This window comes from Amycolatopsis ponsaeliensis, assembly GCF_030182635.1.
Lineage (GTDB): Bacteria > Actinomycetota > Actinomycetes > Mycobacteriales > Pseudonocardiaceae > Amycolatopsis > Amycolatopsis ponsaeliensis.
This window is the reverse complement of sequence record NZ_JAPZLD010000002.1, coordinates 450,723-508,393: the sequence shown is the minus strand read 5'-3', so window position 1 is coordinate 508,393 and position 57,671 is coordinate 450,723. Positions and strand designations below refer to the sequence as shown.

Sequence of the window (57,671 nt, the reverse complement as noted above, 5' to 3'; positions counted from 1 at the left end):
CGACCTCGTCTCCGCACACGGGACGGGCACCAAGGCCAACGACGTCACCGAGTGCGGCGCCATCCACGACGTCTTCGGCGCCGACGCCCCGCGCACGGTTTCGCTGAAGTCCATGCTCGGCCACACCATGGGGGCGGCGAGCGCGCTCGCCGCGATCGCCGGCGCGCTGGCGATCCGCGAGGGTTTCGTGTTCCCGACCATCAACCACGTCGAGACCGACCCGGAGTGCGCGGTCGACTGCGTCCCCAACCACGCCGTCGACGCCGAGATCGACGTCGTGCAGAACAACGGGATGGCGTTCGGCGGCAACAACGCCAGCGTGGTCCTCGGCCGCTACCCGGCACTGGCCGGATCGGGCCGGGCCGCGTAGTGCGGGCCGCGGGACCAGACGACACGACGCAGTGAGGGAGTGAACAGATGAGCGCAACGGCGACCGGCGCGGTGATCACCGCGTGGTCCGCGGTGTCGCCCTTCGGGATCGGCGGCAAGCATTTCCTGGACGGGCTGCGCACCGGCGAGCCCGCCCGCCACACCACGCAGGCCGAGGGCGGGGTGCCCGGCGAACGCGGCCGCGCCGTCCCGGACTTCGACGTCCGGGAAGTGCTGGGCCGCAAGGGAACCCGCGCGATGGACCGGGTGACGGCGCTGGCGGTCACCGCGGTGGGCCAGGTGTTCGACGCCGGGGCCGCGCCCGGCGGCACGGGGCTGGTGCTCGCGACGAGCGGGAGCACCCAGAGCATGATGGACTTCACCCGGTCGTCGCTGCTCGGGGACAAGCCCTACCACGTCGACCCGGCCCGCATGCCGAACACGGTGATGAACTGCGCCGCCGGCCGCTGCGCGATCTGGTACGGGCTGAACGGGCCCAACGTCACCCTGGCCAGCGGCCGGGTTTCGGGCCTGTCGGCGTTCCGCTACGCGACCCGGCTGCTCGCCCGCGGGCGAGCCGACACCGTGCTGGTGGGCGGGGCCGAAGAGTACTCCGCCGACCGGGCGTGGCTCGACTTCCACAGCCGGGAGGACGGGCCGGCGCCCCGGCCGCTCGGCGAAGGCGCCTGCATGATGCTGCTGGAGCGGGCCGAGACGGCGACCACGGGCCGGCCGCGGGCCCTCGCGATCACGTCGCGTGTCTTCGCGGCCGACGACCTGCGCGACGCGTTGCGCGACTGCGTGCACGCGGCGCTGGCCGAGGCCGGTGTCGCCCCGGCAGCGGTGGACGTCGTCGTGCCCTCCGGGGCGGGCGGGCGAACCGGCGCGCAGGAGACCGAGGTCCTGGACACGGTGTTCGGCGCCGCTCACCGGCTCGACGTCGGCGCCCTGATCGGGGACACCGGCGCCGCGTCGGCGTGCTTCGGGGTGGTCGCCGCGCTCGGCGAGGCCGAGACCGGCGCCCGGATCGCCGTCGTGACGTCGGCCGATGCCGACGGATCCGTGGCGTGCGGTGTCTTCGGGCTGCCGGGGGACGAGCGTTGACCGGGACGGCGAGCCCGGTCCGGGGTGCGGTGGAGGTGCTGGAGGCCGGCGTCCAGGCGGACGGCGGCTGGCACTCGAAAGCCCGCTTCGGGGTCCGTGAGATCGAACCGGTCTTCGCGGGTCACTACCCGGGACTGCCGCTGTTCCCGGGCGTCTGCCTGGTCGAGTGCGTGCACCGCGGCGCGGTCGCGGCCCGGCCACCCGGCACCGGGGAGCTGCGGCTCGCGGAGCTGGGGTCCGCCCGGTTCGTCTCGGCCGTCGTGCCGGGTGACGTGCTCGAGCTGGCCCTGGACTGGAAGCGCGAGGACGGCGGCTGGCGCGTCTCGGCCAAGATCGGCACCGCGCGCGGCCGGGCGGCGACCGTCCGGCTGCACTACGCGGAGGACCCGGCGTGATCGGCGGCGCGGGGGTGCGGGAGCTGCTGCCGCACCGGTACCCGATCCTGCTGGTGGACCGGGTGGTGGAGCTGGAACCGGGGGTGCGGGCGGTCACCGTCAAGGCCGTGACCGCGAACGAGCCGTGGTACGCGACCCTCGGCGAAGACGTCGCCGAGGAGCAGCTCGCGTATCCGGACGTGCTGCTCGTCGAGTCCTTCGCGCAGTCGGCCGGGGTGCTCGGCGTCACCGGCGGCGCTTCCGGGGCCGGGCGGGTGACGCTGATCGGCTCGGTCTCCGGGGTCCGGTTCCACGGCAAGGTGTTCCCCGGCGACCTGGTGGAGCACCGGCTGCACGTGGTCCGCGTGTTCGACGACAGCGCGATCGTCGCGGGCGAGAGCACGGCGGGCGGGCGCCCGGTGCTCAGCGTGGAGCGCATGACGCTGGCGTTCCGGCCCGAAGCGGACCTGGACACGATCGACGAAAACGGGACGGGAGAAGGATGAGCGAGGAGAGCGCTCCGCGGGTCGCCCTGGTCAGCGGCGGGTCGCGCGGGATCGGCGCGGCCGTGGTCCGGCGGCTGGCCGAGGACGGCTGGGACGTCGGGTTCTGCTACCGCTCGGACGAACGGGCGGCGACCGAAGTGGAGAAACTGGCCGGTGAGTCCGGCGTACGCGCCCTGGGGGTGCGCGTCGACGTCGGCAACGCGGCCGAGGTGCGGGACTGGGTGGACCGCGTCGAGGGCGAGCTGGGCCCGGTCGGGGTGGTGGTCACCTCGGCCGGGATCACCCGCGACCAGCCCCTCGCCCTGATGTCCGACGACCAGTGGAACGACGTCGTCCACACCAATCTCGACGGCGTTTACCACGTCTGCCGCCCGGCGGTGTTCGCGATGATGAAACGGCGTGCCGGCTGCGTCGTGAACCTGTCGTCGGTATCCGGGGTGTACGGGAACGCGACGCAGACGAACTATTCGGCGAGCAAGGCCGGGATCATCGGGTTCACCCGCGCGCTGGCCAAGGAGGTCGGCCGGTACGGAATCCGGGCGAACGCCGTGGCACCGGGGATCATCGACACCGAGATGACGCGCGTGATGACCGAGTCCGCCCGCGAGAAGATGCTGAAGGCCATTCCGCTGCGGCGGTTCGGAACGGCGGACGAGGTGGCCGATCTGGTTTCCTTCCTCGCCTCGCCGCGCGCGTCCTATGTCACCGGTTCCGTTTTCCAGATCGACGGCGGAATCACCGTCTGAGTGCGAAGGAGTCCGTTCATGGCGCGCAGGAACGCGCAACCGCGGTGGTATTTCTCGCTGCGGAGCCCGTATTCGTGGTTCTGTTACCGGGAGCTGCTGGAAACCGAGCCCGCGGTGCTGCACGCGGCGGAGTGGATCCCGGTCTGGGAACCGGACCCGGTCTCGCAGCGGTTGCTCGCCGAGCGCGGCGTCGAGCTGCCGGTGGTGCCGATGTCGCGGGCCAAGAACTTCTACATCCTGCAGGACACCCGGCGGCTCGCGAAGGAGCGCGGCCTGCCGATGATCTGGCCCGTCGACCGGGCGCCGGTGTGGGAGGTCGCGCACCTGGCCTACCTCGCGGCGACCGACGAGGGCATGGGCCGTCCGTTCCTCGACCGCGTGTATGCGGCGCGCTGGGAACGCGGGGAGGACATTTCCGATCCCGCGGTGATGGGCGCGATCGCCGAGGGGCTCGGGCTCGACCCGGCCCGCTATGCCGGAGCGGCCGACGACGAGCAGTTGCGCCATCGGGGGATCGACGTTCTCACCCGGGTGGCCGACGACGGCGTCTTCGGTGTGCCGATGTTCGTGCTGGGCCGCGAGAAGTTCTGGGGCACCGACCGGCTCGCCCGGTTCCTCGCGGCGTGGCGGGCCCGGATGGTCACCACGCCCGCGGAATCGGTCTCAGATGAGCGGCCGGAATTCGCCGAGCTGGCCAAGGCCGTCTCGGACGGTGGACACGCGGGTGGCTGCGGCTAGCCGAAAGTTGACGCACTGGCCAATCGAAAGTTGACAACCGGACAAAAAGCACCGTGCCCCGTTCAGCGGATTACGCGTGAGTAGGCGTCGGTTTCCGGTCGAGTGACCAAAAAGTGAAAGGCGAAAGAATTTCAAATACATTTCCTGCCCGTCCGGGACAGGGTTCTTGCCCGCGGTTACCCGGCTTCCCCTGATTCGCCCGTGCTGCCCCTTGTCCGCGTGACCGCCTTGTGATTTCTTGGAACCCGATCACGGACTGTCGCAGCAGGCGCACCCAGTGGAGCGGTCTTCGTTCGCCCGGGTGGGCCCGCGCAGCGGAAACGGTAGGTGGCACTTGTCTTCCCGGATCCCGTTCCCCTCACCGCCGGCCAGGCTGGTGGGGCGTCGGCGAGAACTCGACCGCTTCACCGAGAGCAGGCGGTACGCCGGGGACGGCCACGGCCACGCCCTGCTCGTGCGCGGCCCGGCGGGGATCGGCAAGACCAGCCTCCTCGCCGCGGCCCTGCACGACGCGGCGGCCGACCTGCCGGCGCCGGGCCGGATCCTGACGGCCGCGGCGGCGCGGAAGGACGCGAACACCGCGTACGGCGTCGTGCGGGACCTGTTCGCCCCCTTGGGGTTGGCCGGTGAAGCGGGCGAGTCCCTGCTGCAGGGCAGCGCCCGGTTCGCCCGGCACGCGCTGACCACGGACGCGGTCGCGGAACCGCTCGCCGTGAGCTCCTACGCCGTGCAGCACGGGCTGTACTGGCTGGCCGCGACGCTCGCGACGCCGGGGCCATTGATCCTCGTCGTGGACGACGTGCAGTGGTGCGACGAGAGTTCGCTCCGCTGGCTGGAGTTCCTGGTGCGCCGCGCCGGGGACCTCCCGCTGCTCGTCGTCCTGGCGCAGCGGAGCGGCACGGCGATCTCGGCAGATGGGACCCTCGCGGAGATCGCGGGTGCGCACGACACGCGGACCCTCGACCTCGGCCCGCTGCCGTTCGACGCGGTGGCCGAGCTGATCCCGGAACCGCTGGCCACGGCGGACGGGCTGTTCGCCCGCACGTGTTTCGACGAGACCGGCGGGAACCCGTTGCTGCTGCGCCGGATGCTCGGCGAGCTGGCCCGGGCGCGGACCGGCGACGAGCCGCTCTCGCTGTCCTCGGTCGCCGGCTCGGGCCGCGCCGTCCTGGCGACGTCGACGCTCGACCGGCTCTCGGCGCCCACCCGGGCCGTCGCGATGGCCGTCGCGGTGCTCGGCGACGACGAACCGGGCCTGCTCGCGAAGCTCGCGGAAGTGCCCGGCACCGTGGTGTCGACAGCCCTGGAAACGTTGCAGGCGCACGAAATCCTGCTCGACGGCACCCGGGAGTTCGTGCACGAGCTGGTCCGGGCGGCGGTCCTCGACGCCGGGGGCGCCGGCGAGCCGGACCGCTGGCACCGGCGGGCCGCGCGGCTGCTCAGCGACGCCGGCCGGCCGGCCGAGGAGGTGGCGGGGCACCTGCTCCTGCTGCCGGAGCTGGACGAGGGGTGGATGGCCGGCATCATGCGGGAGGCAGCGAGGAGCGCCACCGGCCGCGGTGCGCCCGGCACCGCCGCGCGGTACCTGAAGCTGGCGCTGGTGTTCGCCCCGGCCGACGTCGGCCTGCTGCTGGAGCTGGCGGCCGCGCTGGCGCCGGCGGACCCGGTCGCCGCGTTCGACTTGCTGCAGCAGGCACGCGGGCTGGCGGGTGACGTGCGGGAGCGGGCGCGGATCGCCGTCCGGCTCGGCATGGTGGCCCTGGCCGTCCAGCGCGCGCCGGAGGCGGTGACCGTGTTGCGCGACGTGGCCGGCGAGCTGGACGCCCGGCTCGGCGAACCGCGGTCGGTCGCCGACGCGGGGCTGCGCACGCTCGTCGAGTCGATGGCGCTGATCACCGGGCTCGACGAGAAGGGCACGGTCCCCGCGGCGCTCGCCCGCGTCCGCGAGCAGCCCACGCCGGCCGGCGACGATCCGGCCGAGTGCCAGCTGCTCGGGATGCGCGCGGCGGCACGGGCGCTGGAAGGCGATTCGGCGGCGATGGCGGCCGCGGAGGCGACCCGGGCCCTGCGCGTCGACCCCGCCGGGCTGGGTGGCTGGGCGGCGCTGGGCGCGGGTCTCGCGCTCCAGCTGGCCGACGAGCTGAAACCGGCGCAGGACGCGCTGGGCCGGCTGATCGAGCACGCGAGCGGCGCCGGGGACGCGTGGACGTACTGCCTCGGGCAGTGCACGCGGGCGATGTTCTGGCACTGGGCGGGGGATCTGACGGAGGCCGGGGCGGACGCGCAGGTCAGCTACGACCTCGCCCACCAGGAATCCTGGGGCGAGACCACGACGATGCCGCGGATCGCGCTGGCGACCGTGCTGGCCCCGCGCGGCGAGGCGGCCCGCGCGGAGGAGCTGCTCGACGGCATCACCCGTCCCCGGATCGACCGGTTCGCCCTGGAGTACCACTGGTACCTGATGGCGCGGGCGGCGGCGCGTGCGGGCCTGGGTGATCCTTCGGGTGCCCTGGAGTATCTGCGCCGGTGCGGGGAAAGCTTGAGCGGGGCCGGGATGGCGAACCCGGTGTTCGCGCCGTGGTGGCTGGAAGGCGCGTGCCTGCTGGCCGAACTCGGCCGGTTTTCGGAGGGCCGGGAGCTGGCGGAGCACGGCCAGGCTCTGGCCGAGCGCTGGGGCACGCCCCGGGCGGTGGGCATGGGCCTGCTGGCGGCCGGTGTGACGACCTCCGGCGCGGAGGGCGTCGAGCTGCTGACCGAGGCGGCACGGACGTTCGAGGGCGGACCGGGCCTGCGCGAACACCAGCGCGCGGAGTACTTGCTGGGCCGGGCACTGCTGGCCCGCGACGACCGCCGAGGCGCGCGAGAGCACTTGCGCCGAGCGGTCGACGGATGCACCCGCACGGGCGACCGCCTCCTCCTCGACGCGGCGCGCACGGCGCTCCTCGCGGCCGGGGGCCGCCCGGGCCCTCAGGGAGGTTCGGCGCTCGACACGTTGACGGGCAGCGAGCGAAGGGTGGCGGAGCTGGCGGCCGGAGGTGACGGCAACCGGGCGATCGCGGAGGCGCTGTTCGTGACGGTCCGCACGGTGGAGATGCATCTGACGAGCGTGTACAAGAAATTGAGCATCGCGGGGCGCCCGGATCTGGCGGCAGCCCTGGCCCGCCGGGACGCGGTATGAGGGGCAGCGGAAGAGTGGTCCGGCTTGCCGGCGAAGTGAGTGTCGCGCGTCCGAGTTTCGTTGACAGCGCGTCGGCGAGTGCGAACGTCTTGAATGAGTCATTCAGGACCTCCGAAGACCTGAATGACTCATTCAAGACCTTTGGTCCAGCAACGCGCGACACCGGCGCCGCCCCCACGACGCAGCTCCGTCCGATGTGGACTCAACTGGGCCGGTGCGCGGGATGACCGTGCTCGCCGGAACTTCCGGTACCGACCTCCTCGCCGAGCGGGTCGGCGAAACCGCGCTGCTCACCGGCCTCCTCGCCGAACTCGAACAAGGGAACTCCGGCATCGCGGTCGTCACCGGCCTGCCCGGCACCGGCCGCACCAGCCTGCTTTCGCTGCTGGCCACGCGCGGCAAAGACCGGCCGATCCAGGTGCTCAGCGCCCGGGGCTCGCTGACCGAGTCCGCGCTGCGGTTCGGCGTCGTCTCGCAGCTGGCCTCCGCGTTGCCCGATCGGACCGTGGCCCGCGCCCTCGGTGAGCTGCTCGCCACCGGTGCGCTCGACGAAGGGTCGCCCGAACTGTGGCACCCCTTCGTCGAGGCCGCGCGGCGGCGGCCGGTGCTGCTGCTGCTCGATGACGCCCACCTGATGGACGACAGCTCCAAAGCCTGGCTCGGCGCGCTGCTGCGGCGGCTGTGGCAGGTTCCCCTCCTCGTCGTCATCACCGGCGCCGGTGTCGTCCTGCCCTTCTTCGACCAGGAAACCGCCGAACCGTGGCAGCTTTCCGGCCTCAACTGGCACGCGACCCACGTCGTCCGGCTGCGGCCGCTGAGCCGGTCCGGGGTCGCCGAGGTCGTGCGCGCCCACGGGGCCGGGCCCGGCGGCGAGGACTTCGTCACCGAACTGCACGCCGCCACCGGGGGCAACCCCGCCCTCGTCCGCGTGGTGCTCGACCACTGCCGGACCGACCCCGAGCCGGGCGCCCAACCGGATCGGCTGGCCGCGGACGCGCGCCGGGACCAGATGCTCGGGCTGCTCGGCCGGCTCCCCGACGACCTGCGCCGGCTGCTGCGCGCCTTCGTCGTCGCGGGGCACCTGCTCTCCCCGGAACAGCTCGGGCCGCTCGCCGGCCGGCAGACGCTGTCGCCCGCGCGCGCCTGGCGGGTGCTCGTCGGCATCGGGCTCGTGCCGGGACGCGGCCGATGCGCCGACCCGGGGATCGCGACCTGGGTCCTCGCGGGCATGACCCGCGCCGAACGCGCCGAGCTGTACGGCGCCGCCGCGGAACTGGCGCACCGGTGCGCCCTGCCGGAAGAAGACGTCGCCCGGTTGCTGCTCGGCGCCGGGCCGACCGGGACCCGGTGGGCGCTCGACGCGCTCCTCACCGCCGCGAGGAGTGCCGCCGGCCAGGCCGGTGAAGCTGCCCCGTACTACCGGCGCGCACTGCGTGAACCGCTCGCGGACGACACCCGCGATCAGCTCACGCTCGAACTCGCCGCCGCCGACGGCGCGGCCCCGCACACCGGCGAGGTCCGGCTCGCCCGCGCGGCCTTGACCGCGACCACCGACCGGCTGTTGTGCGAACGGGTGGCCGCGGCGGACCTGCTCGTCACGCGCTGCGCCCCGGAACGCGCGGCCGGCCTGCTCACCGGGCTCGCCGCGGGCGCCGACACGCCCGATCTCGGCTCCCTGGCCGCGCTCCACTGGCTCGCCACCGAGTCGCCGGACGGGGTGCCCGCGCTCGGCATCCCGGCCGCGGCCTATGCCGAGGACCGCCTCGACCCCGACCGCGCGGGCGCCGCCGCCTGGCTCACCGCGACCCGGGGCACCGACCCGCGGCGGGCGCGGAAACTGGCCAGGGTCGCGCTTTCGCCCGGCCGGGGCGGCACCCGCCTCTACGCGCCGCGGATCGCCGCCGCGTGGACGCTCATGGCCACCGACGACCCGCTGGAAGCGGCCGAAGGCCTGGACGGGGTGCTCGCCGACGCGCGCCGCCGGGGATCGCGGGCCGCGGCCGCGCTGGCCCTGCTCTCCCGCGGCCGGCTCAGCCTGCGGCGAGGGCGCGTCCCGGCCGCCGAAGCCGACGCCGAGGCCGCGATCGAGGGCTATCCGCTCACCCGGTGGCCGCCGCCGATGGCACGCGCGTTGCTGGGCTTGCGGATCCTGCTCGGCCTGGCCCGCGGCGACCGGGACGCGGCCGAGCGGGCGGCCGCGACCCTGGCGCGGGGGACGGCGGCGCGCCGGGGCCGCCACCACCTGGACACGCAGCTGCTGTTCGCCCGCGGCCTGCTCGACTGGACCGGGCAGCGCCCGCAGGCCGCGCTGCACCACTTCCAGGAGTGCGGCCGGATCCTGCTGAGCCGGGGCTGGGTCAACCCGGCGCTGCTGCCCTGGCGGTCGCTCGCCGGCGTCGCCCAGCGCGACCTCGGCCACCCGGAGGCCGCGGAAGAACTGGTCACGGCCGAGTGGGAACTGGCCAGGGCGTGGGGAACCCGGACCGCGACCGGGCTGACGCACCTGTTCGCCGGCATCGCCCTGCCCGCGGGGAGCGCGTCGTTCCGGCTGACCCGCGCGGTCGAGTCGCTGCGGGACTCGCCGGAGCGGATCTGGTACGTCACCGCGGTGCTGTGGCTCGCCGAGGCGCAGCTCGACGCGCGCCAGCCGGCCGGGGTGTCCGGCCTGCTGCACGAGGCCGGGCGCCTGGTGAAGGCCTACCGGCTCGACGGCCAGTCGGCGCGGGTGCGCGACCTGACGGCCCGGCTCGCCGCGCAGCCCCGCCCGGCGGGCTCGGCCCAGCGCGCGGACCGCAAGCGCCAAGCCCTGTCGGAGACCTCGGCGCAGGTCGTGGACATGGTGGTGCAGGGGCTGCCGAACGCGGAGATCGCCCGGCGGCTGGCGGTCGGCAAGCGGGCGGTCGAGGTGCGGCTCACCCGGATCTACCGGCACTTCGGCGTCACCGGGCGCGCCGAGCTGCGGGCGTTGTTCGCGCTGGAGGACGGGGAGTTCGGGACGCCATGCTGATCGAGCGCGACGCCGAGCTGGCGGTGCTGGCCGACCTCCTGGAGGCCGGCAGCCGGGGCACCGGTTCGCTGGCGGTGATCGGCGGGCGGCTCGGCTGCGGCCGCTCGGCGCTCCTGCACGCCGCGGCCGGGCTCGCCGGGAAGAACGGGACGCGGGTGCTGCGCGCGTCCGCCGCGCCCACCGAGCGCCGCTTCCCGCACGGGGTGGCCCGGCAGCTGCTGGAGCCGCTGGTGGCCGAAGGCCGCGAGCTTCCCGCGGAGCTGAGCCTGGTGAGCCCGCCCGACGCGGCGGCGCTCGCGGCGGGCCGGCACGCCCTGCTGCACCGCTTGTGGGTGCTGGTCGCCGAAGTCGCCGCGGACCGACCGGTGGCGCTGCTCGTGGACGACCTGCAGTGGTCCGACGCCGAATCGCTGGGCTGGCTGGCCCACCTGGTCAACCGGCTCCGGGCGATGCCGCTGGTCGTCGTGGCGACGGTGCTCGACGGCGACGCCGGTGCCGACCGCCCGGTGGTCGGTGACCTCGTGCGCGCGGCGGCCGTGGTCCTGCAGCCCGGGCCGCTGTCGCCGGAAGGGACGCGGGCGTTCCTCGGCCGCCACTGCGGTGAACCGGCCGACGAGCGCCTCGCGGCCGCGTGCCGCGAAGTCACCGGCGGCAGCCCGATGTTCCTGGGAGCCCTGGCGGACGCGATGCTCGCCGAGGACCTCGATCCGGCCGACGGGCAGCTCGCCGAAGTGCTGGCGCTGCGGCCGACCGGCCCTTCGCACCACATCGCCCGGTGCCTGCGCGCCCAGCCGCCGCGGGTGGCGGAACTGGCGCGGGCGCTGACCTCGTTCGGCGAGCCCGGCGACGCCGCCGCGCTCGGGCGGCTCAGCGGGCTCGACCCGGCGGACCTCGACGAGGCCGCCGGAGCGTTGCGGCGCCTGGGTTTGCTGGCCGCGGACGGGGTCCGGTTCGCCGGTGCCCGGATCGCCGAAGCCGTCGCGGGCACCATGACCGTGTCCGAACAGGACGAGCTGCGGCTGCGCGCGGCCGAGGTGCTCTACACCGACGGCGCGCCGCTGGAGCGGATCGCGCGGGAACTGCTCGCGACGACCGCCGAACCGGCGCCGTGGGGAACCGAAGTGCTGCGCGGCGCGGCCGCGGCGGCGGCCGACCGGGGCGAGGCCGAGCAGGCGGCCCAGTACCTGCGGCACGCCCTGCTGTACACGACGTCCGAACGGGGTGTGCTGCTCGCCGACCTCGTCGCGGCCGAACGCGGGCGCGACCCCGGCGCCACGACGCGGCACCTCCAGCAAGCGCTTCCTCTGCTGCGGACCCCGGCCGAGCGGGCCGACCTGCTGTGCCGCGTCCCCGCGCTCGCGACGGCGCGCAGCCGCGAGGAAACCGAGCTGCTGCGCGGCACTCTCGTCGAACTGGCCGCGAACGGCGGCGAGGACGATCTCCGGGCGCGGCTGGAGGCCCGGCTCTGGTTGCACGGCCAGGACAACGCGAGCACGTTCACGGCGGCGGCCGACCGGCTGCGCCGCCTCGGCCCGGACCCGGCACCGGCCGGTCCGGGGCAGCGCGAGCTGGTGGTCGCGCTCCTGCACGCGGCGACGCAGGCCGAGACGGTCCCGCGGCGGGTGGCCGCCGACCTCGCCCACCGGGTCCTGGGCCGCGAGCCCGGCGGTCCCGCCCAGATGTTCACGGTGCTGCCGCTGGTGACGGCGGTGCTGGTGGCGGCCGACGCCACCGAAGGCCTGGAGTCGTGGCTGCAGGCGGCCGCGGAGCCCGGCGCGGACGAGCCCGGGCTGGCGGCGCTGCAGGCGTGGACGAACCAGGCGAAGCTGTGGGCCGCGACGGGCGCGCCGGTGCGGGCGCGGGACCGCGCGCTCGAAGCGCTCGGGCACGCCGCGCCGGACTGGTCCGCGGTGGTCACCGACTGCGTCGTCCTGTTGGCCCGCTTGGCGATCGAGCTGCGCGACGACGAGCTGGCGATCCGGGCCCGGCAGGCCGCCGGCAGCGCGCGGCTGGCGCCGTGGGAGCTGTCGATGGTCCACGGCGCGGTAGCGGTGACGACCGGCGACCTGCCCACGGCGATCGAGTACGTCGAGGACTTCGGCCGTCAGGTGAGCCGGGCCGGGCGGACCAACGTGGCGTGGTACCCGTGGCGCCTGCTGGCCGCGACGCTGCACAGCCGAGCCGGCCGGCGCGGGCCCGCCGCGGAGCTGGTGGAGCAGGAGTACGAGCACGCGCAGCGCTGGGGCGCCCCGGCGGCGCTCGGCCGCGCGCTGCGGGCCCGGGCGGCGCTGGCGGCCGGGCCCCCGGGGATCCGGCTGCTGCACGAGTCGGTGGCCGCCCTGGCGACGTCGGGGGACCGCCTGGAACTGGCCAAGTCCCTGATCGCCCTGGGCAGGCGCCCGGGCGTCCCCGACGCGGAGGACCACCTCCGCCGCGGCCGCCGGTTGCGGTTGCTGTGCGACTTGCCCGACCCGGCACCGGGCGAGAACCCGGCCGGCCGCGGCTTCGCCTCCGACCCGGCCTTGACGACAACGGAGCAGCGCATCGTGGAGCTGGTGGCCCGCGGCGGCCGCAACCGCGACATCGCGGCCGAGCTGGGGGTCACGATCAGAGCCGTCGAGAAGCATTTGACCAGTGCTTACCGGAAGTTGCGGATCAAGGGGCGGGCGGAGCTGGTGACGGGTGCGGGTGCAGCGTCTGGTCACCACGATCTGGCGGACCCGCGCGCCGGGTGACTACCGTGTGCCGGATGGCGCGTTCCGCCGCGTTCGAGCGGTTCCTGGCCGGGGTCACCACCCCCGTCGGGCTCACGAAGGACTCCCTCGACGAGATTCCCGGCGTCGGCGCCATCCTCGACCTCGTCGGCGAAGAACGGCTCGAGGCGGAAGATATCCTCGTCGCGAAGCTCGCCAGCGGTGACGGCCGCGCTGCTGTCGCGCTCGCCGAGGCTGACTGCTTCCGTGCCATCCCGGCGCTCGTCGAGGCGACCTCCGACGGGGCGCCGCCGGCCACGCGGGTGGCCGCCGCACGGGCGCTGCTGCAGCTCGACGATCTCACCGGTGAGGCCGCCATGATCCGGTTGCTGCGCACGCACGCCGGCACCGGCTACGACCGGGGCGCCGCCGTCCGGTTGCTGGCCGAGTTCCCCGAGCCCGACCGGGAAATCCTGTACGAAGTCATGGCCGCCGATCCGGACCCCACCGCGCGGTCCGAGGCGACGGACACGCTGCTCACCCTCGTCGGGCTCGACGCCGACGAGGTGCTGTGGGGCGAGGTGCTCATGAGCGCCGCCGGCCGGCTGCTGTCGTCGCTGACCACCGTGCGGACCGAAGCGCTGGCCGAACTGCGGGAGATCGTCGCCCGGTGGGAAGCGGGGGAGACGGCCGACGACCTGGGCCTGACCTGGCGCTGCGACGCCAAGGCGGTGCGCCGGTTCGCCGACAGCATCGACAGCGCCAAACCCGAGCTCCGCACGCACGGGCTGGAGACACTGACCGGCCGCGAACGCACCCTCGTCGAGAACCTCGTGCTGCTGCGCCTGCACGCCGACCGCCGCGCGGTGCGGGCCGCGGGGATCCTCGACGTACGCCGGGCGGTCGAACCTTTGCGGGAACTGCTCGCCACGGCCGAAGGGCACGCACGCGCGGAGATCGAGGACGTCCTCGCCACCCTGACGAGGTGAACGCCCTGGTGACGCCGCGGTGACGTCCGGGCCGCGCCGCCTCTGTCATTCTCGGGCCCGATGCCCGTCCCGATGAAGGTCCGCGGTCCGCGGCCGCCCGCCGTGTCGACCGCGGTGACGTCCGTGGTGCCGCCGCGCCGGCCGGAGACCCGCGGTGCCCTGGAACCCGGGCCGGCGGACGTCGTGCGCGCGCAGACCCTGGTGGGCAACGCCGCCGTGTCGGCGGTCATGGGCGGGCTGCCGCGGGGGAAGGAACCGAACCCGGGTTCGTGGGCCGCCCGGCAGCTGATGACCGGGCAACAGCTGGTCGGGAACCAGGCCGTCGCGAGCCGGGGACTGCCGGCGCCGCCCGTCCGGCAGGCCCCGGTGCCGGCCGGCAAGAAGCCCCCGGCTCCGGTCGCGCCGAAGGCGAAACCCGCCACCGCGGACCCCAAGGCCGAGCCGGACAAGTCCACAGTGGAGAGTCCGGACAAGCGGGCGCCCAAGGAGAAGGCGGCCGGACCCCGCTCGCCGGGCGCCGACCCGAAGTTCCAGGCGCTGAAGAAGGACGTCGCCACCAAGAAGAAGGCCGTCGGGAGCAGTCACCCGCCCGCGACGGCGGAGGCGGGCTCGGCGCAGGCGGCCGCCGTCGCGCCGGCCGACGACCAGGAGGCCCGCGGCAAGGCGGCGCACGCCGAGGACATGGACGCCGCGCAGCCCAAGGAGTTCGACAAGAAGGCGTTCGTCGACGCGGTGCAGAAAGCGGTCGCGGACAAGGCGCCCAAGAACCTCGACGAGGCCGACAAGTTCGGGAAGTCCGACAAGGCCGGGCAGATCAAGACCGAGGTCCAGGACAAGGTCGGCGAAGGCAAGGACGCCTCGGCCCGGGAGATCGCCGACACCACCGCCGCGCCGCCGGAACCCGCGCCGGACGCCAAGCAGGTCGTCCCGATGACCCCGGACCGGGTGCCCGCCAAGCCCGGCACGCCGAACCCGGCCCAGGCCGCCCCCGACACCCTCCCGCCGTCCGCCACGGACATGTCGGCCGGTCCCGCGCAGGTCGACGGGCAGCTGGCCGCCGCGAACGTCACCGAGCAGCAGCTGACGTTCGAGAACTCACGTGAGCCGGGGTTCGACAAGGCCGTCCGGGACAAGAAGGCCATGGACGCGCACTCGGAGACGGCGCCGAAGAAGCTGCGGGCCGGCGAGCACCGAGAGGTCGGCGAGGTGAAGGCCGGCGCGGCCGCCCGCGGCTCCGCGACCATGGCGGGCATCCAGGCGACCCGCGTGGCCACCGGCAAGCTGGTCGGCACCAAGAAGACCGGCACCAAGAAGACCGACGAGGACAAGCGCAAGGAGGTCACCGACCTCCTGCAGAAGGTCTTCGACCGGACCAAGGGCGACGTCGAGCGGATCCTCACCGACCTGGACAAAAAGGTCGACGACGAGTTCACCACCAAGGAGAAGCGCGCCCGGGACCGGTTCACCCGAGAGCACGAAGATGGGATGAACCGCTACAAGGACGAGCGCTACGGCGGCTGGGACGGCTGGATCAAGTGGGGCCGCGACCTGTTCGCGGGCCTGCCGGACGAGGCCAACCGCATCTACGAGGTCGCGAAGGACCACTACCTGACCGCGATGGGCCTGATCATCACCGACATCGCCGACCTGGTGGAACGGGAGCTGCGCCGCGCCAAGGACCGCATCGCCACCGGCCGCGGGGAGCTCCAGGCCGCCGTGGACGCGCTCCCGGCCGACCTGAAGGCGATCGGCCGCGAGGCCGCCGGTGACTTCGCCGCGCAGTTCGACGACCTGAAGGACACCGTCGACGACAAGGGCACCGAGCTCGTCGACACACTCGCCACGAAGTACACCGACGCGGTCAAGGCCGTCGACGGCGAGATCGCCGCCGAGAAGGAGAAGAACAAGGGACTGGTCGCGAAGGCCGCGGACGCGATCGGCGGCGCGATCAAGGCGATCGTCGAGCTCGGCCGGATGCTGATGGGCGTGCTGGCCAAGGCCGTCAGCGCGATCGGCGCGATCCTGAAGGACCCGATCGGGTTCCTCGGCAACCTGGTCACCGGCGTCGGCGGCGGGCTGAAGCTGTTCATCCGCAACGCGGGCAAGCACCTGGAACAGGGCGTGCTGGCGTGGCTGCTGGGCACCGCCGCCACCGCCGGGCTCCAGCTGCCGACGACGTTCGACATCGCCGGCATCCTGGTGCTGATCGCGACGCTGCTCGGCATCTCGTGGCCGAACATCCGGTCCCGGCTGGTCCGCAAGGTGCCGGAGAAGGCCGTCGCCGCCGCCGAGGTCTCCGTGCCGATGCTCGCGCAGGTCAAGCGGCGGGGGATCCTCGGGGTCGTCGACGACGTCAAGACCCGCGTCGGCGACCTGAAGAAGACCCTGATCGACGACCTCGTGTCGTACCTGCTGCCGACGATCATCATCGCCGGCATCACGTGGATCCTGTCGCTGTTCAACCCGGCGTCGGCGTTCATCCGCGCCTGCAAGATGATCATCGACATCGTCCGGTTCGTCGTGCTGAACGCCCGGCAGATCATCGACTTCGTCAACGCCGTGCTGGACGCCGTCCTCGCGATCGCCCGCGGCGGCACCGGCGGCGTGCCCGCGCTGGTCGAACGCGCGCTGGCCCGGGCCGTCCCGGTCCTCATCGGCGCGCTCGCCGCGCTGCTCGGCATCGGCGGCATCGCGGGCAAGGTCCGCCAGATCTTCCAGAAGCTCTCCCGCCCGGTGACCCGCGCGGTCGACTGGGTCATCGACAAGATCGCCGGGCTGGTCAAGAAGCTCTGGGCCAAGCTCAAGCCGAAGGCGCGCCGGCCCGTGCGCGGGCGGCCGGACGACCACCTGCCCGCCGGGCCCCGCCGTCCTCGTCCCGCCGGCCGTCCCCGGCCACCGCGCCGGCGCGATCCGCGCCGCGAGAAGAAGGACGACGCGAAGCTGCGCCGGAAGCTCATGGCCGCCCTGCACGAGGCGGGCCGGCTGGCCGACCGCGTGTCCGGCGACCAGGACGCCGTGCGGCGCGGGCTGCCCGCGATCAAGTCCCGGCACCGGCTCACGATGCTGACCGTGGCCACCCGGCCGGGCACCGGCGACGCGGTCCTGTTCGTCTTCGACGGCGCGATCAACCCGCGCGCCAAGTTCGAGCACCTCGCGAACGATCACTACTTCTCCGAGGCGCGGAAGGCCTACAAGAGGCCGGATCCCGCGCACAGCCTCGACTTCGCCATCGACGACATGCCGGGCCTGATGGGCGGCACGGTGCCCGGGCTGAAGAAGGTCCTCGGGCTCGGCGAGTCGCAGGCGCGCAAGTACGCCGAGAAGTGGGTCTCCGACGGCAAGCTCACCAGGAAGGTCACCGCGCGCGGGCGCGTCGTCTACAGCTTCGTCCACCTGACCGACGTCCACCTGCGGGTGCCCTTCGACCACCCGGAGCGCGACAAGTGGATGGCCGGTGCGGCGACGATCCACCTCTCGTCCGCGACCGCCGCCCGCCTCTGGTACCTGGTCATCGCGGGCCTGCGCGACGGCAGGCCGGACTACTTCGAGGTCGTGGCGGAAGCGCTGATGCACAGCATGCGGATCGCGCCGGGCAAGGGCGCGCTCTGGTCGAAGGGCGAAGACATCAGCGAGTACGCCGCCGGGCTCGGGTTCGCCGCGCTGGAGACGCAGGAGTTCTACAACGTCACGAAGGGCCTGACCCTGCTCGACGACTGGGCCCTCGTGCGCCCGCTGTGGATGGTGTTCTCCCGGCGGTACGCGGGCAGCCTGCGCAAGGAGATCCACATCTTCGTGCGGCAGTTCCTGGCCTCGTCGGTGCTCCTCGAGACCGAGCTGCCGACGGTGCGCCGGATCATGCGGTCGACCCGGCGCACCATCGAGCTGAAGTTCCACGCCATGGACTGGGGCGACGACCCCACGAAGATCCTGGACATGCCGGTGCCCGGGTACTTCCGGGAGCTGATGGCCGACGGCACCGCGCTCCCGGAGGGACGGCAGCACGTGCTCGACGAGAAGGGTGCCCGGGCGGCGACGGCCCGGGCCCGCGGGCGGTTCCGGACCAGCCAGGCGAACAAGCGGGCGGCCGGGACCCGGACGCCGACCGGGGGCGTCGACCCGGCCGCGCTGGACCGGTTGATGAGCTCGCTGCCGGTGGTGCCGACCGCGGGCGACGCACTGGCGCGGTTCGCCGCCCTCTCGGTCAACGCCCCCGGAGAGGTGCGGCTGGTGGCGGTCGGCGGCGGGTTCTCCGGCGCGCCGGTGCGGCGGATCCTCGACGCGAGCGGCAGACTGCTCGGCGTGCTGAAGCTGTTCCCGAGCCGCGAGGAGTTCGCGATGGAGCTGTCCGCGCTCGCGCGGCTGGGCCGGGTGCGGATCGTCGGCGGGCGGGCGGTGGCCGCGCTCGGCGTCGCGCGGACGTCGCGGCGGCGGACCGCAGCGGGCCTGGTGGTGACGAGCGCGGCGGGCGGCCGGGACGTCGAAGGGATGATGAAGGAGACCGGTGCCACCCCGAGCGGGCCGGAGCGCCGTCGGCTGTTCGGGCAGCTGAAGGCGGCCGTCGCCGGGATCGGGCGCACGCTGGCCCAGCTGCACACCAGGCCGGGCGGCTCGGGCGGGCCCGTGGCGTCGGCGTACCTGCGGCGGCACCTCGACGACATGGCGGACCGCCGGACCAAGCTGACCGGCCTCCGCACCCAGCTGGCCCACGCCGGGATCGACGTGAGCGCGCTCCAGGCGCGGATCGACACGCTGATCGCGGGCTTCCGCGCGCACCCGGGCGGGGCGGCGCTCGTGCACGGCGACGCGCACCCCGGGAACTACTTCTTCGACCCGGCGAGCGGCGTCACCACCATCATCGACGTCACGACGCTGCACCTGTCCATCGACGCCCGCGGCAACCCGATCGGCGCGCCGTCCCGCGACGTCGGCGTCTTCGCGCAACAGGTGGCGCACTACAGCGTCACCCTGAAGCTGACCCGCGCCGAGGTGGCGACCTTGCAGTCCGTGTTCCGCCGCGCGTACGCGGCCGTCGGCGCCACCGGCACGACCCCGCAGGCGGACGCGTTCTTTCGCGCCCGGGCGTCGCTCGGCTGGCTGATGCGGGTGATGAACGACCTGCGGGCCGGGACCGTGCGCGGCGTGGTCCCGCCCATCGACGCGGTGCAGCAGCAGCACATCGACCTCGCCGTCGAAGCGTTCGGGCTCTGATGACGACGTCGCCGTTTCCGTTGTCGGGCACCGGCGAGGTGCGGTGGCGCGTGCCGCTGCCCGGCCGCACCGTCGCCGGGATCTCGGTGGCGGCGGACGGAATGTGCTTCGTGTCGACGGAAACCGGGGTGGTCGCCCTGGACGGCCCGGAGGTCCGCTGGATCGCGGACGCGTCGGCCCACGGAGGCGGCCTGCTGCTCGACGGCGGCCTGCTCGTCACGGCCGGCGCCGACGGGTACGAGCTGCGTGACCGGCGGACCGGTGCCGTCACCGGCGTGCTCCGGGCGACGCCGAGGTCCGCGCCGATGCCGCTGGCGGACGGCTCGCTGGTGTTCCTGACGGCCGGGTCCGTGCTCCGCGCGGTGACGCTGACCGGCGAGGCGCGGTGGGAGGTCGAGGTGCCCGCCCCGGCGTGGCCGCTCGTCTGGCACGACACCGTGTTCGTCGCCGAGCGCACCGCGGTCCGGGCGTTCGACCGGGACGGCGCCGCGCTGTGGCGGGCCGCCCTCGCGGGCGACGTGGCCGGGACCATGGTCGGCCTGCCGGACGGCAGCGTGCTGGTGCCGGTCCACGGCGAGGAGCACACCGGCTACGTCGTGCTCGACCCGGGCGGCGACGTCCGGGCGCTGCCCGCGCACCTGCCGCCCGGCATCCCGGCGGTGCCGTTGCCCGGCGGCCGGCTCGCGCTGCCCGGCTGGCCCGAGCGCGACGACGACGGGGAATGGCGCCCGACGGTGTCCATAGTGGACGGTGAGACCGGAGCGGTGGTCCGGCACCAGCGGCTGCGCGCCGACATCCGGAGCATGGCCGCCGGCGCCAACGGGCTGGTCGCCGTCGCGGTCAGCCCGACGTGGGAGCGCTGGACGGAGTACCACGGGTGGCCCGGCTTCGACCTGGCCGAAGACTGTTACGTGCTGTTCCTCGACGAAGACGGCCCGCGGGGCACGTGGACGGCGGGCCGGCCGATCACCGGCCCGCTCGCCGTCGGCGCGAACGGAGATCTGCTCGTCCCGGTTTCGGGGGAGCTCGTCAGCCTCAGTTGACGAGCTCCCCCGGGACCCGGGCTCAGATCAGCGGGAACTTCTGGGCCGCGGACCCGTTGCAGTCCCAGATCTGCAGCCGGGTCCCGTTGCCCGTCGCGCCGTTCGGGGAATCCAGGCAGCGGCCGGACTGCGGGTTGCGCAGGGACCCGTCGGCCTGCTGCGTCCACGTCTGGCCGCCGACGCCGTTGCAGTCCCACAGTTCCGCCGGTGCGCCGTTCGCCGTGCCGTTGCCGGTGATGTCGAGGCAGCGGCCCAGGGTGCGCAGCGCGCCGCCGGAGAGGTGGAACCAGTGCTGGTCCACCGCGAACGACTGGCAGTCCCACAGCTGCACGGCCGTCCCGTTCACGCCGTGGTCGTCGCCGGCCACGTCGACGCACTTGCCGCCGGGGCCGGTGATCGGGCCGCCGCCGGTGACCGAGAACTTCTGCGCCGCGGCGCCGTTGCAGTCCCACAGCTGCATCCGGGTGCCGTTGGCGGTGGCGCCGTTCGGCGAGTCGAGGCAGCGGCCGGACTGCGGGTTGCGCAGGGAGCCGTCGGCCTGCTGCACCCACTTCTGGCCGCCGACACCGTTGCAGTCCCACAGTTCCAGCAGCGCGCCGCCCGCCGTGCCGTTGCCGGTGACGTCGAGGCAGCGGCCCAAAGTGGACAGTGACGAGTCCGCGTTGTGCGCCCAGTGCTGGTCGGAGGCGTTGGCCTGGCAGTCCCACAGCTGCACAGCCGTGCCGTTGCCGCCGGTGTCGTCGCCGGCGACGTCGAGGCACTTGCCGCCGGGGCCGGAAACCGTGGCTGCGTAAGGCGGAGTCCCGGTGGAACCGGAGTAGCCGACGGAGACCACATTGGACTGGACGGCGTCGTCCGCGGCGTCGGTCGGGTAGCCCGCGGTCATCACGCCTTCGAAGAACGAGCCGATGGACGCGTTGCTGTTGTCGCCGCCGGTGCCGAGCACGATCGAGCCCTCCTGGTGCATCGGCGTGTACCCGCCCGAGGGCAGTGCGCCGTTGTACCAGGTGGTGAGGCCGCCGCTCTGGGAGTTGCCGCCCTTGAGCGCGAACGTCGTCTGGCCGTTGTTCTTCAGCAGCGCGGTGACGAACGGGGTCGCGTTGCCGCGGTTGGCGGTGTTGGAGCGGTTCCCTTGGAACAGACCGTTTTCGAGGTCGCCCGCCACCCACGGGCCGATCCCGGTGCACGGCGGGAAGTAGCACGTGGTGCCGAGGTTGACGGCGTCCATGTGGCCGTTGCCGGTGTCGGCGATCTGCGCTTCGACGTTGCCGTAGTCGAAGCAGCAGCCGCCGTTGACGTGCGTGCCGCTGGCGACCATGTACATGCCTTCGGGCTGGCCGTTGACCGCGACGCCGGCGCCGACGTAGTGCCGGTACCCGGTGCCGGGGGAGACGTAGACGCCGTAGACCTTGTGCCCGCCCGCGGTGACCGGCAGCGCGGACGCGATCGCGGCGACGTCCTGCCCGCCCGCGGTGCCCGGGCCTTCGACGGTGAGGTCGTTGTGGCGCGGGGACTGGTCGTAGATCACCGTGATGGTGCACGTCGTGCCGGCGCAGAACGAGTCCTGCGCGGCGGCGTTGGCGTACCCGCCGGTGGCGAGCAGGCCGATGTTCGTTTCGGCGTGGTCGGAAGCGCGTTGCACGCGGTAGAGGTCGCCGGCGTAGGCCGAGTAGAGGGCGCGCGTGGTGCTGTGCGCGGCGACGCACTGGGTGCCGGCGGCGCCGTAGATGTCGCACGGCAGGGAACCGGCGGCCTGCGCGGCGCCGCTCGAGCCGAACATCGCCGCGAGGACGAGCAGTGTCGTGGTCAGGATGGCGAGGGGACTTCGACCGCGGGGCACGGGAACCTCACTCTCGAACCGCAGGTCATCGACCCGCGTGGATTTTTACAACGTTGTATTTCCAGGAGAGAAGGGGAGTGCTGGAGTGCGAATGGGGATGAGGGGAGAGTATGGCCGGGTTCTCGATCGTGTCAACAGTTCACGACGTGCGGATGGTCCAGTCCACTGGAATTCCGGCGCGGGCACCCGGACGGCCTACCGGCGCGGATCCGTTTCGTGGCAGGGGATATCCCCGGACCGCGCGCCCGGCGCCTCGGCGGGGTACCGATTCGGCCAAAACACTCAGGATCGGATTTCCCGGGCAAATCCGGCTATTCGCACGACTTCCGCCGGCGTCGCGTCCGCCGCCGTCGCCGGGGTGCTCGACGGGAAGGAGACGGCCGCCGCCGGGCCGAGGCTGATCGGCGGCCGCTCGTCGGACGGCCGGTGGGTGGTGTGCCGGGAGAAGTCCACCACCCGGCGCAGGGCCGCACGGCGTTCTGGCTCGGATTCCTCGGCCAGCGCGGCGGCATGGGCGTGGCGCCGCACCAGCGCGTGGAACCGGTAGCGGCCCGCGGCGGACTGGCGCAGCAGGTGGTCGTCGACGAGGTGTTCCAGCAGCCGTTCTGCTTCCGGCACGGCGATGGCGGCGAGCGCCGCGGCCGCGGGCGCGTCGAAGTCCGGGCCCGGGTGCAGCCCCAGTAGCCGGAACATCCGCCGCGCCGGCGGGGCCAGGCGGTCGCAGGACGGCGCGAGAGCCGCGGCGACGCCGCAGTCGTCGGCCTCGAGCTCGGCCAGGGGCCAGCCGAGCCCGCGCAGCCGCTCGGCCAGGTACCGCACCGGCCACGACGGCCGGGCCCGCAGCCGGGCCGCCGCCAGCCGGATCGCCAGGGGCAGGTACCCGCACCGGTCGACGACGTCGTGGACGGCACCGGCGTCGGCAGCGCGGTCGTCGCCGAGGACGCCGGCGAACAACGCGGCGGCGTCCGCCTCCGGCAGGACGTCCAGTGACACGCTGAGCGCGGAGTCCAGGCCGACCAGGCGGTGCCTGCTGGTGACCAGCACCAGCGTCCGCGCGGTCCCGGGCAGGAGCGGGCGGAGCTGCGCGAGGTCGGCGGCGTCGTCGAGCACCACCAGCACCGACCGGGTGGCCAGCTCCGCGCGCCAGAGCGCCGCGCGCGCGTCGAGGTCGTCCGGGATCCGGCCGCCCGGCACGCCCAGTGCCCGCAGCAGCGTGTCCAGCGCGGCCATCGGCGTCGTCGGCGCCCGGCCGGGGGTGTGCCCGTGCAGGTCGAGGAAGAGCCGGGCGTCGCGGTAGTGGTCCGCGAGCAGGTGCGCGGCGTGCACGGCCAGCGTCGTCTTGCCGATGCCGGCCATCCCGTCGATCGCCGCGACGGCGGCCGGCGGACCGGTGGGCACGGCCAGGAGCCGGGACAGCTCGGCCGCGCGGCCGGTGAAGCGGGCGACGGCACCGGGAAGGTCGTCGCGGGCCGGCACCGAGGTGGTGGTGACGGCGGCGGGGACGCCGAGCAGCCGGGCGTCGTTGTTGAGGAGCCGGCGGTGGATCTCCGTCAGCTGCGCCGAAGGGTCGAGGCCGAACCGCCCGACGAGCACGGCCCGGGCACGCCCGAACACCTCCACCGCGTCGACCTGCCGGCCCGCCCGGTACAGCGCGATCATCAGCTGGCCCCACACGCGGTCGTGGCCCGGGTGCCGCTCGGTCAGCTCGGTCAGTTCGTCGAGCAGCCCCGAGCTCGCGCCGGTGGCGAGCTCGGCGTCGATCCGGTCTTCGGTGGCGGCCAGGCGCATCGCGGCCAGCCGGCCGGCTTCCGAGTGCAGCAGCGGGACGTCGCCGAACTCGGCGTAGGCGTCGCCGCGCCACAGCTCGAGCGCGGAGGTCAGCCGGGTGACGGCGTCCGCGTGCCGCGACGCCGTGAGCGCGTCCCGTCCCGTCGCGACGAGACGTTCGAAGTTCCCGGCATCGAGCGCGCCCGGCACCAGGCGGAGCGCGTAGCCGACCTGGTGGGTGACGATGAGCCGACCGGCCGCGGACAGCGAACGACGCAGCCGCGAGACGTAGGTCCGCACGGTCTGCGCGCCATCCGGCGGGGCATCCGTGCCCCACAAGGCGTCGACCAGCGCACCCACCTGCATCACCCGGCCGGCGTTCGCGGTCAGCAGCGCGAGCAGGGTCCGGATCCGGGGACCGCCGAGCTCGAGCCGCCGGTCGTCCACGAACACCTCGAACGGCCCGAGCACCCGGAACGGCGGTGCCGCGCCGTCGTCCGGCGGTCTTCGCGTGCTCACCCCACGACTTTCTCCCACGCGGACAAGAGCGCGAAGGGGGTCCGCCGGATACCTCCCCTTCGGACCGTGCGGTGTGCACCACGGGGCGTGGCGGCGGACCCCGTCGGCCGCCCGGATTCCCGTGGCGCTGGTGTCGCGCGTCCGAGGTTCGTCGACAGGGGTCCGGCAGCGCGCTGCCGGACGGAATCGTCCGACTGGGGCATGGCTGCGAGGTGTCGATGGAGGATTGGGGACGCCGAGTGGCCGGAATCCTCCATCGACGGGCACCGAGGGCCCCTGCCGTGACGCGACCCTGACAGCGGAACCGTCGCCGGAGTTTCAGCGGGCGAACCCGTTCTGGCGTCAAACAACTTGCGACGCGCGACACTAGTAGGCGAAGCGGGCCGGGCCGGTCAGCGGTGGCGGGATCGTGAAGCGGGTGGCCATCGCCCGCCCGGTGGACGTCGGGGCGAACCGGAGGGCGCCCGCCGTCACCACGGGATGCTCGGCCGAACTGCTGACCACGATCGAATAGGACGCGACCTCCTCGACCCGGTCGCCGGTCTGGCGCAGGATGCTGTAGTCGATCGTGGCCAGCCGCAACGTGTCCGGGTGAGCGTGGGTCCGGGTCACCACCCGGAACGACTCGCCCGGCTGGGCCCCGGCGGTGATGTCCCGCAGGTAGGTCTCGATGCCCTGGTTCTGCAACGTCTGGTTGACGTACTCGGGTGCGTAGTAGATGGCGTACGGGCTCTCGAACCCGGTTCCCTGGCCGGACGTGTGGGCGCGCTCGTACTTCGGCCCGGCCGGCAGGTTGCCGTGTGCGCCGGTGGCGTACTTCGCGTTCTCCGTCCCGGCCCGGCCCAGCGAACCGCCGAGCGTGGACTCGTGCCGGATGGGACCGCCGACGGTGTCCCGCCAGACGCGGCTGCCGTCGGGGAACTCCAGCACGACCGGGGGACCGGGGACCACCGAGGCGACGTTCTCGAAGTAGTTCGCGGCGGTCCGGTCCAAGGACACTTCGACGATCCGCCCGTTGCGTGGTGCCACACTGACCGTGTCGATCGCCCGCAGCCGCTCCAGCTGCGCGGTGAGCCGGTCCACGCGGGCGGCGTCGGCCGGGTTCAGCGTCGGCGCGGCCGCCAGCCGCCGCTCCAGGTCGGTCAGCTCGCGATCGAGCGTCGGCCGCCGCCGCAGCACCGTCTCGTAGGCGGCACGGGCGTCACCGGCGGCGGCCGCCTTGGCCGCGGCCGGCCCGAACTCGGCGACGAGCCGGGTCTCCCGGAGCCGTTGCAGCTCCGTGGTGAGGGCGCCGACCTCCGCCTTGCTCGCCGCGTCGAGCGCACCGGCCCTGGCCTTGGCTTCCGCCGTGGCCATCCGGCTGCTCAGTGCCGGATTCCCGGCCAGCTCGGTGGCGAACCGTTCCCGCAGCCACATGCACTCGCTGCACACCACCAGCGCGCCGGACTTGGTGACCTTGACGTCGTGGCCGGCGACGCCCGCGATCCGCTCCGCCGCGCTCGCCTCACGGCCGATCGCTTCGGTCGTCTCGGCGACGGCCTTCACCTCCGCCTCGCCTGCCGCGCCGAGCAGCCGGAGCGCTTCCGGGCGCTTGCGCAGGACGGCGAGCCGGTCGAGCAGCCGCTTGCCGAGCCCCGGGCCGAACTTGTCGGCCCGGGTGGCGAGCGCGGCCGCGTCGGCCTCCTTGCCGAGCAGGGCTGTCCTGGCCAGCGGGCCCAGTTCCCGGAACGCGTGCAACGCCGCCTTGGCGTCGAGGATGGCGAACGCGACGTCCAGCGCGACCCAAGCCAGGGAAGGATCCTCGGCGGCGATCGCGTAGGCCCGCTTGTTCAGGTCCGTCGAAGCCAGCGCGGACTGGTACCGGTAATTCTCCACGCTGCGGGCGGCTTGGTAGCCGGACAGCGCCGCCGTGCCTACCAGGCTCGTACCGCCGGTCGGGATCAGCAGCGCCAGCTGGGCGACGAGCAGGAACGAGCTCTTCAGTGCCTCTTCGAACTGGAGCTCGTCGAGTTTCTCCTTGATGATCCCGTCGGCCATGATGTTGCCGTCGGTCCCGAGCACGGCCTTCGTGAGCGCGACGATCTCGGGCAGCGCCCACAGCAGTTCGGGGTCGCCGTCGGCCTTTTCCCGGACCTTGCCGATGCTCCGCTCCCGGCTCCGCATGACGTCTTCGAGACCCGCTGCCGTGCCGCGGGACCGGCCGATGCGGCGCACCGTGCCGCGCCGGTCCCCGGTCGCGAGGTTCTCCAGCTCGAAGGTCGCGGCGGCGCCGGCGTCGTCCAGGACCGCGCCCAGCGCGGGATGCCGGGAAGCGGCGGAGACCCGGGCGTCGTCGTAGGTCTTCTCGATCTCGGCCGCCTGCTTGCCCAGCTCTTCGTACCGGGCCCGGTTCCGTTCGGGCAGCCGGGTCGTGCCTGCCTTCGTGTTCGTGATCTCCAGCAGTGCGTACTGGTCCCCGCGGAGCCGGTCGACCCGGCGGCGGATGACGAGGAGGTCCTGCGCCGCACCCACCACCGCGCGGAACGACACGGTGTCCGCGGCCACCACCTCGTCGGGGTGGGCCGGGTCCGCCCGGAGTCCGTAACGCACGCGCTGCGTCCGGATCCGGAGCTCGCTCTCCCTGAGCAGGTGTTCGAGGGACCGGCGCAGCGAGCGCTGGAAGGACGCGCGAAACGCCTGTGCCTCGGCCAAGACCTCCGGGTAGATCTTGTCCACCACGGCGACGGCCTGCGCGCCGATCTCGCCGCGGACGGCGTCGTTGGCCATGTCCCGTTGCGCGTCCATCGGGTTGCGCACCCGCAGGCCACCGAACGCCCGGGCGTGCGCGGAGAACGGCAGGGCGATCTGGGTGCGGGTGCCGTGCAGCACGCCGTACCACAGCTCGAGTCCCTTGATCCCGAACCGCCGGACGAGGAGTTTCAGCTCCCGGCGGGTGTAGGCGGGGTCGGTCGTCATTTCGACGCCCTGGAAGGTGTAGGACTTCGAGTTCGGCCGCACCGGGCCCTTGTCCCGGTCGTGGAACGTGTCGGCCGGGGCCGGCTGCCGGTACACCCCGGGTCCGGCCGGGCTGACGACGTGGGCCAGTTCGTGGGCGAGGAGCCGGCGCCCGCCCGGGGTGCCCGGCGCGTATTCCCCGGCACCGAAGGCGATGTCCGAGCCGACGGTGTAAGCGCGCGCGTCCAGCTCACGTGCCGAATCGGCGGCCGCCGGGCCGGTGTGGACGCGAACCCCGTCCAGCGACCTCCCGAAGCGGGGTTCGAACCAGGCGCGGGTGACCGCGTCGAGCGGCTGCCCGGCGGCGAACGCCGCCCGCACCGGTGCCGCCAGTGCCGGAGCGGCCGTGCCGTGGGAGGCGGACCGGTAGACGACGCCGGTGTCTTCCTGGTGGTGTGCCCGCACCGGACCCAGCTCGTCGTCGCGCAACCGGAGCACTTCGTCGGCCGCCCGGTCGGCGTCCCGCTCGGCCGGATCGTTCGGGTGGCTGACCGGGATTCCCGCGTAGGCGGCGGCCTCCCGCTGCTTCCCGGCCGAGCATTCGCACGGTTCGGGTCCGCACCGGTGCAGGATCTGCCCGGCCGCGCGGTTGCCGGCGAACCGCTGGATCAGCCCCAGCGGGGACAGCGGAGCCGCCGCCGGGCCGTCGGCGGCCGTGCTCGGTCGCTTGCCGCCCTGGACGGAACCCTTGGCTCCGGAGGTCTTCTCGGCCCGTTCCACCGGCGTTCCCCTTTCGCGTTGCTGCCTGAGCCGAAGGACGCTTCAGTGACTCACTGAAGGCGCCCTTCGGCGGCTTACCGGGCCATGGCCAGCTTCCGCTCGGCCTGCACCTGCAGCCGGGCGGCTTCCTGCTCGGCGTGCCGGCGGACGAAGTGCCGGGTCGCCAGGGGATGCGCCTGGCGCACCTGCTCGGTCTCGACCCACTGCACGCCCGCCGTGACGTCCTTCCCGAACGCTTCCGGATTCCGGTAGAAGCCGCGCTCCCGCTCGGGCTTGTCCTCCTCCACGAAGAACGCGTGGGACTCCGCCCAGGCGTCGTGCCGGACGCCGGTGACCTGCCAGGAAACCCGCTGCCCGGCGCTGCCCCCGGCGATCCCGAAGGCGTTCTCCTTCATCTCTTCCGAGACGTACACGTCCGACCGCCCGCCGACGCAGGTGAGCTGGTAGCGGAAGTCGTCCGCCAGCGCCTCCAGCCACTCCGGCAGCCGCACGGTCGCGCTGCCGTCGTCGTCGCACTCGACGTTGCCGCTGTACACCACGGTCCGCTCGCTCGACTCGATGGCGACGTGGTTGAGGTAGCGGTTCTCCGGGTCGAGCGGGTGGTCGATCACGAACTGCTTGGCGTTGGCCGACAGCGTCCCGGTGACGCGGACGTCGCCGGTGAACGAGGCCGCCTGGAAGGAGGCGCCGAGCACCGACAGCCCGGTTTCGCCGCCCAGGATCTGCACCGTCGACCCGGCGTTGCTGTTGTTCAGCGCGCAGATCGCCACGCCGTTGTTGTTCGTGGCGGAGAGCGCGTTGGTGTTCGCGGCGTTCGAGGACACGCTGAACGGGCCGCTCGAGGAGCCGCCGGTGCTCAGGCTGAGCTGCCCGGGGATGGTCACCTTGCCGGTGGTGCCGTCGATCCCCAGCCGGAGCTGCCACGCGGTCTTGGCGGTCGGCGTGGTGGTGTAGACCTGGAACCGGGGGGTGCCGCCGTTGTCGTCCATCTCCAGGGTGACGCCGGTCCGGGTCGGATCGGGGAAGACCCAGTCGGTGTTCGCGTCGTTGTGGTGGGCGTTGTAGGTCAGGCTGCTCCAGTTCGCGGTGCCGCCGAGGTACAGCGAGTTCTGCCGGATGCCGCGGTTCGCGGTGACGTGCAGCGGGTGGGTCGGGGTGGCGGTGCCCTGCCCGATCCGCCCGTTCACGGTGTCGACGACGACCGTCTCGACGCCGTCGGAGCGGCGGGCCGCGATCGTGGTCGTGGTCAGCGCGAGCTTGCCGAGGGCGCCGCCGATCGCGCTCAGCTCCAGCGGCGCGCCCACGCCGCCCGCCTGCACGCGCGTCCCGCCGGCGTTGGTGCCGAAGACGAACTGGTCGGAGCCGGACCACAGGCGCGCGGTGCCGCCCGCCGCGTACCACGACCAGCGCTCGCCCGCCGTGGGGTTCTCGACGAAGCTGCCGGTCGTCCGGCTGGCGAAGGAGAACCCGCCGCCGGAGCCGCCGCTGTGGACTTCGCTGCCCTCGACGTGCAGGGTGCGCCGCGGGGGCGTGCCGTGCAGGCCGACCCCGGCGTTGCCGCCGCTGGGCAGCAGGGCGAGCGTTCCCGCCGGGTCGGCGCTCAGCACCGGCTGGCTGGTTCCGTTGGCCAGCAGCAGGTTCATCGCGACGCCGCCGCCGTCGGTGGCCTGGAGCTCGCCGGCGGGCAGCTGGTCGACCGTCGCCGGCGGGCCGCCGTTGCTGCGCGAGCGCCGCAGTTCCAGCCGCCCGGCCGGGATCCCGGCGACGCGCCGGTGGTCCGCGGTCAGCGCCGTGATCTGGTTCTGGTCGCTCAGCACGACGTGCGCGAGGACGACCTGGTCGCCGGTGTCGGGGACCTCGGCGATGGGCTGCAGCCGCAGCCACGGGGCGTGCAGGAGGGTGGGGGCGCTGCTGGGGGAGTTCGGGTCGATCACCTCCCGCCAGGTGAGGGTGAGGTAGCGGTCCCCGGTCAGCCCGGTGGCCGTGAGGACGACGCCGTCCGCGGCGACCTGCACGGTCGGGACGTTGGCGACCTGGCCCGGATCGACGTTCGGATCGGTGATGGCGAAGCCGCCCGCGGCGAGCACGATGAGGTGACCCGCGGAGTCCAGCGCGACCCCCGGCTTCACGGTCAGGCTCGTCGGATCCGGCGCGGCCAGCACGGCCAGCCCCTCGGCGACGCCCCAGGCGTGCAGGGCCGACGCGGCCACTTGGCCGTGACGCATGACGTAGGTCTCCATGTCGGTCAGGCTTTCGCCGTGCGACGTGGCGCCGGTGCGCACGGTATTGGTGCTGACGTTCATGTATTCGGTGCGCACCAACGGTAAACTCGTCATCTCGGTGTCCTCCCCATAGTGGTCACGGTCAGTGGGCCGCGGCGGCTGTGGCGGTTTCGGGATCGGCCTGCTGCCCGTTGGTGCTCGCGGTGCCGAGGAGCTCTTCGAGCACCTGCATCGCGCCGCTGATGCGCAGCAGGGTTTCCCGCAGCGCCGCCTGTTCCCGGTCGAGCTCCACCAGCCGGCCCTGGCCGAGCTGGTGGTCCCGCGTCAGCTCGGTGAGCCGGGCCTGGAGTTGTGCACGCATTTCTTTCCTCCCTGACGAAACTTCAGAATTCGGTGACCAGGTTCCACATGCCGTGCGCCGGTTTCCGCTGCTCGACGACGGTGCGGATGGTGCTGACCACCTGGCGCAGCACGGCCGAGCGCTCGTCCGGGTCGGCCGGCACGCGCGCCACGAGGAAGTGGATCACCACGTCGATCCGGCACGGCAGCAGCCGGGACCAGACCGGCACCACCCCGCCCGCCACTTCGGGCTGCCCGGGATCGCAGATGACCAGCCGGTCGCCGGAGGTGGCCAGCCCGGTCGGGTAGACGATGTTGCCGGGCTCCGTCACGGGGGTGACGGTGGGCGGCGACGCCTGCAGGTCGACGGCGTACACCACGGCCGGGTCGGCGACGTTCAGCAGGAACGGGTCGACGTTGGGCGGCGAGAACGGTTTCAGGCCCGCGTCGAGCACGTAGAGCCGGCCACCCGGCTGGACGAGCCCGGTCGGCGCGACCAGCGGGTTGGCCGCCGGCAGCAGCGCGGTCTCGGTCCAGGTGGTCCCGCTGCGGGTGATCCGGACCAGGTTGCCGGGCAGCTGCTCGGGCCCGGCCGGCGCCTGGTTGCCGCCGTCGCCGACGATCAGCTTCCCGTCGGCCTGCACCAGCAGCGACAGCGGCTCGACGACGGTGGTGAGGTTCTTGCGCGTCACCGTCAGCGGGCTGGGCTTGACGGTGATGATCTTCGGCGGATTGGTGGTGCCGGACCCGTCGCCGCGGTCCAGGATCAGCAGGTCCCCGTTCGTGTCCACGGCCATGGCCACCGGCGCGATCGTCGTGTTGCCCCCGGGCGCCACCGTCGTCACCTGGGTCGCGGTCCGCCCGAGGTAGGGCGCGGGCAGCGCGAACACCTTGCCGGACCGGTCCACGATGTAGAGGTTCTCCGGCAGCCCGTCTCCGGCCGGCCGGACCGCGAGCGCCACGACCGGCACCTGGATGACGTCGGAGCCGACCAGCGGCTGCGGCTTCGGCGGCGTGCCGGCCAGGTCGTACCCGCCGGTGGCGCTGATCCGGAACACCCGGCTCTTCAGCGGTACCCCGCTGGCGTTCGGCGCCCCGATGTCCCCGACGAACAGGCCGCCGTCGGGTGCCGGGGTGACGCACTGCGGCCGGATCAGGCCGTCGCTGACGACCGCTCCGGTCGGCAGGCCGCCGGCGAGCACCGGGCCCTGGGTGACCAGGCCGGCGACCGGCGCCAGGCGCCCGCGCGCGGGCTTGGTCACCAGCAGCCGCCGCCCGTCGTCCAGGACGACGCGCGGGTGGGTCTGGCCTCCCGTGTACAGGTCGAGGTACCGGTTCAGGCCGCTGCGCAGCCCGCGCTGCCGCTCGATGCTCGCGATCTCGGCGGTCGCCTTCCGCTGCTGGTACTCGTCCCACAGCGGCTGCCGTTGCAACGTCGGGAATTCCAGGCCCACCCAGGACGCCAGGTAGGGCAGGAACTCCGCCGGGGCGCGCCACGGGTCGAACAGCTCGTGCTGGCGGGCGACCAGCTCGGCGATCGCCGGGTGGGCGTGGTCGCCGTGGGTGACCTCGACGTCGTCGTCGATCCCGGTGAGGACCTTCTCGAAGATCCGCAGCACGGCGCCGAGGGAGAACTCCGGCGGCGCCGGGTCGCCGGACCACAGCACCGGGGGCAGGTGCCGCAGGTAGCTGCTCAGCTCGGCCATCGGGGGACTCCGTTCAGCTCGACGCGAGGACGACGGTGATGGTGTGCAGGTTGTCGGCGGCCGAGCACACGAGCTCGTAGTCCGCGACGCGGACGGCCGCGCCGTAGTCCGAGAGCACGAAGGGCCGTTCGAGGTTGCTCCAGTTGCCGGCCGTGCCCGCCGGGTTGAGGGGCGGCAGGTGGTACACCGGGATGTCCGGCTTGACGAGCAGGCTGGAGAGGAAGGCGGTGTCCTCCGGTGGCGTGATCGCGCGGAACAGGTCGGAGACGACCACCGGCTGCCCCACCTGCCAGCCGCGCCCGTCCGGGCCGCCGCGCGCCGGGTGCAGGAACGCCTTGATCTTGTCCAGCATGTCGGCCTTGACTTTGTTCTGGTCGGCCGTCGAGTTCGGCGCCTGCGGGAAGAACGTGACTTCCGCCTTCACGATGATCGGCAGGTAGCGGGGACCGACCACGGTGAGGCGCGCGGAGAGGTCCCGCCGCGCGTCGAGGTAGGTCTGGATCTCCCGGACGAGGTCCGGCGTCGGCGCCGGCTGCGGCACGGCCGACCCTTGGTCGGGCACCACGACGAGGTTCACCGTGCCGGGTGCCCGGCTGATCCCGGCGAACGCCCAGGGATCGCCCTTCTTCCAGGCGTTGCCGGCCCCGTCGGCCTCTTGCAGCCGCGGCGGCAGGGCGCGCACGATCACGACGTCGGTGGTGGCCTCGGCGGCCAGGAACTCGTAGTCGGCGGCGGTGACCGCGCGGTCGCGCACCTTGAGGGCGTCCGGCGCGCGGCGCAGGGTGTCGTCGAGGGCTTCCTCGTCCGAGCCGTCCAGCCCGGGGCCGAGGTTGGTCACGGCGGTGATCCCGGCCGGGAGCCCGCCGCCGGGCGTGGGCCCGAGGATGGTCACCTGGCCGGGTGCCACGTTGCCGGCCACTCCGCCGGCGACGTACTTGTACGACAGGGCACGGATCTGGCTGCCCGCCGGGGGAACCGTGCCGTGGCCGGTCTTGGCCTGCTCGTCGTAGCTGCCGAAGCTGATCTCGGCGGTGACCGGGTCGACCCGGTACACCTGGCCGGGTCCGGACGGCAGGTCGGCGACGGCGGTCCACGCCTGCCACACCGGCGGCTTGCCGACGCCGACCTGGACCGTCAGGTGGTCGTACGGCGTGATCGTGTCCGGGCGCCGGAACAGCGGCCGGTGGGCCAGGCCGAAGATCTGGAACGGCTGCCCGGTGCTCTGGCCGAGCGGTTCGGGGGTGGGGATCGTCAGCGCGTTGTGGGCGCCGGCCGCGTTGAACAGCACGCGGTCGATCCCGATGGTCAGCGGCGTCGTCTTCGTGTTGGCCAGGCGCAGGCCGACCCAGAACCGCGGAGTGGTGATCGTCTGCGCGGTGTCGTGGGCGGTGACCGTCGTCCAGCCCGGGCCGGCCTGGGCGGTGCTCGGGCGCTGGGCGGCCCAGTCGGTGGGGACCTTCAGGCGCACGGTGCCGTCGTGGCGCAGTGCTTCGGTCGCGTCGGCCGCGCCGGGGATCGCCGTCCAGGCCAGCGGCTCCGCCGTGCCCTTCGCGTAGACCCAGGTCGCGGTGAGCTGGGTCGCGTCGGACGAAGGCCGGTACAACCGCAGGCGCAGCACCAGGTCCTGGGTGGTGGCCTGGTCGAAGCCGAAGCACACCTGCGCGGACTGGTTGCCCTGCAGGGTGAGCGGCAGCTTGGTCGCGGGCGGCCCGACGATCGCGGAGCCGGCGACGTCGTACTGCGCCGTCGCCGCCCCGGTCGTGTACGGGCCGACGACGAGCGCGTCGGCGAGCGAGATCGGGAGGACCGTCGCGTCCTCGTCGGTCTCGAACACGATCGGCTGCTGGTCCAGCGAAGCCGCCGTCTGCGCCTTGGTGCCCGCCGGGACGGTGACCGGGCCGGCGCCGGAGGTGAACGTCAGGAACGTCGACGCCGGCGTGGCGGGATCGCGCGTGGTGCCCAGCAGGCTGAGGAACGCGAGGAAGTTCTTCTCCGGCGTGCGGTTGAGCCGGTAGATGATGCCCTCGCCGAGCCAGGCGAACAGCTCGATCAGCGTGACGCCGAGGTCGCTCGGGTTGTGGTCGGTCCACTGTGGAGCGTACTTCGGGATGAGGGCGCGCATTTCGTCGACGAGGTCCTGCCAGGTCCGGTCGTCGAGGTCGGGCGGGACGATGCGGCCGCGGTCAACGGGCTGGGTCACTGCGGACGCTCCAGGTAGAAGGGGTAGACGAGGTTGCGGACGTCCTGCGTGCCGCGCAGCCGGTAGCTGATGGTGATCAGGAGGGTGCCGCCGGCGTTGTCGTTGGCCACGGCGACGTCGAGCACCTCGATGCGCGGCTCGGACTGCGCGAGCCCTTCCGCGACGTAGTAGCGGGCCAGGTTCGCCGTGGCGACGTTGTTCGGCGCGAAGGCCAGGCTCCGCAGGTTGCAGCCGAAGCGGGGCCGCATGAGGCGTTCGCCGTACTGCGTGCCCAGCACGACGTGGATCGACTCCTCGACCTTCGTCGCGCCCGCCGACTCGCTGATCCCGGCGACGCCCAGCCGGAGCGGGAAGGTCATGCCCCGTCCCTGGAAATCGGTGCTCATGCTTCCCCCTAGAGGCTGGTGAGCTTCGTCTGGTTGGCGACGGCGGCCAGCAGCGGCTGCGGCGTCACCCCGCCGAGCGTTCCGTCGGTGCTGCCCTTCAACGTCGTGTCGAGCACGACCGGCTGCCCGCCGACGGTCAGCTTCGTGGCGGCTCCGGCGGTGACGGCGGCGACCTTCGTGCACTTGACGTTGGTCTGGGACACGACGATCCCGCACGTGAGCGGGACGAGCGGCTTGTTCGCGATGCTGCCGAGCAGCAGGACCGGGGCGCCGCCCACCCGCAGCTTGGCGGTGCTCTGGACCTGCACGACCCCGCTGCCGGGCGGCGGTGGCAGGTGCCCGCACCCGACGGTGCTGGTCGTGGTCAGGACGTTCGGCATGGCACCTCCTCAGGTGACGTCGACGCCGGTGGCGCCCATGGTGATCTTCGTGGCGCCCTGGGCGGCTTCCAGGCTGATCGTGCCGCCGGCCTTGAGGGTGAGGTTCTGCACGGCGCTGATGGTGATCGAGCCGTCGACGGCGTTGAGCGTGACGGTGCTGCCGCGGCCGTCCTCGACGACGAGCTTCCCGAGCTCGGCGGTGTCGTCGAAGGTGATCGTGTGCCCGGCGCGGCTCTTGAGCACCTTCTTGTTGTTCTTCCCGTCGACGTTGCTCACCGGCGGCCGCGAGGTGGCGTTCCACAGCCTGCCGATGACGTACGGACCGGCCAGGTCGCCGTCGGCGAAGGCGACGAGGACCTGCTCGCCCTTCTCCGGCAGCGCGTAGAACCCCGTGCCGCTCCCGGCCATCGGCGCGGCGCACGGCGCCCACGCGCTGACGACCTTGTCCCCGAGGCTGGGGTAGCGCACCTTGACCCGCCCGAACGGCACCTTCGCCGACGCGATCTCGTGGTTGTCCACGACTTCGGCGACGAGCACCCCGGACTGGGACGGTTCCTTGTCCGGCGGCGGTTCGTCGAGGTGCTTGCGCAGCATGCCGAGCAGGCTCCCGTGGGCGTTCTGCGCGATCTCGAACGTCGTCCGGAAGCCGTTTTCGCCGATGACGTGGTTGACCTTGCGCACCCGGTAGGTACCGCTGAACCGCTTGCCGACGCCTTCGATCGCGATGTGGTCGCCGGCGGCGAGCTCGGGAATGCCCACGCAGGAGCCGGTTCCCTCATACAGCCCGTCCAGCAGCTGGGCCAGCAGGGACTTCGCGAGCCGCATCGCGTCGAACGGGTTGTCCGCCTTGCCCTTGCGGATCCCGGTGCGCACCAGCGACGTCAGCAGCTCCATCGCCGCCGACCCGACCTTCTCCTCGAGGTTGTCGAGGTCGAAGTCCATCGCGAGCGCGATGCCGAAGATGCTCTGCGCGAGCTCCTGGTTGTAGTCGCGGATGATCTGCAGCCCGGCGAGCCCGGACGCGGAGATCCGCGGCGAGAAGCTGGACAGGTTCCGGCCCCACTCCAGGACGTGGGCGGCGGTGGCCGGGCGCGGGAACTGGAAGTGCAGCCGGTCCCACTCCACGTAGACGTCGAAGAAGTACTGCTCGGCGCGGCTCTTCAGGAACGCCATGTCCGAGGTGGTCTGCGTGATCGGCTCCAGGAACGGGGGAGTCGGGTCGACCACCGGCACCAGGCCGTGCTCCGCCGCGATCCGCGCCGCGACGATGCTGTCCGACGTCGCGGAGTAGGTGGTCGGCTCGGGCTGGGACCGGCGCAGGCGGTACGACTTGTCGGCACCCGAGATCACCACGACCGGCCCGCCGTCGGCCGGGAACTCCGGCTCGATGGCGGTGATCTCGCCCAGGAACGCGGGATGCAGGTCGTTGCCGTAGCCCAGGTGCACCTCGACGGTCTTGCCCAGGTCGAACAGCGCCGAGTCGAGCACGGCGTTGTCCGGGTTGCGCAGGGTGATCGAGAACTTGCCGGCGACGTCGAGGTTGGTCTCGACCGACACCTGCTGGACCTGGCTGCTGACGTCCGCGGCCATCGTCACCCCGGAGACCCGGACGGCGAAGCGCGGCGCGAAGAACGGTTCGCTCACGTCCGGCCCCCGCCCGGGATGACCAGCTGCGTGCCGGGTGGCAGGGCGAACGGGTCGTCCATCGCGTTGGCCCGCGCGATGTCCCGCCACCGGCCGGCGTCGCCGAGGTACAGCGCGGCGAGCCCGCTGAGGGTTTCGCCGCGCAGCGTCACGTGCACGCTCGGCGTCCCGGACAGCAGCGAGCCGGCCGTGTCCACCGCCGTGTTCACCGCGGCCGAGACCGTCGGTGAGCCGAAGAAGACCCCGCGTTCGATGCGCATGTCGACGCGGACGTACTCCTGCAGCCGCACCGACAGCGTCGAGCGCACCGGCGTGCCGTCGCGCTGGAACATCGTGAACGTCTGCCCGGCGTCGACCAGCACGCACTGGAACTGGAACCGGCCCATCGAGAACAGCAGGATGGGCGGCGCCTGCGTCTGCGGGGTCTTGTCCAGCAGCCCGACGATCGGGGCCGTGTGCGTGCGCACGTCGGCACCGGTCTCGTAGGTGTCGAAGAACAGCTCCATCGTCACCGCGCGCGCCTTGCCGCGCAGGTACTGCACCGGCGGCGCGTTCAGGCCCGGGATGCCGACCTCGGCGAAGTTGTTGCCCTGCTCCAGCTTGAACTGCTCCGGGTTGTACATCACCGGGAAGCGGTCGCCGGTCGTGGTGTTCACGAGCAGGGCCTTGGCCAGCTCGTTGCTCGTCGGCGGCGCCGGTCGCCGGGCCCCGAAAACCGGTTGGGTCATGTCAGCCTCCCCGCTCGTACTCGTCACGCAGCTGGCGCTTCAGGTCCCGCACGATCCGCTCGCGCAGCGCATCGACGTCCAGTGGCGGCGGCCCGGCGACCGGCGCCGGCTCGGTCGGCCGGTCGATCGCCGCGGTCATCGGCCGCGCAGCCGGAGTGGCCGGGGCCGCGGCCGGTGGCGCGACACCCGGGAACGCCGCCGGTGCCGCGGGGGACGGGCCCGGGGCCGGCCCCGGGGGAAACGCCCCCGAAGACGTCGGCACGGGGTTTCCTCCGTAGGGGAGGGCCGGCGGTGGGGGCCACGCCCCGGGTGCCGGGGGCCGGTCCGCAACGACGGCCGCTTCCCGGGCCAGGGCGAGGTCTTCCTCCGCCGCGGTCGCGGACCCGGTGGCCTGCCGCCACGACGCGCCCGGCCGCGTCCGCTCCACGACGTGCGTGGCCTCGTGGACCAGCAACCCGAACCCGCGCGGTTCCCGGGGGTCGAACCGCCCCTCCCGGAAGTACACGTCCCGGCCGACCGTCACCGCGTCCGCCTGGTGCGCCACGGCCGTTTCGTGCGCGGCTTCGTCGTCGTGCACCCGGATCGCCTCGACGCCGGGCCCGACGACCGCACGCAACCGCGCGACCACGTCGCCCGGCAGCGATCGGCCTTGCGGTGCCGCCGGTGGTTCGTCGTGGCCCGGGGAGGTCTCGCCGAAGGGTTCCGGCTCCGGCCACGCCGCTTCGGGGACGACGGCCTCGCGGCGGTTGAAGCGCCCGCCGTCCGGGGTGGGCAGTGCGGCCAGCCGGCCGGCGAGCACCTCGAACGGCGCGACCCACGGCCGGTCGGGCAGGGAGCGCGTGGCGAAGCGCCGGGCCTGCCGGTCCAGGTGCCGCCCGAGGGTGGGGAATTCTTCGCTCACGTTTTCACCGCCGTTCCCGTTTCCCGCACCCAGCGTCGCCGCTCGGCGTGGTCCAGCGTCAGCAATTCGTCCAGGGTCCAGTGCACGTTCCGGCCCAGAAAGGCTATCTCCTGGTAGACCCGGTTCAGGGGATAGCCGACGATTCCCCCAGGGGATCCACCGCCACTTCGTGCGTCTTTTCGCAGTGCGGGCACATCGCGGCGATCGTTTTCGGCGTCAATCCGTTGACCCGGTTGTAGAGGTCCTGCAGAAAGGCCAGGTCCTCGGAGAAAAGCCCTTCGACGACCCCCGGATTGACTTCCGCGACACTGCCCAGTTTCGTGACCACGCGCGAAAGCAGCACGATGATCAGGTACGCCGGCCAGTTCCGCACCCGCGGGTCCTTGAGCGGGTAGATCTCGTCGGCCGCCGTCGCCAGCCGCATGGTGCCGCTCCGGTGCAGGTCGCCGGCGGCGTCGACGTACCCCTTGGGCAGCTCGAAGGTGAACTCCGTGACCAGCATCAGGCCCTCGTCACGCCTTCGTTGGCCAGCACCAGGGTGTCGATGGCGATGTCGTTGCCCTTGCCGGTGAAGGTCGGGCCCTCCCACTTGGTCGGCCAGGCGCTGACGAAGTTCCAGCGGACGACCTCGGTGTGGTTGGTCGTGTCGAACACCACGATGGACCCGTTCTTGCGGGTGATGATCCCGTCGGCGATCTGCTGGCGCCATTCCCACAGTTCGGTGGAGTCGGTCAGGCCCCACTTCAGCGTGATGTCGGCGTAGCTCGTCTTGCCCGGCAGCTTGCGCACGGTGGTGTTGTCGCCGCCCTCGCGCGTCTCGATGACCTCCGTCGTCGAGCCGAGCCCGCTGCAGTCGTGGAAGCTCGCCTGCGCGATGCCCTCCAGTTCGACGAGGAAGTTGAAGTTGCGGTACGGATCGACGCGCTGTCCGGTCTGTGCCATGGCTGTTGTCTCCTAGCGTTCGTTCACCGATGCGCCGCCGTCCCAGATGCCGATGCGCACGACGACGTATTCGGCGGGCCGGGTCGGCGCCATTCCGATCTCGACGACGACCTCGCCGAGGGCGCGCGTCGCGGGCGGGTTGAGCTCTTCGTCGATCTTCACGTAGAACGCCTCGGCGGCGGTGCGCCCGAACAGCGCGCCGGACTGCCACACCCGCGTCAGGAACTCGGTGATCGACCGCTCGAGTCCCTTCCACAGGCCCGTGTTGTTCGGCTCGAACACCGCCCAGCGCAGGCCCGCGAGGACGGAGTCCTCCACGTAGGAGAAGAGGCGGCGGACGTTCACGTACCGCCACGGCGTGCCGTCGGTCAGCGTGCGCGCGCCCCACACCAGCGGCGGCTGGCCGGGGAAGGCCCGCAGCGCGTTGATGTTCTTCGTGTTGAGCTGGTCCTGCTCGAGGTTGTTGAGCGGGTAGGCCAGGTCGATCGCGCCGCGGACCGGCTCGTTGGCCGGCGCCTTGTGCACGCCGCGCTGGTTGTCGCTGCGGGCCATGATGCCCGCGATGTGGCCCGACGGCGGCTTGGTCAGCGTGGCCGTCGTCCCGGCCGCCGCCTGCGGGTCGGGGATCACGATCCACGGCCAGTACAGGCCCGCGAAGCCGTTCTTGGACAGCAGGCCGGCGCGCTGTTTCTGCAGCGCGCCGTCGGTTTTCAACGGCGTCGCGTCCGGGGCGCCGTCGAGGATGGCGAAGCGGTCGCCCATCGCCTCGCAGTGGCTGATCACGGTGGCCTGCACGGCCGGGTCGACCACGCCGGGCAGCGCGACCAGGCTCACGTCCGGCCGGCGGGTCAGCTGGTCGAGCGCCGCCGGCAGGCCTGTCAGGTCCTTGATCGGGACGACGTAGGCGAAACCGCCGCCGTTCTCGAAGAACCCCCGCACGGCGTAGGGCAGGTTGAGGTTGGCGGCGAAGTCGCCGAACTGGCTGGTGTACCCGGTCCAGTTGGTGATCGGGACCGGGATGCCCAGCTTCTCGGCGGGCACGGTCGCGGCCACCGTGCCGATCAGGGCCGGGGTGCTCGTGCCGCTGCCGGCGATCGGGCCGGCCGGCGTGATCTCTTCGATGTACACGCCGGGCGCTTTGGTCGAATAATCCACCATCTGTGAATCCTTTGCTCAACCTTGCTGTTTCAGGTTCAACCGCACGTCCTGCACGGCCGGGAACTGCTCTGGCTGCTCCGCCAGCGCCATCGTGATCGTGGTGGTGAGCGAAAACGCGGGCCGCGGCGCGATCCCCAGCGCGGTCCAGAACTGGCCGCTGCTCTGGTCCTCCTTGAGCTGGGCGACCATGGTCGGCAGCGGGAACGGCTGCGGCGGGCTGGCCAGGCCGCCGCGGAGGAAACCGGCGTCGATGACCGGGAACCGGGTGAGCCACACCAGGGCCAGTCCCAGGAGCCGGTGCTCTTCCTGGGCCCGCAACGCTCCCGTCTTGACCGACCACGTCGTGACCAGGTAGGTGCAGTCGACCCGCACCGGCGGGGCGCTGCGTTCGAAATGCCCGTCGACGAGGCTCAGGATCGGCGCGTTCTCCCGCAGTGAATGATTTTCCTGGGCCTCGTAGAAGAACAGGTTCACCGCCGCGTGCGCGGGGGAGAAATCCTTGTCCGGGGTTTCGAAACTGACGTCCGCGGCGCGCAGATCGGCCGGCGCCGCCGGATCGTCGAGGACCGCTTGGAGGGTGGCGTCAAGGTCGTCGAACAAGACGTATCACCGCCCTTTCCCGTCGAGCGAGCTCATTGTGTCCGGCTGTTGAAGAAACGCGGTGGCTGAGGCACACTACGCATTCGTGAGTGCGTTCGAAGGGGGCCTTTCGGTGACGGCACTGGGGTATGCGGACTGCTGGGAACACCTGGCCGACGAATTGCGCCGGCTGGACCTGCTGATCGGGACGCGGCTGCGGGCGGCGGACGGCTCGGGCCAGCTGGACCGGGCGATGTACGTGACGCGGCAAGAGGTCGAGGCGCTGCTGGCCGGTGAGCCCGCCGAGCCGGTGGCCCCGGACCGGTCCGGGCTCGAGGAGTTCACCGCCCGCATCGGCGCGCGGGTCGCGGCCACGTCCGGAACGCTGCCGCTGCCGGAGCTCGGCCGGATCTTCGGGCTGTCCGCCCTGGAGTGCGACGCGGTGCTGATCTGCCTGGCTCCCGAGGTGCGCCGCAAGTACGACCGGCTCTACGCGTACCTGCAGGACGACATCACCCGGCAGCGGCCGAGCGTCGATCTCGTGCTGGACCTGCTGTGCCCCACCGAGCGCGAGCGCTGGGCGGCCCGCGCGGTGTTCGCCGACGGCGCGCCGCTGTCGCGGTCCGGGATCCTGCGGCCGATCGAGGACCCGCACAGCCCGTCCGGCTCGTCCGGCCTGGGCCGGTTCCTCGCGCTGGACTCGCAGATCACCCGGTTCCTGCTGGGCACCGCGCGGCTGGACGCCCGCCTGGCCGGGCACGCCCGGCTGCACCCGGCGAGCGACCTCGGCGCCGGTCCAGGCCCCGATCCCGCGCTGGTCGACCGGATGGTGCGGCTGAGCGAGCAGCGGCCGGTCGTCTGCTACCTGCAGGGTCCGGCGGGATCCGGCAAGCGGGCGCTCGCACTGCGTTGTGCCGAGCGGCTGGGCGTGCCGTTGGTCAGCGTCGACGGCGCGAGCCTCGGCGACGACGTTTCCCTGCTGCGCCTGGCATTGCGCGAAGGCCTGCTGCACGGGGCCGCCGTGCACCTCGCCGGAGCCGACACGCTGAGCCGCACCGCGCTGATGCCGGCGCTGGCCGGGCACCGGGGCCTCGTGGTCCTCAGCGGCGAGTCCGAGTGGCCGCCCGGGGACGCCGTCGTCCCCCTCGCCGTGCCCCTGCCGGATCTCGCGCGCAGCACGGACATCTGGCGCGCCTGCCTGGCCGGCTGCGGACCGGAGGCCGAGTCGTGGGCCGGAGAGCTGGCCGGGCGGTACCGGCTGCCCGCCGGCCGCATCCCGGCCGTGGTCCGGCTGGCCCGGGACAACCGGCTGATGGCGCCCGAGCCGGGGCCGCTGCGCCTGGCCGACGTGTCCGCCGCCTGCCGGCAGCAGGCCGCCCGCACGCTCGGCGGCGTCGCGGTGAAGATGACGGCCACCGCCCGCTGGGACGACCTGGTGCTGCCCGCCGACCAGGTGGCCGTGCTGCACGAGATCCGCGACCAGTTCGACCACCGGCACCAGGTGCTCGAGAGCTGGGGCTTCGGCGCGAAGCTGTCGCGGGGCAAGGGCCTGAGCGCGCTGTTCAGCGGTCCGCCGGGCACCGGCAAGACGATGGCCGCCGAGGTGCTGGCCGTCGACCTCGGCCTGGACGTCTACCAGGTCGACCTGTCGCAGGTGGTCAGCAAGTACATCGGCGAGACGGAGAAGAACCTCGCGAAGATCTTCGACGAGGCGCGCACCGGCAACGCGATCCTGTTCTTCGACGAGGCGGACGCGCTGTTCGGCAAGCGCACCGAGGTGTCCGACGCGCACGACCGGTACGCCAACATCGAGACCAGCTACCTGCTGCAGAAGATGGACGAGTACGACGGCGTGGTGGTCCTGGCCAGCAACCTCCGGCAGAACCTCGACGAGGCGTTCACCCGGCGGCTGCGGTTCGTCGTCGAGTTCCCGTTCCCGGAGGCGGACAGCCGGCGCCGGATCTGGCGGGCCGTCTTCCCGGCCGAGGCGCCGCTGGCCGCCGACGTGGACTTCGCCGAGCTGGCCGGGCACTTCACGATCTCCGGCGGCAACATCAAGAACATCGCGCTGAACGCCGCGTTCCTGGCCGCGGTCGACAAGAGCGAGATCGGCCGGCGGCACGTCCTGAGCGCCACCCGCCGCGAGTTCGAGAAGATGGGCAAGGTGTGGACGGAGCCCGCCACGGCCCGCTGATGACCCCAGTGCTTCCCCTGCGGACATGCCGATCACCCCCTCCCGTCGAGCCCTGGTGCCACCGTGGCAGGGGCCGTCGACAATCCGTCGACAGTCCCTCGACAGTCGTCGACGTCCCCTCGACAACACCGCCAGGACCAGGCACTTCCCGGCACGGGGGTGCACTCCGTCCACTCGGGACCGAGCGGCACCCGGCCGGGCGCGGCCACCGACGCAGTAGGCTGAGGCGAATGAGCGCGGCATCCGGCACGGAGCACTCGATGGTCGAAACCCGGCACCAGACCCGGCTGCTCACCCTGTTGCGGGACGAGGGCCCGATGTCACGGGTCGAGCTGGGGGAGCGGCTCGAGCTGCCGAGGGCCCGGGTCGGCGCCGAGGTGACCCGGCTCGGCGAGGTCGGGCTGGTCGAGACGGCGGGGCCGTCGGCCAGCCGCGGCGGCCGGCGCTCGACGCTGGTCCGGCTCGCGGGCGACCTGCGGGTGCTCGCGGTGGACGTCGGCGCGACGTCGGTCGGGGTGGCGGTCACCGACGCTTCGTGCGAGGTGCTCGCGCACGCCGTCGAGGACTGCGACGTCCGGCAGGGGCCGCACCCGGTGCTGCGGCGGGTCGCCGAGCTCGCGGGCAAGGTGCGCGACGAGGCGCCCGGCCGGCTGGTCGCGGCGGGCATCGGCCTGCCGGGCCCGGTCAGCTTCGCCGAGGGGATGGCGGTCGCGCCGCCGATCATGCCGGGCTGGGACCGGTTCAACGTGCGGGACCACCTCGGCGGGCACTGGGGCTGCCCGGTCGCGGTGGACAACGACGTCAACGCGATGGCGCTGGGCGAGCGCCACGCCGGGGTCGCGCGGTCGACCGACGACCTGATGTTCGTCAAGATCGGCACCGGCATCGGCTGCGGGATCGTGCTCGGCGGCAAGGTGTACCGCGGCGTCGCCGGCACGGCGGGCGACATCGGGCACATCCGCCTCGACGACTTCGGCCCGACGTGCGCGTGCGGCGAGGTCGGCTGCCTGGAGGCCTACTTCGGCGGAGCCGCGCTGGCCCGCGACGGGCTGGCCCTGGCCCGCAGCGGCCGCTCGGCCCACCTCGCCGAGGTGGCGGCCGACCGCGGCGTGGTCACCGCCCGCGACGTGGGCCGAGCGGCAGCGGCGGGCGACTTCGGCGCGGTCAACCTCATCCGCGACGGCGGTCGCCGGCTCGGCCAGGTGGTGGCGTCGTTGGTCAGCTTCCTCAACCCGGGCATGGTCGTGATCGGCGGCGGCGTGGCCCAGCTCGGGCACCAGCTGCTGGCCGAGGTCCGCGGCGCGGTGTACCGGCGTTCCCTGCCGCTGGCGACGGGGAACCTCCCGATCGTGCTGTCGGAGCTGGGCGAGACGGCGGGGGTGATCGGGGCTGCGTGGTCGGCCACCGATCGGGCTTTCACGCTCAGCAGCTGACCGCGACTTTGCCGGACAGGGTGGCTCGGCGTCAGGGTTCCGGCGAAGTCGGGTTCCCGGCGGATGTCTTCGGCGGGCGCAGGTTGGCGGCCTCTCCGCTGGGGTCTTGAATGAGTCATTCAGGACCTCCCAAGACCTGAATGACTCATTCAAGACGTTTGCCTGGAGCGCCACCCGTCGACCGGCACCAGGGGCGGTCAGACCGGGTGGACCGACCCCGATACTCACCCTGAGCTGCTGAACAACTTCCCGTCGTAATGTCAGAATCGGACAGACTTTCGTATCAGTAGAGCGAAAGTCTGTCCGGTTCCGCACGTCTATCCGGGTGAAAACCGGACTTAACGCGAGGACATCACCTTGACGAGTGATGCAGACCACCCTACTTTCGCTGCCTGAGAGACAAAGTCCGTTCAGTGCGCAGCACAAGTTGGGGGCACCGTGGCCGTCACCGGGACGAGGGGCGCCGATCCGGCGAGCCCGCGTACCGCGAACCTGGCCGCCGTCCTGCGGGCCCTGCGCACCGGACCGCTCTCGCGCACCCAGCTCGCGGCCCGCTGCGGGATCGCGAAGTCGGCGGTTCCCGGCCTGCTCACCGAGCTCGCCGGGCGCGGCCTGGTCCGGCCCGCCGGGGTCCTCCCCGGCAACGGGCGGCCGAGCCGGCTGGTCGAACTGCACGGCGAAGACGCCTACGCGCTGGCCTTGAGCATCGAGGCCGACCGGCTGTCGGCGCTGGTCACCGACCTCTCCGGCCGCGTGCTGGCCGAGCGGGCGGAGACCGTCGACGTCGCCGCGCTCGGGCTCCAGAGAGGCATGGACGAGCTCGCCCACCTCGCCCACCGGGTGCTGCCCGGCGCCCCGGTCGGGGTCGCGATCTCGGTGCCCGGGCTGGTCGACTCGGCCGCCGCCGTGCTGCGGCTGGCGCCGGCCCTGCGCTGGCGGGACGCCGAAATCGCCGGGCTGATGGCGGCCCGGCTGGACCTCCCGGCCGATGCCATCGCCGTCGACAACGAGGCCAACCTCGGCGCGCTCGCCGAGTCGGCCGCCGGCACCGGGGAGCTGTTCTACCTCAGCGGCGGCACGGCGGTCGGGGGCGGGCTCGTCTCCGGCGGCGCCATCCTGCGCGGCGCACGCGGCTTCGCGGGCGAGGTCGGGCACATCGCCGTCGACCCGTCCGGCGAACGCTGCTCGTGCGGCCGGACCGGCTGCCTCGAAACGAAGGCGAACCTGGCCGCCGTCCTGCGTGCGGCGGCACCTCCGGGCGACCCGCTGCACGATCCCGCCCTCGGCGTCGAAGGCCGGGTCGCCCAGCTGAAGCACCGCGTCCGCCACGGTGACCAGCGCGCGGCCACGGCGGTCCACGGTCTCGGAGTCGCCCTCGGCATCGCACTGTCCACTGTGGTCGACGTGCTCGACCCGGACGTCGTCGTCCTCGGCGGTTACTTCGCCGAGCTCGGCGACTGGCTCGTGGAGCCGATCCGCGTCGAACTCGCCGTCCGGCCGCTCGGCCACGCCACCGTGGTGCCGTCCCGGCTCGGTCTCCGGGCCCCGCTGCGGGGTGCCGCGCACCTGGCCGCCGAGCGGCTGTTCGCGAACCCGACGCTCATCGAGGAGGCCTCGGTATGAGGGAGCTTGCGAGCGAATCATCCAACACTGCGCTTCCGGCTCAGGCGGCACCGAGCGCCAGCGAGGTGTGCGCATGAGCCTGCTTTCCGTTCGCGGAATCGTGAAGACCTTCCCGGGGGTGCGCGCGCTCGACGGCGTCGACCTCGACGTCGAACCCGGCGAGGTGCACTGCCTGCTCGGGCAGAACGGCGCGGGGAAGTCGACGCTGATCAAGGTCCTTGCCGGTGCGCACCAGCCCGACACCGGGGAGATCACCTGGCAGGGCGAGCCCGTGTCGCTCGGCACCCCCGTCGCCGCCCTGCGCCTGGGCATCGCCACGATGTACCAGGAGCTCGACCTCGTGCCCGGGCTTTCCGTGGCGGACAACATCTTCCTCGGCCACGAGCGGGCCCGGTTCGGGTTCACGCGGATCTCCCAGGCCCGCGACGAAGCCGCCCGGCTGATGGCCCGGCTCGGCCACCCCGGCATCCGGCCGTGGCACGAGGTCGGCAAGCTGTCCGCCGCCGGGCAGCAGCTCGTGTCGATGGCCCGCGCGCTGGCCCACGACGCCCGGCTGCTCGTGATGGACGAGCCCACCGCCGCGCTGGCCGGCGAGGAAGTCGACAACCTGTTCCGGATCGTCGGCGAGCTGACCGCGGACGGCGTCGCGGTCGTCTACATCTCGCACCGGCTCGAGGAGCTGCGCCGGATCGGGCACCGGGTGACCGTGCTCAAGGACGGCCGGACCGTCGGCACCGGCCTCGACGCGCGCACGACACCGACCGCCGACCTCGTCGCGCTGATGGCCGGACGCAAGGTCGAGACGGTCTTCGGGCCGCGCCACGACGGCCACGCGGACCGGAGCCGGGAGGCACTCGTGGTCGACGGGCTCGCTCGGGAAGGCGAGTTCGAGGACGTGAGCTTCACCGTCCACGCCGGCGAGGTCGTCGGCATCGCCGGGCTGGTCGGGTCCGGCCGCAGCGAGCTGCTGGAGACGATCTTCGGCGCGCGCAAGGCCGACCGCGGAACCGTGACCGTCCAGGGGAAAGCGCTGACCTCCGGCAACGTCCAGGCCGCCGTCAAGGCGGGGATCGGGCTGGCCCCGGAGGAGCGCAAGAGCCAGGGCCTCCTGCTGGACCTTTCGGTGGCGCACAACGTGACCCTGGCCAGCCTCGGCCGCTACTCGAAGCTCGGGTTCACCGAGCGCGCGAAGGAACTGGACGACTCCGGCGCCAGCCTGCGGCGCCTCGACCTGCGGCCCGCCGACCCGCGCCGGATCGTCCGCACGCTCTCGGGCGGCAACCAGCAGAAGGCCGTGCTCGCCCGCTGGCTGGTCCGCGGCTGCAAGGTGCTGCTGCTCGACGAACCCACGCGCGGCGTCGACGTCGGCGCCCGCGCCGAGCTGTACCGGCTGATCGACGAGCTGGCCGCGACCGGCGTCGCGATCGTGCTGGTGTCCAGTGAAATCCCCGAGGTGCTCGGGCTGTCCGACCGGGTGCTGGTGCTGCGCGAGGGCCGTGTCCTCGCCGACCGGCCGCCGGCCGGGCTGACCGAGGCCGAGGTGCTCGACGTGATTCTCGAGGGGAGCGCGGCATGACCGAAACGCAAGCACCGCCACAGGAAGCGCCTCCCGTCGACCGGAAGCGGTTCGCCTTCCGGGCCGACCCGCGGCTGCTCGGCCTGGCCGGGGTGCTCGTCGTGCTCTGCCTCGTCGGCCAGTTCACCCGGCCCGAGCTGTTCTTCACCGAAAGCAACATCTCGACGATCCTGCGGCTGGCCGCGGCGATCGGCGTGGTCAGCGTCGGGATGACGTTCGTGATCGTCAGCGGCGGCATCGACCTGTCCGTCGGCTCGATCGTCGCGCTGTCGAGCGTCTGGCTGACCACGCTGGCCACCCAGTCCTACGGGCCGTGGGTGATGGTCCTCTGTGGACTCGCGGTCGGTCTCGGCTGCGGGCTGGTCAACGGCGTGCTCGTCTCCTACGGCAAGGTCGTGCCGTTCATCGCGACACTGGCGATGTACGTCTCGGCACGCGGGCTCGCCGAGCGGCTCAGCGGCCGCCGCACCCAGGTGGTCGCCGACCAGGACTTCCTCACGTTCTTCCGCGGCGACCTGCTCGGCATCCCGGTGCTGATCTGGCTCTTCGCGCTGGTGTTCGCGGTCGGCTGGGTCGTGCTCAACCGCACCACCTTCGGCCGCCGGACCTACGCGGTCGGCGGCAACATCGAGGCGTCGCGGCTGGCCGGCATCAACGTCAAGCGCCACCTCGCGCTCGTCTACGGCGTGGCCGGGGTGTGCTGCGGGATCGCGGCGCTGATGGTCGTCGCGCGGACGACGGCGGGCGCGTCGACCAACGGCATGTTCTACGAGCTCGACGCGATCGCGGCCGTGGTCATCGGCGGCACGCTGCTCACCGGCGGCCGCGGCTCGCTGATCGGCACCCTCATCGGCGTGCTGATCTTCACAGTGCTGTCCAACCTCTTCACGCTCAACAACCTGGACACCGACATCCAGAACATCGCCAAGGGCGTGATCATCGTGCTCGCCGTGCTCTTGCAGTTCCGGGCCAGGAAAGCCAGGACCGGGTCGTAGTAGTCACCACCGATGGAGGTTCACCATGGCCGAACAACCTTTCCTCGGCCGCCGCGGATTCCTGCTGGGCGGCGCCGCGGTCGGCGCCGGCGCGCTGCTGGCCGGCTGCACGTCGAACACGCCCGCGAACTCGGAGTCCAACGCGCCGGTCGCCAACGCGGGGAACAACGCCCAGCCGGGAAAGCCGGTCACCATCGGCTTCTCCGCGCCGGCCGCCGACCACGGCTGGATCGCGGCGATCACCAAGAACGCCAAGGCCCAGGCGCAGAAGTTCAGCGAGGTGAAGTTCACCGCGACCGAGGGCACCAACGACGTCAACCAGCAGATCTCCCAGGTGGAGACGCTGATCAACGCCAAGGTGAACGTGCTGGTGATCCTGCCCTTCGACGGCAAGGCGCTCACCTCGGTCGGGCAGCAGGCGATGGACGCGGGGATCCCGGTGATCAACCTGGACCGCGTCTTCGACACGCCGCTCGCGTATAGAACCTGGATCGGCGGCGACAACTACCGGATGGGCGTCAACGCGGGCAACTACATCGCCGCGGAGCTCAAGAAGAAGAACGTCGCGAACCCGGTCATCGGCGAGGTCGCCGGGATCGACTCGCTGCCGCTGACCCAGGAACGCAGCAAGGGCTTCGCGGACGCGCTCGGGCGCGCCGGGTTCAAGGTCGGCCCGCGGGTCTCGGCGCAGTTCACGTCGGAGTCGGGTGAGCAGCAGACGGCGAACCTGCTCCAGGGCGCGCCCAAGCTGGACGCCCTGTGGAACCACGACGACGACCAGGGCATCGGCGTCAACGCCGCGATCGACACCGCGGGCCGCAAGGAGTTCCTGATGGTCGGCGGCGCCGGCTCGAAGAACATGATGAACCTGATCAAGGCCGACGCGTCGCCGATCAAGGCGACGGTGCTCTACAGCCCGTCGATGGCCTCGACGGCGATCGCGCTGGCCCGCCTGCTCGGGCAGGCCAAGGGCATCGGCGACCTGGCCGAGCACGACATCCCGGCCGAGATCACGACGTACTCCGCGGTCGTCACGAAGGAGAACGTCGACCAGTACCTCGACGTCGGCTTCGACTCCTGACCGGTCTTTCCAGCGAGAACAGAGGGAGGGGCATTGAGCCCGGCACGGGAAACCATCGGGATCGGCATGGTGGGCCACGCGTTCATGGGTGCGGTGCATTCGCACGCGTGGCGCAGCGTCCACCGGTTCTTCGACCCACCGCTGGTGCCGAGACTCGCCGTCCTCGCCGGGCGCGACGAGACCCGGGCGAAGGCAGCGGCCGAGCGGTTCGGCTGGGAAGCCGTCGAGACGGACTGGCGGAAGCTGATCGCCCGCGACGACGTCGGCCTGGTCGACATCTGCACACCCGGGGACAGCCACGCCGAGATCGCGATCGCCGCGCTCGAGGCCGGGAAGCACGTGCTGTGCGAGAAACCCCTGGCCAACTCGGTCGCGGAGGCCGAAGCGATGGCCGAGGCGGCGCGGAAGGCCCGCGAACGCGGGGTGCGGGCCATGGTGGCGTTCAACTACCGCCGGGTGCCCGCGCTCGCGCACGCCCGGAAGCTGGTCGAGAGCGGCGCGCTCGGGGAGATCCGGCACGTGCGGTCGGTCTACCTGCAGGACTGGCTGTCCGACCCGCAGTCGCCGATGACCTGGCGGCTGCGCAAGGAGTCCGCCGGTTCGGGTGCGCTGGGCGACCTCGGCGCGCACATCGTCGACGCCGCCCAGTTCGTCACCGGCGAGGTGGTCACCGGCGTCTCCGCCCTGACGAACACCTTCGTGAAGCAGCGGCCGGCCGAAAACGGCGGGACGGACGACGTGACGGTCGACGACACCGCGTTGTTCTTGGCACGGCTGTCCGGGGGAGCCGTGGCGAGCTTCGAGGCGACGCGGTTCGCGCTGGGCCGCAAGAACGCGATGCGGCTGGAGGTCAACGGGTCGAAGGCGAGCCTGGCGTTCGACTTCGAGTCGATGAACGAACTCCAGTGGTACGAGGGCACCGGCACCGAAGCGGGCTTCCGGCGCATCCTCGTCACCGAGCCGGAGCACCCGTACGTCGGGGTGTGGTGGCCGCCGGGCCACCTGCTCGGCTACGAGCACACGTTCACCAACGAGGTCGCCGACCTCTTGGACGCCATCGGCTCGGGCACCGATCCCGAACCGAGCTTCGACGACGGCCTGCGCGTGCAGCGCGTGCTGGCCGCCGTCGAAGAGAGCGCTTCCGCGCAAGCCTCCTGGACCGAGGTGCCTCGATGAGCCGTCCGGTCACGCTGTTCACCGGCCAGTGGGCGGACCTGCCGTTCACCGAGGTCTGCAAGCTCGCCGCCGACTGGGGTTACGACGGCCTGGAAATCGCTTGCTCGGGCGACCACTTCGAGGTCGGCCGCGCACTGTCCGAAGAGGACTACGTGCCGGGCAGGCTGGCGCTGCTCGCCGAGCACGGGCTCAAGGTGTGGGCGATCTCGAACCACCTCGTCGGCCAGGCCGTCTGCGACGACCCGATCGACGACCGGCACCGCGCGATCCTCCCGTCCCGGATCTGGGGCGACGGCGAGCCCGAGGGCGTCCGGCAGCGGGCGGGCGCGGAACTGGCCGACACCGCGCGGGCGGCGGCGAAACTCGGCGTGGACACGGTCATCGGGTTCACCGGCTCGAAGATCTGGAAGTACGTCGCGATGTTCCCGCCGGTGTCGCAGGAGGTGATCGACGACGGCTACGCGGACTTCGCGCGCCGCTGGAACCCGATCCTGGACGTCTTCGACGAGGTGGGCGTCCGGTTCGCGCACGAGGTGCACCCGTCGGAGATCGCGTACGACTACTGGACCACGAAACGGACCCTCGAAGCCGTCGGGAACCGGCCCGCCTTCGGGCTGAACTGGGACCCGTCGCACTTCGTCTGGCAGGACCTCGACCCGGTCGGGTTCATCCTCGACTTCGCCGACCGGATCTACCACGTCGACTGCAAGGACACGAAGAAGCGCTTCGACGGCCGCAACGGCCGGCTCGGCTCCCACCTGGCCTGGGCGAACCCGCGCCGGGGCTGGGACTTCGTGTCCGTCGGCCACGGCGACGTCCCCTGGGAGGACTGCTTCCGGGCGCTGAACTCGATCGGTTACGCCGGGCCGGTTTCGGTGGAGTGGGAGGACGCCGGGATGGACCGCCTCCGCGGCGCGGCGGAGGCGGTGAAGTACCTGCGCGAGCACCTGTTCGACCAGCCGTCGGCGGCTTTCGACGCGGCTTTCAGCAACCAGAGATGAGGGAGTTCCATGTGCGGTGACCGGCCAGAGCAGCACTCCCGACGGACATTCCTGAACGTGGCAACGGCGGCGCTCACGGTGGGCGCGGCGGCCATCGCGTTGCCCGGCACCGCGGGCGCCTCCCCGGCCCGCGGGCGCGTTCCGCTCGACAAGATCAGCATCCAGCTCTACTCCCTGCGTTCGCTGCTGCAGAACGACCCGGAAGGCACGCTCTCCGCGCTGGCCGACATCGGCTACCGGAAGGTCGAGCTGGCCGGGACGTACGGCCGCAGTGCCACGGAGTTCCGCGCCATCCTCGACCGCAACCACATCAAGGCCTCCTCGACGCACGTCGGCATCGACGGCGACCTGAACCAGACGATCGCCGACGCGAAGATCCTCGGCAACCGCTCCGTCGTGGTGCCGTACGCGAATTTCGGCACCATCGCCGAGTGGGAGGCTTTTGCGGGCCGCATGAACACGGCCGCGGTCGCCTTCAAGAAGGCCGGGCTCGCGCTCGGCTACCACAACCACGACCACGAGTTCCACCCGATCGACGGCGTGCTCCCGTACGACGTGCTGACGTCCAAGACGAACAAGCGGGACGTGCACCTGGAGATCGACCTCTTCTGGGCGGTCAACGGCGGCGCGGACCCGGTCGAGCTCTTCCGGCGCAACTACCCGCGCGTGACCCAGTACCACGTGAAGGACCGGACCGCGGACGGCCAGATGGTCGACCCCGGCGCCGGCGTCATCAACTTCCCGCGCATCTTCGCCGCTTCCTGCCACAACATCGGCGAATACATCGTCGAGCACGACCAGCCGACCGACCCGCTGAACACGGCCAAGGTCGGTTTCGAATACCTCCGCACCGTACGGTTCTGAGACCCCGGGGGAAATCCACATGCGAGTGTCACGTCGGTCGATGCTGGCCGGAACCGCCGCGGGCGTGCTCGTGCCCGCCCTCGGCGCCGCCGACACGGCGTCGGCGGCGGGTCTGACCCGCAAGATCACGATCTACGCGGAAGCGCTTCCCGGCGGCCTCTACGGCTACGGCCTGGAGCCCGGCAAAGCGACGATTCCCGGACCGCTGCTGGAGATCTACGAGGCCGACACCCTCGAGATCGAACTGGTCAACCGGACCGACCAGCGGCTGTCGATCCACCCGCACGGCGTCAACTACGACACCGCGTCCGACGGCGCGCCGCTCAACGCGTCGTTCAACAACCCGGGCGAGACCCGGACCTACACCTGGAAGACGCGGACCCGCTACGAAGCCAGCGGCGGGTTCTGGATGCCGGGCAGCGCCGGGTACTGGCACTACCACGACCACGCGATGGGCACCGACCACGGCACCGGCGGCCTCGCCCGCGGGCTCTACGGCGGGTTGATCGTGCGCAAGCGCGGCGACCTGCTGCCCGCCAAGCAGTACACCGTCGTGTTCAACGAGATGATGATCAACCACGAGATGGCGCCCGACACGCCCATGTTCGAGGCGCGGCTCGGCGAGCGCGTCGAGTGGGTGTGCATCGGGTACGGCAGCCTGCCGCACACGTTCCACCTGCACGGGCACCGCTGGGCCGACACCCGCACCGGGATGTTGAGCAGTGCCACCGACAACGCCCAGGTCGTCGACAACAAGAACCTCGACCCCGGCAGCTCGTTCGGCTTCCAGGTGATGGCCGGCGAGGGCGTCGGGCCGGGGGTGTGGATGTACCACTGCCACGTCCAGACCCACTCCGACGGCGGGATGGTGGGCCTGTTCCTCGTCCGCAACCCCGACGGCAGCCTGCCCGACGGCGCGCAGGAAGCGATCGACCGGTTCAAGCAGCACGGCCACGCCGGGCACGACATGAACCCCGACGGCCGGACACACGCATGAGGAGGGGAGCCATGAAAAGACGATGGTTCGGCAGGCGCGGGGCGCTCGTGCTCGCCATCGGGGCGGTCCTCGCGGCCGGAGCCCCGCTGATCACCATGCCGGTCGCGCAGGCCGCGCCCGCCGTGGTGAACGTCCCGGTGAACGTGCTGGTCTTCCACGGCGCGGCCGGTGACCAGAAGGACCCGGTGCTGCGCGCGGCGGACGCGATCGCGCGGCTCGGCCAGGACAACGGCATCACGGTCACGGCGTCGTCCGACCCCGCCGTGTTCAGCACGGCCAACCTCGCCCGGTACCGCGGCGTGGTGTTCCTGTCCGCGCAGGGCGTGACGCTCGCGCGTGAGCAGGAAGCCGCGCTGCAGGCCTACATGAAGGCCGGCGGCGGGTTCCTCGGCATCTCCGACGCCGCCCGCGCGCAGGACTCGTCCCAGTGGTTCACCGGCCTGATCGGGGCACGCCCGGTCGGCGCCCGCCCGACGCCCGAGGCCGTGGCGGCGGTGACCGCGAGCGCGGAGAACCCGCCGAACGAGACCAAGGAGAAACTGGCCGACAACAACGAGAACACCAAGTGGCTGACGTTCGCGACGACCGGCTGGGCCGCCTACAAGATGGCCACCCCGGTCGCGGTCAGCAGCTACTCGCTGGTGTCGGCGAACGACTTCCCCGGCCGCGACCCGAAGAACTGGACCCTGCAGGGTTCGGCCGACGGGGCCACCTGGACCGACCTGGACACGCGCACGAACGAGACGTTCACCGACCGGTTCCAGACCCGGACCTTCACCTTCGCCAACACCACGGTCTACCCGAACTACCGGCTGAACATCACCGCGAACGCGGGTGAGCCGCTCATCCAGCTCGCCGACCTCAAGCTGTTCAAGGACACCTCGACGACCCCGCCGCCGCCCGAGCCGGCACCGCAGCAGGCCGTCCTCGACGTCCTGGACAGCAAGCACCCGGCCACCGCCGGTCTGCCGCAGAACTGGACGCGCACCGACCGCTGGCTCAACTGGGAGTCCAACCCGGTCGGCACCGTCCACACGGTCGCGCAGGTCGAGGAGAAGGGCTACAACCCGGGGGTCGGCGCGAACGGCGCGTTCCACCCGATCTCCTGGTGCCGCGACTACGACGGCGGCCGCTCCTTCTACACCGGCATGGGCCGTACCGAAGCGTCCTACGGCGAAGACCAGTTCCGCAGCCACCTGCTCGGCGCCCTGCGCTGGACGACCGGCATGGTGCGTGGCGACTGCCAGGCCGGGATCGCCGCCAACTACAAGATCGAGAAGCTGACCGGGAAGAACGCGGCCGGCCAGCTCGACCAGATCGGCGAGCCGCACGGACTCACCATCGCCCCGGACGGCAAGGTGTTCTACATCGGCAAGGCCGCCTGCCCGACCGGACCGATCGTCAGCTGGGACGACCCGAACGTCGGCCTCGGCTGCGGCACGGTCCACCAGTGGGACCCGGTCACCAAGAAGGTCAAGCTGCTCACCACGTTGCCGGTGATGGGCAACCGCGGCAGCGGTGACGAGCTCGTCAAGAACGAAGAGGGCCTGCTCGGGCTGACGCTGGACCCGAAGTTCACCGAAAACGGGTTCATGTACGCCTACTGGATGCCGCACGCGTCGATCGACCGCGACAAGCGGATCGGCAAGCGCACGATTTCGCGGTTCACCTACAACGCCACCGCGCAGACGCTCGACCAGGCCACCCGCAAGGACCTGCTGTCCTGGGACGTCCAGATCCACAGCTGCTGCCACGCGGGCGGCGGCATGGCGTTCGACAAGGACGGGAACCTGTACGTCGGCTCCGGGGACAACAACTCCTCGGGCGGCTCGAACGGCTACTCGGGCAACAACTGGACGCTCGACTACAAGGGCCTCTCGTTCCAGGACGCGCGCCGCACGGCGGGCAACACGAACGACCTCGGCGGCAAGATCCTGCGCATCCACCCGGAGGCGAACGGGACGTACACGATCCCGCAGGGCAACCTCTTCCCGAACGGGCCGGCGGACAAGACGCGCCCGGAGATCTACGTGATGGGCGTCCGCAACATCTCGCGGCTGCAGATCGACCCGGTGCACAACTGGATGACCGCGGGCTGGGTCGGCCCCGACGCGTCCTCGCCGAGTCCCGAACTCGGGCCGGCGAAGTACGAGACGGCGACGATCATCACCGAGGCGGGCAACCACGGCTGGCCCTACTGCATGGGTAACCGGCAGCCCTACCGCGACCGCAGCAGCACCAACGCCGCGGAGCTGACCGGCTGGTACGACTGCAACAACCCGATCAACACCTCGCCGCGCAACACCGGGCTGGTCAACCTGCCGCCGATCAAGGACAACATGATCTGGTACTCGCCCGACGGCGGTGGCCCGGTCTTCCCCAACCGCCCCAACAGCTCCATCCCGACGTACAACGCGGCGGACGCGACCTACACCCAGCCGTACCTGCGGGGCGGCGGCCAGGCGATCATGTCCGGGCCGACGTACCACCGCTCGCTGGTCAACCCGAACAGCGGCGTGGCGTGGCCGGAGTACTGGGACAACAAGTGGTTCATCGGCGACGAGTCCAACTCGCAGAACCGGGTCGCGGTGACCGTGGACCCGGCGGGCGTGCCGACGCACCAGCCGCCGGTGTTCGCCGAGACGTTCCGGCAGATCATCCCGGGCGGGTCCGGTGACACCCGGGTGCAGAGCTGGATGGACGCCAAGTTCGGGCCGGACGGCGCACTGTACGTGCTCGACTACGGCAACGGGTTCTTCTCCCTGGACGCCAACCAGAAGCTGCTCAAGATCAGCTACACGGGTGGCGCCCCGACCCCGGCGCCGGCCGCGTCGTCGGTGCTGGTGCAGAACAAGGCGCTGACGGCGGCGTTCACCGGGTCGAAGTCCGGCGGGGTGTCCTACCGCTGGGAGTTCGGCGACGGCTCGGTGTCCACCCAGGCGGACCCGCGCCACACCTACCCGCGCACCGGGATCTTCACCGCCAAGCTGACCGTGACCTACGCGAACGGTGAAGCGGTGACCACGCGGACCGCGGTGAACGTCGGGTGCCTCGTGGCCGATCCGAGTCCGGTGGTGACACTGGGCGACGCGATCACGAAGGTGCCCAACCGCAACGCGGGCGGCGGCTGTTCGGTGGACGACTTCATCGACGACGAAAGCACGTGGAGCACGCACGCGGCCTTCGTCAACCACGTCGAGCAGGCCACCGAAACGCTGTCGGACCTCGGGGTGCTGAACGACGCCGAGGTGGCGGAGCTGAACGCCGCGGCCGACGCGTCGCCGATCGGGAAGCCGGGCACCACCGGCTACGACGCGATCTTCGACGGCACGGCGCAGTCGTTGCGCGGCTGGGAACAGGCGCCGTCGGGGCAGTTCACCTTGCAACCCGACGGGTCGATCCGCTCGGCAGGCGGGCTGGGCATGCTCTGGTACGCCCAGCGGCAGTTCACCGACTTCTCGGTGAAGGTGCAGTTCAAGGACATCGCCCCGGACACCTTCCGGGCCAACAGCGGCGTCTTCGTCCGGTTCCCGGACCCGCGGACCCCGCTGGACCAGCGGCCACCGGGCAGCTGCGGCACTGTCGGCTCGGCCAGGACGTCGCAGGCGTGGGTCGCGATCTACTGCGGTCACGAAATCCAGATCTACGACGGCGACTCCGGCGAACCGCAGAAGACCGGGTCGGTCTACAACTTCGACCCGCGCCCGCTCGACCAGGCGGGAGCCCGGCCGAAGGGCACGTGGAACGAGTA

General features: G+C 72.4%; 40 protein-coding genes (2 of these 40 cut by a window edge). 23 read left to right on the top strand and 17 right to left on the bottom strand.

What is annotated here, in order from left to right:
• The 12 genes from QQ657_RS05150 to QQ657_RS05095 form a co-directional block, all read left to right on the top strand.
• Positions 1-370, top strand: partial view of a beta-ketoacyl-[acyl-carrier-protein] synthase family protein gene (locus QQ657_RS05150; protein ID WP_284740879.1) — the end only. 869 nt of this gene lie to the left of the window's left edge; only the last 370 of its 1,239 coding nucleotides appear in the window; the start codon falls outside the window, past its left edge; its stop codon occupies positions 368-370.
• 47 nt (positions 371-417) lie between these two features.
• Positions 418-1,473, top strand: a complete 1,056-nt coding sequence (locus QQ657_RS05145; protein ID WP_284740878.1) for a beta-ketoacyl synthase N-terminal-like domain-containing protein — start codon at positions 418-420, stop codon at positions 1,471-1,473.
• Positions 1,470-1,868 (top strand): 3-hydroxyacyl-ACP dehydratase FabZ family protein, encoded by a 399-nt coding sequence (locus tag QQ657_RS05140; RefSeq protein ID WP_284740877.1) that lies wholly within the window; start codon positions 1,470-1,472, stop codon positions 1,866-1,868. The genes QQ657_RS05145 and QQ657_RS05140 overlap by 4 nt, the downstream gene beginning before the upstream one ends.
• On the top strand, positions 1,865-2,353 hold the full coding sequence (locus QQ657_RS05135) for a 3-hydroxyacyl-ACP dehydratase FabZ family protein (RefSeq protein ID WP_284740876.1): 489 nt from the start codon (positions 1,865-1,867) through the stop codon (positions 2,351-2,353). The genes QQ657_RS05140 and QQ657_RS05135 overlap by 4 nt, the downstream gene beginning before the upstream one ends.
• On the top strand, positions 2,350-3,099 hold the full coding sequence (gene fabG, locus QQ657_RS05130; RefSeq protein ID WP_284740875.1) for a 3-oxoacyl-[acyl-carrier-protein] reductase: 750 nt from the start codon (positions 2,350-2,352) through the stop codon (positions 3,097-3,099). Before QQ657_RS05135 ends, fabG begins: the two co-directional genes overlap by 4 nt.
• An 18-nt stretch (positions 3,100-3,117) precedes the next feature.
• A complete protein-coding gene (locus QQ657_RS05125) occupies positions 3,118-3,837 on the top strand; it encodes a 2-hydroxychromene-2-carboxylate isomerase (RefSeq protein WP_284740874.1) in 720 nt (239 codons plus the stop codon).
• 334 nt (positions 3,838-4,171) lie between these two features.
• On the top strand, positions 4,172-7,015 hold the full coding sequence (locus tag QQ657_RS05120; RefSeq protein ID WP_284740873.1) for an ATP-binding protein: 2,844 nt from the start codon (positions 4,172-4,174) through the stop codon (positions 7,013-7,015).
• A 223-nt stretch (positions 7,016-7,238) separates the two neighbouring features.
• Positions 7,239-10,022: an AAA family ATPase gene (locus QQ657_RS05115; RefSeq protein ID WP_284740872.1), complete on the top strand. Its 2,784-nt coding sequence runs from the start codon at positions 7,239-7,241 to the stop codon at positions 10,020-10,022.
• Positions 10,016-12,757, top strand: a complete 2,742-nt coding sequence (locus tag QQ657_RS05110; protein WP_284740871.1) for an AAA family ATPase — start codon at positions 10,016-10,018, stop codon at positions 12,755-12,757. The genes QQ657_RS05115 and QQ657_RS05110 overlap by 7 nt, the downstream gene beginning before the upstream one ends.
• A 14-nt stretch (positions 12,758-12,771) precedes the next feature.
• Positions 12,772-13,704: a HEAT repeat domain-containing protein gene (locus tag QQ657_RS05105; RefSeq protein ID WP_284740870.1), complete on the top strand. Its 933-nt coding sequence runs from the start codon at positions 12,772-12,774 to the stop codon at positions 13,702-13,704.
• A 60-nt stretch (positions 13,705-13,764) separates the two neighbouring features.
• On the top strand, positions 13,765-18,912 hold the full coding sequence (locus QQ657_RS05100; protein ID WP_284740869.1) for a phosphotransferase: 5,148 nt from the start codon (positions 13,765-13,767) through the stop codon (positions 18,910-18,912).
• Complete coding sequence (locus QQ657_RS05095) at positions 18,912-19,955, top strand: outer membrane protein assembly factor BamB family protein (RefSeq protein ID WP_284740868.1); 1,044 nt, start codon at positions 18,912-18,914, stop codon at positions 19,953-19,955. The genes QQ657_RS05100 and QQ657_RS05095 overlap by 1 nt, the downstream gene beginning before the upstream one ends.
• Before the next feature lie 22 nt (positions 19,956-19,977).
• Here the strand turns inward: QQ657_RS05095 and QQ657_RS05090 are convergent, their stop codons facing one another.
• The 17 genes from QQ657_RS05090 to QQ657_RS05015 form a co-directional block, all read right to left on the bottom strand.
• Positions 19,978-21,795: an arabinofuranosidase catalytic domain-containing protein gene (locus QQ657_RS05090; RefSeq protein WP_284740867.1), complete on the bottom strand. Its 1,818-nt coding sequence runs from the start codon at positions 21,793-21,795 to the stop codon at positions 19,978-19,980.
• 282 nt (positions 21,796-22,077) lie between these two features.
• Complete coding sequence (locus QQ657_RS05085; protein ID WP_284740866.1) at positions 22,078-24,081, bottom strand: AfsR/SARP family transcriptional regulator; 2,004 nt, start codon at positions 24,079-24,081, stop codon at positions 22,078-22,080.
• A gap of 366 nt (positions 24,082-24,447) precedes the next feature.
• A complete protein-coding gene (locus QQ657_RS05080; RefSeq protein WP_284740865.1) occupies positions 24,448-27,795 on the bottom strand; it encodes an eCIS core domain-containing protein in 3,348 nt (1,115 codons plus the stop codon).
• A gap of 74 nt (positions 27,796-27,869) precedes the next feature.
• Positions 27,870-30,131 (bottom strand): hypothetical protein, encoded by a 2,262-nt coding sequence (locus tag QQ657_RS05075; RefSeq protein WP_284740864.1) that lies wholly within the window; start codon positions 30,129-30,131, stop codon positions 27,870-27,872.
• A 28-nt stretch (positions 30,132-30,159) separates the two neighbouring features.
• Complete coding sequence (locus QQ657_RS05070; protein WP_284740863.1) at positions 30,160-30,378, bottom strand: hypothetical protein; 219 nt, start codon at positions 30,376-30,378, stop codon at positions 30,160-30,162.
• A gap of 22 nt (positions 30,379-30,400) precedes the next feature.
• Complete coding sequence (locus QQ657_RS05065) at positions 30,401-32,062, bottom strand: phage tail protein (protein WP_284740862.1); 1,662 nt, start codon at positions 32,060-32,062, stop codon at positions 30,401-30,403.
• Between the two features lie 13 nt (positions 32,063-32,075).
• Positions 32,076-34,262 (bottom strand): putative baseplate assembly protein, encoded by a 2,187-nt coding sequence (locus QQ657_RS05060; protein WP_284740861.1) that lies wholly within the window; start codon positions 34,260-34,262, stop codon positions 32,076-32,078.
• Positions 34,259-34,621, bottom strand: coding sequence for a GPW/gp25 family protein (locus tag QQ657_RS05055; RefSeq protein ID WP_284740860.1), 363 nt, complete (start codon positions 34,619-34,621; stop codon positions 34,259-34,261). The genes QQ657_RS05060 and QQ657_RS05055 overlap by 4 nt, the downstream gene beginning before the upstream one ends.
• Before the next feature lie 35 nt (positions 34,622-34,656).
• Entirely contained in the window at positions 34,657-35,028 is a 372-nt protein-coding gene (locus QQ657_RS05050) for a hypothetical protein (protein WP_284740859.1), read from the bottom strand.
• Positions 35,029-35,037: 9 nt separating this feature from the next.
• Entirely contained in the window at positions 35,038-36,672 is a 1,635-nt protein-coding gene (locus QQ657_RS05045) for a phage baseplate assembly protein V (protein ID WP_284740858.1), read from the bottom strand.
• A complete protein-coding gene (locus tag QQ657_RS05040) occupies positions 36,669-37,400 on the bottom strand; it encodes a CIS tube protein (protein WP_284740857.1) in 732 nt (243 codons plus the stop codon). The genes QQ657_RS05045 and QQ657_RS05040 overlap by 4 nt, the downstream gene beginning before the upstream one ends.
• A 1-nt stretch (position 37,401) precedes the next feature.
• Positions 37,402-38,301, bottom strand: coding sequence for an eCIS core domain-containing protein (locus QQ657_RS05035; RefSeq protein WP_284740856.1), 900 nt, complete (start codon positions 38,299-38,301; stop codon positions 37,402-37,404).
• Positions 38,298-38,495 (bottom strand): DUF6760 family protein, encoded by a 198-nt coding sequence (locus QQ657_RS56640; protein WP_350310635.1) that lies wholly within the window; start codon positions 38,493-38,495, stop codon positions 38,298-38,300. The genes QQ657_RS05035 and QQ657_RS56640 overlap by 4 nt, the downstream gene beginning before the upstream one ends.
• The gene (locus tag QQ657_RS05030) at positions 38,426-38,803 is read right to left on the bottom strand and encodes a hypothetical protein (RefSeq protein ID WP_284740855.1); all 378 of its coding nucleotides are present in this window, start codon (positions 38,801-38,803) and stop codon (positions 38,426-38,428) included. The genes QQ657_RS56640 and QQ657_RS05030 overlap by 70 nt, the downstream gene beginning before the upstream one ends.
• The gene (locus QQ657_RS05025) at positions 38,803-39,243 is read right to left on the bottom strand and encodes a phage tail protein (protein ID WP_284740854.1); all 441 of its coding nucleotides are present in this window, start codon (positions 39,241-39,243) and stop codon (positions 38,803-38,805) included. Before QQ657_RS05025 ends, QQ657_RS05030 begins: the two co-directional genes overlap by 1 nt.
• 12 nt (positions 39,244-39,255) lie before the next feature.
• Positions 39,256-40,401: a phage tail sheath family protein gene (locus tag QQ657_RS05020; RefSeq protein WP_284740853.1), complete on the bottom strand. Its 1,146-nt coding sequence runs from the start codon at positions 40,399-40,401 to the stop codon at positions 39,256-39,258.
• A 15-nt stretch (positions 40,402-40,416) separates the two neighbouring features.
• On the bottom strand, positions 40,417-41,001 hold the full coding sequence (locus QQ657_RS05015) for a Pvc16 family protein (RefSeq protein ID WP_284740852.1): 585 nt from the start codon (positions 40,999-41,001) through the stop codon (positions 40,417-40,419).
• An 85-nt stretch (positions 41,002-41,086) separates the two neighbouring features.
• On the opposite strand from QQ657_RS05015, the gene QQ657_RS05010 reads away from it, so the two are divergent.
• From QQ657_RS05010 to QQ657_RS04960, 11 genes are all read left to right on the top strand, one after another.
• Positions 41,087-43,174: an ATP-binding protein gene (locus tag QQ657_RS05010; RefSeq protein ID WP_284740851.1), complete on the top strand. Its 2,088-nt coding sequence runs from the start codon at positions 41,087-41,089 to the stop codon at positions 43,172-43,174.
• Positions 43,175-43,404: 230 nt separating this feature from the next.
• Entirely contained in the window at positions 43,405-44,607 is a 1,203-nt protein-coding gene (locus tag QQ657_RS05005) for an ROK family transcriptional regulator (protein ID WP_284740850.1), read from the top strand.
• Between the two features lie 438 nt (positions 44,608-45,045).
• On the top strand, positions 45,046-46,230 hold the full coding sequence (locus tag QQ657_RS05000; protein ID WP_284740849.1) for an ROK family transcriptional regulator: 1,185 nt from the start codon (positions 45,046-45,048) through the stop codon (positions 46,228-46,230).
• A 73-nt stretch (positions 46,231-46,303) separates the two neighbouring features.
• The gene (locus tag QQ657_RS04995) at positions 46,304-47,806 is read left to right on the top strand and encodes a sugar ABC transporter ATP-binding protein (RefSeq protein WP_284740848.1); all 1,503 of its coding nucleotides are present in this window, start codon (positions 46,304-46,306) and stop codon (positions 47,804-47,806) included.
• Complete coding sequence (locus QQ657_RS04990; protein WP_284740847.1) at positions 47,803-48,801, top strand: ABC transporter permease; 999 nt, start codon at positions 47,803-47,805, stop codon at positions 48,799-48,801. The genes QQ657_RS04995 and QQ657_RS04990 overlap by 4 nt, the downstream gene beginning before the upstream one ends.
• A gap of 25 nt (positions 48,802-48,826) precedes the next feature.
• Entirely contained in the window at positions 48,827-49,882 is a 1,056-nt protein-coding gene (locus tag QQ657_RS04985) for a substrate-binding domain-containing protein (protein WP_284740846.1), read from the top strand.
• 33 nt (positions 49,883-49,915) lie between these two features.
• A complete protein-coding gene (locus QQ657_RS04980; protein ID WP_284740845.1) occupies positions 49,916-51,058 on the top strand; it encodes a Gfo/Idh/MocA family protein in 1,143 nt (380 codons plus the stop codon).
• Positions 51,055-52,059, top strand: a complete 1,005-nt coding sequence (locus QQ657_RS04975; protein WP_284740844.1) for a sugar phosphate isomerase/epimerase family protein — start codon at positions 51,055-51,057, stop codon at positions 52,057-52,059. The genes QQ657_RS04980 and QQ657_RS04975 overlap by 4 nt, the downstream gene beginning before the upstream one ends.
• A gap of 9 nt (positions 52,060-52,068) precedes the next feature.
• A complete protein-coding gene (locus QQ657_RS04970; RefSeq protein WP_284740843.1) occupies positions 52,069-52,923 on the top strand; it encodes a TIM barrel protein in 855 nt (284 codons plus the stop codon).
• A gap of 19 nt (positions 52,924-52,942) precedes the next feature.
• On the top strand, positions 52,943-53,920 hold the full coding sequence (locus QQ657_RS04965; RefSeq protein ID WP_284740842.1) for a multicopper oxidase domain-containing protein: 978 nt from the start codon (positions 52,943-52,945) through the stop codon (positions 53,918-53,920).
• 11 nt (positions 53,921-53,931) lie between these two features.
• Positions 53,932-57,671, top strand: the 5' portion of a protein-coding gene (locus tag QQ657_RS04960) for a ThuA domain-containing protein (protein WP_434056718.1). It continues 208 nt past the right edge of the window; 3,740 of the gene's 3,948 nt are visible here — the first part of the coding sequence; its start codon is at positions 53,932-53,934; the stop codon falls past the right edge of the window.

Bases quoted from the DNA above. Each gene is read 5' to 3' on its own strand.
- QQ657_RS05145 (WP_284740878.1), top strand. From the start codon at position 418: ATGAGCGCAACGGCGACCGGCGCGGTGATCACCGCGTGGTCCGCGGTG.
- fabG (WP_284740875.1), top strand. From the start codon at position 2,350: ATGAGCGAGGAGAGCGCTCCGCGGGTCGCCCTGGTCAGCGGCGGGTCG.
- QQ657_RS05125 (WP_284740874.1), top strand. From the start codon at position 3,118: ATGGCGCGCAGGAACGCGCAACCGCGGTGGTATTTCTCGCTGCGGAGC.
- QQ657_RS05115 (WP_284740872.1), top strand. From the start codon at position 7,239: ATGACCGTGCTCGCCGGAACTTCCGGTACCGACCTCCTCGCCGAGCGG.
- QQ657_RS05110 (WP_284740871.1), top strand. From the start codon at position 10,016: ATGCTGATCGAGCGCGACGCCGAGCTGGCGGTGCTGGCCGACCTCCTG.
- QQ657_RS05105 (WP_284740870.1), top strand. From the start codon at position 12,772: ATGGCGCGTTCCGCCGCGTTCGAGCGGTTCCTGGCCGGGGTCACCACC.
- QQ657_RS05100 (WP_284740869.1), top strand. From the start codon at position 13,765: ATGCCCGTCCCGATGAAGGTCCGCGGTCCGCGGCCGCCCGCCGTGTCG.
- QQ657_RS05095 (WP_284740868.1), top strand. From the start codon at position 18,912: ATGACGACGTCGCCGTTTCCGTTGTCGGGCACCGGCGAGGTGCGGTGG.
- QQ657_RS05075 (WP_284740864.1), bottom strand. From the start codon at position 30,131: ATGACGAGTTTACCGTTGGTGCGCACCGAATACATGAACGTCAGCACC.
- QQ657_RS05070 (WP_284740863.1), bottom strand. From the start codon at position 30,378: ATGCGTGCACAACTCCAGGCCCGGCTCACCGAGCTGACGCGGGACCAC.
- QQ657_RS05065 (WP_284740862.1), bottom strand. From the start codon at position 32,062: ATGGCCGAGCTGAGCAGCTACCTGCGGCACCTGCCCCCGGTGCTGTGG.
- QQ657_RS05055 (WP_284740860.1), bottom strand. From the start codon at position 34,621: ATGACCTTCCCGCTCCGGCTGGGCGTCGCCGGGATCAGCGAGTCGGCG.
- QQ657_RS05050 (WP_284740859.1), bottom strand. From the start codon at position 35,028: ATGCCGAACGTCCTGACCACGACCAGCACCGTCGGGTGCGGGCACCTG.
- QQ657_RS05040 (WP_284740857.1), bottom strand. From the start codon at position 37,400: ATGACCCAACCGGTTTTCGGGGCCCGGCGACCGGCGCCGCCGACGAGC.
- QQ657_RS05030 (WP_284740855.1), bottom strand. From the start codon at position 38,803: ATGCTGGTCACGGAGTTCACCTTCGAGCTGCCCAAGGGGTACGTCGAC.
- QQ657_RS05025 (WP_284740854.1), bottom strand. From the start codon at position 39,243: ATGGCACAGACCGGACAGCGCGTCGATCCGTACCGCAACTTCAACTTC.
- QQ657_RS05020 (WP_284740853.1), bottom strand. From the start codon at position 40,401: ATGGTGGATTATTCGACCAAAGCGCCCGGCGTGTACATCGAAGAGATC.
- QQ657_RS05005 (WP_284740850.1), top strand. From the start codon at position 43,405: ATGAGCGCGGCATCCGGCACGGAGCACTCGATGGTCGAAACCCGGCAC.
- QQ657_RS04995 (WP_284740848.1), top strand. From the start codon at position 46,304: ATGAGCCTGCTTTCCGTTCGCGGAATCGTGAAGACCTTCCCGGGGGTG.
- QQ657_RS04990 (WP_284740847.1), top strand. From the start codon at position 47,803: ATGACCGAAACGCAAGCACCGCCACAGGAAGCGCCTCCCGTCGACCGG.
- QQ657_RS04985 (WP_284740846.1), top strand. From the start codon at position 48,827: ATGGCCGAACAACCTTTCCTCGGCCGCCGCGGATTCCTGCTGGGCGGC.
- QQ657_RS04975 (WP_284740844.1), top strand. From the start codon at position 51,055: ATGAGCCGTCCGGTCACGCTGTTCACCGGCCAGTGGGCGGACCTGCCG.
- QQ657_RS04970 (WP_284740843.1), top strand. From the start codon at position 52,069: ATGTGCGGTGACCGGCCAGAGCAGCACTCCCGACGGACATTCCTGAAC.
- QQ657_RS04965 (WP_284740842.1), top strand. From the start codon at position 52,943: ATGCGAGTGTCACGTCGGTCGATGCTGGCCGGAACCGCCGCGGGCGTG.